At 52.3% G+C, this 57,671-nt stretch carries 53 protein-coding genes and 2 pseudogenes (2 of these 55 only partly in view); 17 read left to right on the plus strand and 38 right to left on the minus strand.

All coding sequences use genetic code 11. The features are described from left to right. On the minus strand, window positions 1–463 hold the 5' portion of the coding sequence (locus tag R9X49_RS07500; protein ID WP_319847800.1) for an AzlC family ABC transporter permease. 269 nt of this gene lie to the left of the window's left edge; only the first 463 of its 732 coding nucleotides appear in the window; the start codon lies at window positions 461–463; the stop codon falls past the left edge of the window. A 198-nt stretch (window positions 464–661) separates the two neighbouring features. On the opposite strand from R9X49_RS07500, the gene R9X49_RS07505 reads away from it, so the two are divergent. Further along, complete coding sequence (locus R9X49_RS07505) at window positions 662–1,117, plus strand: Lrp/AsnC family transcriptional regulator (protein WP_095699528.1); 456 nt, start codon at window positions 662–664, stop codon at window positions 1,115–1,117. A gap of 46 nt (window positions 1,118–1,163) precedes the next feature. On the opposite strand, the gene R9X49_RS07510 is transcribed toward R9X49_RS07505, so the two are convergent. From R9X49_RS07510 to R9X49_RS07530, 5 genes are all read right to left on the minus strand, one after another. Further along, window positions 1,164–2,156, minus strand: a complete 993-nt coding sequence (locus R9X49_RS07510) for an LLM class oxidoreductase (protein WP_319847801.1) — start codon at window positions 2,154–2,156, stop codon at window positions 1,164–1,166. 201 nt (window positions 2,157–2,357) lie between these two features. Next, on the minus strand, window positions 2,358–3,515 hold the full coding sequence (locus tag R9X49_RS07515) for an NADH-dependent flavin oxidoreductase (protein ID WP_319847802.1): 1,158 nt from the start codon (window positions 3,513–3,515) through the stop codon (window positions 2,358–2,360). Between the two features lie 177 nt (window positions 3,516–3,692). Continuing rightward, window positions 3,693–4,607: a LysR family transcriptional regulator gene (locus R9X49_RS07520; protein WP_319848605.1), complete on the minus strand. Its 915-nt coding sequence runs from the start codon at window positions 4,605–4,607 to the stop codon at window positions 3,693–3,695. A gap of 227 nt (window positions 4,608–4,834) precedes the next feature. Further along, window positions 4,835–5,905, minus strand: coding sequence for an MBL fold metallo-hydrolase (locus R9X49_RS07525; RefSeq protein ID WP_319847803.1), 1,071 nt, complete (start codon window positions 5,903–5,905; stop codon window positions 4,835–4,837). Between the two features lie 247 nt (window positions 5,906–6,152). Then, window positions 6,153–6,746 carry a hypothetical protein gene (locus tag R9X49_RS07530; protein WP_319847804.1) on the minus strand — a complete coding sequence of 198 codons (594 nt, stop codon included), beginning with the start codon at window positions 6,744–6,746 and terminating at the stop codon, window positions 6,153–6,155. 497 nt (window positions 6,747–7,243) lie between these two features. Here R9X49_RS07530 and R9X49_RS07535 point away from each other — a divergent pair, with 497 nt between their 5' ends. Both R9X49_RS07535 and R9X49_RS07540 read left to right on the plus strand, forming a co-directional pair. Beyond that, on the plus strand, window positions 7,244–8,128 hold the full coding sequence (locus R9X49_RS07535; RefSeq protein ID WP_319847805.1) for an RNA ligase family protein: 885 nt from the start codon (window positions 7,244–7,246) through the stop codon (window positions 8,126–8,128). A 5-nt stretch (window positions 8,129–8,133) separates the two neighbouring features. After that, entirely contained in the window at window positions 8,134–9,279 is a 1,146-nt protein-coding gene (locus R9X49_RS07540; protein WP_319847806.1) for an AAA family ATPase, read from the plus strand. On the opposite strand, the gene R9X49_RS07545 is transcribed toward R9X49_RS07540, so the two are convergent. The 5 genes and pseudogenes from R9X49_RS07545 to ascF form a co-directional block, all read right to left on the minus strand. After that, window positions 9,276–9,692, minus strand: a complete 417-nt coding sequence (locus tag R9X49_RS07545) for a hypothetical protein (RefSeq protein WP_319847807.1) — start codon at window positions 9,690–9,692, stop codon at window positions 9,276–9,278. The genes R9X49_RS07540 and R9X49_RS07545 overlap by 4 nt on opposite strands. A gap of 16 nt (window positions 9,693–9,708) precedes the next feature. After that, window positions 9,709–10,095 (minus strand): VOC family protein, encoded by a 387-nt coding sequence (locus R9X49_RS07550; protein ID WP_319848606.1) that lies wholly within the window; start codon window positions 10,093–10,095, stop codon window positions 9,709–9,711. A 60-nt stretch (window positions 10,096–10,155) separates the two neighbouring features. Continuing rightward, window positions 10,156–10,956: pseudogene (gene hisN / locus R9X49_RS07555) on the minus strand (histidinol-phosphatase). Between the two features lie 232 nt (window positions 10,957–11,188). Next, window positions 11,189–12,619 carry a 6-phospho-beta-glucosidase gene (locus R9X49_RS07560; protein WP_039550505.1) on the minus strand — a complete coding sequence of 477 codons (1,431 nt, stop codon included), beginning with the start codon at window positions 12,617–12,619 and terminating at the stop codon, window positions 11,189–11,191. A 30-nt stretch (window positions 12,620–12,649) separates the two neighbouring features. Then, the gene (ascF, locus tag R9X49_RS07565; protein ID WP_319847808.1) at window positions 12,650–14,110 is read right to left on the minus strand and encodes a PTS cellobiose/arbutin/salicin transporter subunit IIBC; all 1,461 of its coding nucleotides are present in this window, start codon (window positions 14,108–14,110) and stop codon (window positions 12,650–12,652) included. Between the two features lie 367 nt (window positions 14,111–14,477). Between ascF and R9X49_RS07570 the strand changes: the two genes are divergently transcribed. Beyond that, entirely contained in the window at window positions 14,478–15,503 is a 1,026-nt protein-coding gene (locus R9X49_RS07570) for a LacI family DNA-binding transcriptional regulator (protein ID WP_319847809.1), read from the plus strand. 82 nt (window positions 15,504–15,585) lie between these two features. Here R9X49_RS07570 and R9X49_RS07575 read toward each other — a convergent pair whose 3' ends face one another. The 4 genes from R9X49_RS07575 to R9X49_RS07590 all read right to left on the minus strand — a co-directional run bounded on the left by R9X49_RS07575 (window position 15,586) and on the right by R9X49_RS07590 (window position 20,146). After that, window positions 15,586–17,538 carry an autotransporter domain-containing protein gene (locus R9X49_RS07575; protein ID WP_319847810.1) on the minus strand — a complete coding sequence of 651 codons (1,953 nt, stop codon included), beginning with the start codon at window positions 17,536–17,538 and terminating at the stop codon, window positions 15,586–15,588. 430 nt (window positions 17,539–17,968) lie between these two features. After that, a complete protein-coding gene (locus R9X49_RS07580) occupies window positions 17,969–18,196 on the minus strand; it encodes a hypothetical protein (protein WP_319847811.1) in 228 nt (75 codons plus the stop codon). A gap of 180 nt (window positions 18,197–18,376) precedes the next feature. Continuing rightward, window positions 18,377–18,883 (minus strand): ClbS/DfsB family four-helix bundle protein, encoded by a 507-nt coding sequence (locus tag R9X49_RS07585; RefSeq protein WP_319848607.1) that lies wholly within the window; start codon window positions 18,881–18,883, stop codon window positions 18,377–18,379. A gap of 282 nt (window positions 18,884–19,165) precedes the next feature. Next, window positions 19,166–20,146, minus strand: coding sequence for an LLM class flavin-dependent oxidoreductase (locus R9X49_RS07590; protein ID WP_319847812.1), 981 nt, complete (start codon window positions 20,144–20,146; stop codon window positions 19,166–19,168). Window positions 20,147–20,477: 331 nt separating this feature from the next. Between R9X49_RS07590 and R9X49_RS07595 the strand changes: the two genes are divergently transcribed. Beyond that, a complete protein-coding gene (locus R9X49_RS07595; protein ID WP_319847813.1) occupies window positions 20,478–21,674 on the plus strand; it encodes a M20 peptidase aminoacylase family protein in 1,197 nt (398 codons plus the stop codon). A 181-nt stretch (window positions 21,675–21,855) separates the two neighbouring features. On the opposite strand, the gene R9X49_RS07600 is transcribed toward R9X49_RS07595, so the two are convergent. Continuing rightward, window positions 21,856–22,401 carry a flavin reductase gene (locus tag R9X49_RS07600; RefSeq protein ID WP_319847814.1) on the minus strand — a complete coding sequence of 182 codons (546 nt, stop codon included), beginning with the start codon at window positions 22,399–22,401 and terminating at the stop codon, window positions 21,856–21,858. Between the two features lie 319 nt (window positions 22,402–22,720). On the opposite strand from R9X49_RS07600, the gene R9X49_RS07605 reads away from it, so the two are divergent. From R9X49_RS07605 to R9X49_RS07630, 6 genes are all read left to right on the plus strand, one after another. Then, window positions 22,721–24,049 (plus strand): LLM class flavin-dependent oxidoreductase, encoded by a 1,329-nt coding sequence (locus tag R9X49_RS07605; protein ID WP_039319517.1) that lies wholly within the window; start codon window positions 22,721–22,723, stop codon window positions 24,047–24,049. Between the two features lie 22 nt (window positions 24,050–24,071). Beyond that, on the plus strand, window positions 24,072–25,007 hold the full coding sequence (locus tag R9X49_RS07610) for a transporter substrate-binding domain-containing protein (RefSeq protein ID WP_319847815.1): 936 nt from the start codon (window positions 24,072–24,074) through the stop codon (window positions 25,005–25,007). Window positions 25,008–25,080: 73 nt separating this feature from the next. After that, window positions 25,081–26,052: an ABC transporter substrate-binding protein gene (locus R9X49_RS07615; protein ID WP_319847816.1), complete on the plus strand. Its 972-nt coding sequence runs from the start codon at window positions 25,081–25,083 to the stop codon at window positions 26,050–26,052. A gap of 85 nt (window positions 26,053–26,137) precedes the next feature. Continuing rightward, complete coding sequence (locus R9X49_RS07620) at window positions 26,138–26,692, plus strand: GNAT family N-acetyltransferase (RefSeq protein ID WP_319847817.1); 555 nt, start codon at window positions 26,138–26,140, stop codon at window positions 26,690–26,692. Window positions 26,693–26,774: 82 nt separating this feature from the next. Further along, window positions 26,775–27,719, plus strand: coding sequence for an amino acid ABC transporter permease (locus R9X49_RS07625; protein WP_319847818.1), 945 nt, complete (start codon window positions 26,775–26,777; stop codon window positions 27,717–27,719). A 24-nt stretch (window positions 27,720–27,743) separates the two neighbouring features. Further along, a complete protein-coding gene (locus tag R9X49_RS07630) occupies window positions 27,744–28,568 on the plus strand; it encodes an amino acid ABC transporter ATP-binding protein (RefSeq protein WP_319847819.1) in 825 nt (274 codons plus the stop codon). Window positions 28,569–28,652: 84 nt separating this feature from the next. On the opposite strand, the gene arsC is transcribed toward R9X49_RS07630, so the two are convergent. From arsC to R9X49_RS07650, 4 genes are all read right to left on the minus strand, one after another. Beyond that, complete coding sequence (gene arsC, locus R9X49_RS07635; RefSeq protein ID WP_319847820.1) at window positions 28,653–29,078, minus strand: glutaredoxin-dependent arsenate reductase; 426 nt, start codon at window positions 29,076–29,078, stop codon at window positions 28,653–28,655. 12 nt (window positions 29,079–29,090) lie between these two features. After that, complete coding sequence (locus R9X49_RS07640; RefSeq protein ID WP_319847821.1) at window positions 29,091–30,380, minus strand: arsenic transporter; 1,290 nt, start codon at window positions 30,378–30,380, stop codon at window positions 29,091–29,093. A gap of 44 nt (window positions 30,381–30,424) precedes the next feature. Further along, complete coding sequence (locus R9X49_RS07645; RefSeq protein ID WP_319847822.1) at window positions 30,425–30,745, minus strand: metalloregulator ArsR/SmtB family transcription factor; 321 nt, start codon at window positions 30,743–30,745, stop codon at window positions 30,425–30,427. 147 nt (window positions 30,746–30,892) lie between these two features. Beyond that, window positions 30,893–31,342, minus strand: a complete 450-nt coding sequence (locus R9X49_RS07650; RefSeq protein ID WP_319847823.1) for a hypothetical protein — start codon at window positions 31,340–31,342, stop codon at window positions 30,893–30,895. Between the two features lie 327 nt (window positions 31,343–31,669). Here R9X49_RS07650 and R9X49_RS07655 point away from each other — a divergent pair, with 327 nt between their 5' ends. Next, on the plus strand, window positions 31,670–32,065 hold the full coding sequence (locus tag R9X49_RS07655; protein WP_319847824.1) for a hypothetical protein: 396 nt from the start codon (window positions 31,670–31,672) through the stop codon (window positions 32,063–32,065). Window positions 32,066–32,288: 223 nt separating this feature from the next. Here R9X49_RS07655 and urtE read toward each other — a convergent pair whose 3' ends face one another. The 8 genes from urtE to atzF all read right to left on the minus strand — a co-directional run bounded on the left by urtE (window position 32,289) and on the right by atzF (window position 44,119). Further along, window positions 32,289–32,987, minus strand: a complete 699-nt coding sequence (gene urtE / locus R9X49_RS07660) for an urea ABC transporter ATP-binding subunit UrtE (RefSeq protein WP_319847825.1) — start codon at window positions 32,985–32,987, stop codon at window positions 32,289–32,291. A gap of 1 nt (window position 32,988) precedes the next feature. Next, a complete protein-coding gene (urtD, locus tag R9X49_RS07665) occupies window positions 32,989–33,783 on the minus strand; it encodes an urea ABC transporter ATP-binding protein UrtD (RefSeq protein ID WP_319848608.1) in 795 nt (264 codons plus the stop codon). 55 nt (window positions 33,784–33,838) lie between these two features. Beyond that, complete coding sequence (urtC, locus tag R9X49_RS07670) at window positions 33,839–34,915, minus strand: urea ABC transporter permease subunit UrtC (RefSeq protein ID WP_319848609.1); 1,077 nt, start codon at window positions 34,913–34,915, stop codon at window positions 33,839–33,841. 11 nt (window positions 34,916–34,926) lie between these two features. Beyond that, a complete protein-coding gene (gene urtB, locus R9X49_RS07675; RefSeq protein WP_319847826.1) occupies window positions 34,927–36,516 on the minus strand; it encodes an urea ABC transporter permease subunit UrtB in 1,590 nt (529 codons plus the stop codon). Between the two features lie 56 nt (window positions 36,517–36,572). Beyond that, window positions 36,573–37,841 (minus strand): urea ABC transporter substrate-binding protein, encoded by a 1,269-nt coding sequence (gene urtA, locus R9X49_RS07680; RefSeq protein WP_319847827.1) that lies wholly within the window; start codon window positions 37,839–37,841, stop codon window positions 36,573–36,575. Continuing rightward, complete coding sequence (locus R9X49_RS07685; RefSeq protein WP_319847828.1) at window positions 37,838–38,626, minus strand: GntR family transcriptional regulator; 789 nt, start codon at window positions 38,624–38,626, stop codon at window positions 37,838–37,840. The genes urtA and R9X49_RS07685 overlap by 4 nt, the downstream gene beginning before the upstream one ends. A gap of 83 nt (window positions 38,627–38,709) precedes the next feature. Next, entirely contained in the window at window positions 38,710–42,324 is a 3,615-nt protein-coding gene (gene uca, locus R9X49_RS07690; RefSeq protein ID WP_319847829.1) for an urea carboxylase, read from the minus strand. Next, window positions 42,317–44,119 (minus strand): allophanate hydrolase, encoded by a 1,803-nt coding sequence (gene atzF / locus R9X49_RS07695; protein ID WP_319847830.1) that lies wholly within the window; start codon window positions 44,117–44,119, stop codon window positions 42,317–42,319. Before atzF ends, uca begins: the two co-directional genes overlap by 8 nt. A gap of 381 nt (window positions 44,120–44,500) precedes the next feature. Between atzF and R9X49_RS07705 the strand changes: the two genes are divergently transcribed. After that, on the plus strand, window positions 44,501–45,541 hold the full coding sequence (locus R9X49_RS07705) for a hypothetical protein (RefSeq protein WP_319847831.1): 1,041 nt from the start codon (window positions 44,501–44,503) through the stop codon (window positions 45,539–45,541). Window positions 45,542–45,673: 132 nt separating this feature from the next. On the opposite strand, the gene R9X49_RS07710 is transcribed toward R9X49_RS07705, so the two are convergent. Then, window positions 45,674–46,681 carry a Gfo/Idh/MocA family oxidoreductase gene (locus R9X49_RS07710; RefSeq protein ID WP_319847832.1) on the minus strand — a complete coding sequence of 336 codons (1,008 nt, stop codon included), beginning with the start codon at window positions 46,679–46,681 and terminating at the stop codon, window positions 45,674–45,676. 145 nt (window positions 46,682–46,826) lie between these two features. Between R9X49_RS07710 and R9X49_RS07715 the strand changes: the two genes are divergently transcribed. Next, the gene (locus tag R9X49_RS07715) at window positions 46,827–47,003 is read left to right on the plus strand and encodes a hypothetical protein (RefSeq protein ID WP_180740915.1); all 177 of its coding nucleotides are present in this window, start codon (window positions 46,827–46,829) and stop codon (window positions 47,001–47,003) included. Between the two features lie 39 nt (window positions 47,004–47,042). On the opposite strand, the gene R9X49_RS07720 is transcribed toward R9X49_RS07715, so the two are convergent. Continuing rightward, complete coding sequence (locus tag R9X49_RS07720) at window positions 47,043–48,806, minus strand: type III effector HrpK domain-containing protein (RefSeq protein ID WP_319847833.1); 1,764 nt, start codon at window positions 48,804–48,806, stop codon at window positions 47,043–47,045. A gap of 760 nt (window positions 48,807–49,566) precedes the next feature. Between R9X49_RS07720 and R9X49_RS07725 the strand changes: the two genes are divergently transcribed. From R9X49_RS07725 to R9X49_RS07735, 3 genes are all read left to right on the plus strand, one after another. After that, window positions 49,567–50,385 carry an oligogalacturonate-specific porin KdgM family protein gene (locus R9X49_RS07725; protein WP_319847834.1) on the plus strand — a complete coding sequence of 273 codons (819 nt, stop codon included), beginning with the start codon at window positions 49,567–49,569 and terminating at the stop codon, window positions 50,383–50,385. 131 nt (window positions 50,386–50,516) lie between these two features. Further along, on the plus strand, window positions 50,517–51,269 hold the full coding sequence (locus tag R9X49_RS07730; RefSeq protein ID WP_180779018.1) for an oligogalacturonate-specific porin KdgM family protein: 753 nt from the start codon (window positions 50,517–50,519) through the stop codon (window positions 51,267–51,269). 104 nt (window positions 51,270–51,373) lie between these two features. Next, window positions 51,374–53,080: a pectate lyase gene (locus R9X49_RS07735; protein WP_319847835.1), complete on the plus strand. Its 1,707-nt coding sequence runs from the start codon at window positions 51,374–51,376 to the stop codon at window positions 53,078–53,080. A 217-nt stretch (window positions 53,081–53,297) separates the two neighbouring features. Here the strand turns inward: R9X49_RS07735 and R9X49_RS07740 are convergent, their stop codons facing one another. The 8 genes and pseudogenes from R9X49_RS07740 to R9X49_RS07770 all read right to left on the minus strand — a co-directional run. Beyond that, window positions 53,298–54,419, minus strand: coding sequence for an ABC transporter substrate-binding protein (locus tag R9X49_RS07740; protein WP_203449028.1), 1,122 nt, complete (start codon window positions 54,417–54,419; stop codon window positions 53,298–53,300). Between the two features lie 453 nt (window positions 54,420–54,872). Then, complete coding sequence (locus tag R9X49_RS07745; protein WP_319847836.1) at window positions 54,873–55,238, minus strand: hypothetical protein; 366 nt, start codon at window positions 55,236–55,238, stop codon at window positions 54,873–54,875. A 48-nt stretch (window positions 55,239–55,286) separates the two neighbouring features. Further along, window positions 55,287–55,838, minus strand: a complete 552-nt coding sequence (locus R9X49_RS07750) for a hypothetical protein (protein ID WP_319847837.1) — start codon at window positions 55,836–55,838, stop codon at window positions 55,287–55,289. 60 nt (window positions 55,839–55,898) lie between these two features. After that, window positions 55,899–56,159, minus strand: a complete 261-nt coding sequence (locus R9X49_RS07755) for a hypothetical protein (protein ID WP_319847838.1) — start codon at window positions 56,157–56,159, stop codon at window positions 55,899–55,901. Between the two features lie 80 nt (window positions 56,160–56,239). Further along, window positions 56,240–56,641, minus strand: a complete 402-nt coding sequence (locus R9X49_RS07760; RefSeq protein ID WP_319847839.1) for a hypothetical protein — start codon at window positions 56,639–56,641, stop codon at window positions 56,240–56,242. A gap of 161 nt (window positions 56,642–56,802) precedes the next feature. Next, complete coding sequence (locus R9X49_RS07765; protein ID WP_226313142.1) at window positions 56,803–57,165, minus strand: hypothetical protein; 363 nt, start codon at window positions 57,163–57,165, stop codon at window positions 56,803–56,805. Between the two features lie 9 nt (window positions 57,166–57,174). Beyond that, a pseudogene (locus R9X49_RS23140) lies at window positions 57,175–57,303 on the minus strand (hypothetical protein); the annotation flags it as partial. A gap of 236 nt (window positions 57,304–57,539) precedes the next feature. Further along, window positions 57,540–57,671, minus strand: the 3' portion of a protein-coding gene (locus R9X49_RS07770) for a contact-dependent growth inhibition system immunity protein (protein ID WP_319847840.1). The gene runs 258 nt beyond the window's last position; only the last 132 of its 390 coding nucleotides appear in the window; the start codon falls outside the window, past its right edge; it ends in the stop codon at window positions 57,540–57,542.

Genomic DNA, 57,671 nt, shown 5'->3' on the forward strand with positions numbered 1-57,671 from the left:
GCCACAGCGAAGACGCCACACCGGCATAAAATCCCATGCTGAAGCCGGAAAGCCCTTGCTGGCGACGCTTTGCTGCATCGGCGAGCCCCATCGCCCAACTTTCATCACACATAAAAAACAGCGCCAACAGAGCACGGCGCCGTGGAAGATGGGCAAGATAAGGCGCAAGCGATGCCCCCATGAGGAGATGGCGGCTGTTGACCAGCAGGCTGACGAGGACGATGGTCAACACATGCGGCGGCGATGTCCACAGTGACATTGCCGCGAACTCTGAACCGCCACCGAAATTCAGCCCTGTCATCAGCATCAGTTCCGAGACAGAGAATCCTTTCTGTGCGGCCTGCGTCCCCAGCAGCAGACCAAACGGCACAAACCCGATCATCACAGGAACAGCGGCAAAAAGCCCTCTGCTGAATTCATGAGCACAGGATCCGGGAAACGAATGTGTAAAACAGCGAAGCATAAATTCTCCTTTTTGAGAGGAGTATTATAAATTTCCGCTGTTGGAATTGGGGGGCGTATTAGTTAGTAAAATCAATGAAATTGGCATTGGATTTCACATTTTTATTATTTATTGAAATTCTTAACCAAGTGAGTTTTTCTGAATTTTGCAGCATACTGAATCATAAAAACCGCATCGGAATGATATCTGGTACTACGAATGGATGAAATTGATAGCCGTATTTTGCGTGAATTACAGAGAGATGGCCGGATCCCCAATAATATACTGGCTGACAAGGTAGGTTTATCGCCCTCGCCTTGCCTGCGGCGCGTCAAAAATCTTGAAGACAGCGGCGCCATCGATCGCTATGTGGCTATCCTGAACCCTCAGGCTGTGGGACTAAGTTTGACGCTTTTTGTTCGCATCTGGCTGGAAAGTCAGGGGGAAGAAACGGTTGAGCATTTCTGCCGCGAGGTCGCGAGGCTCCCAGAAGTGGTTGAGTGCCACCTGATGGTCGGCGACTGCGACTTTATCCTGCGCGTCGTTGCCGCCGATCTCAATGCCTATCGACAATTTCAGATCAAACATCTGGCGCGCATCAAAGGGGTACAAAGCATCAAGACTGAGCTCCCAATGCAAACCATTAAACAGACAACTGAACTCCCGGTCCGATAAAAGTACGGCGAGCGATACCAGAACAGGGAACGCTCGCGACTCTGATTTATACAGAAGACACGTTCTTACCCTGACCTGAAAACGCTGGCATGACATCCTCAATCAGTTCTTGCAAAACCTCTTTGCCGGGGCGCGTACTCGGCTTAAGGTTTAGCGTGATATGTGCAACTCCCACACTTTCCTGCTGTTTCCAGAACTCCATCAGGCTGTTACGCCCCGCCCGCATAAAGATATTGTTGAACAGACGCATGGGTTCGTTCGGATTCTCACTCAAATCAAGGAAGTTCGCGTAGCCAAATGGATGCCATGTCTGCCCATCACCCAGCACTGCCAGTTCATTCACAATGTCGCCTGATTTTTTCGGATCGACGCCGTGCCAAATCCAGGCATCAGAGTGGTTGGCCAGCCATGACATATCCTGTCGGGCGCGGCCAATGGTTATCATTGGCAGACGAGGAGCCACTGGCTTTGGTACAAGATCGATACTACCGTCAAAATTGCCGTAATACGTCGTGGAACCAGAAGGGAAACGAGTTTCGGTCAGGAGACGTACCATATCCCACGCCTCTCTAAAGCGATCGGCACGGTTAGTGAATTCGTAGCCAAAGGCGGGATATTCAACGGGGCGATCGCCGCTCGACATACCAAGAATCAGGCGTCCTTGCGATAAGCGATCCACACTCGCCGCTTGTTTGGCGATCAGGACGGGGTTCCGTAACGGGGAGACGATGCCTGCCGTACCCAGCGCGATATTTTTGGTCACGGCAGCAAGATAGCCGAGATTCACCATTGGATCGTAAATCTGCCCGACATCACCAAAGTTAGGATCGTAAAAAGGAACATCTCTCAGCCACAGCGCGGAAATACCGCCTTCATCAGCCATCTGCGCCAATTCACGATGATCATCCATATCCGGCATAGGCCCATCAGGATATCCCTTAAACGGCGCAATTAAACCAAACGTCAATTTTCCCGGCTGAAAGACACGTTTGAATGCAGTATGTTGCTGAAGGTGAGCTGGCAATATTAATTGGGTCATAGAAATACCTGCTAAATCATTCAATAAAGTTTGTAGTAATACAATAAAGCAATTATTGGGGAATGTGCTTCCCTGGTGATGGGACGTATTTACTCGCTGAATATGTTGCTATTTCCCCAGTAAGAAATGCTAGATGAACGGCACACTCTCTGATAAAAAAGCCCGCTTAATACAAGAGCGGGCTTTTATTCTAATTAGCAATCAGAGATACGTTACATTATCAATCTGTCGAGCAGCATCATCCTTCAGTCCTGCTATTTCAAATCCAGGCATATCGCGGATAAATTCAAGGAACGGTGGTTTAATCCCTAAATCATCCAGATCGGCAATATGCAGTTGATAGCGAATCGCCTCTTCATGCCCGGAAATCACCTTCTCCACCCAATTAGGTTCAATAATGAGCTGGTGGCCCAGCGCAACGAAATCAATGTCCTGCTGCATCACTTCTTCAGCCTGTTCAGGCGTTCTGATATTGCCGACAGCAATAATCGGTTTGCTATAGCTTTCTTTTTTGAGCTGGGTAATGATCGGCGCGGTATTGTGTTTATCTCGCATCGATGAACGCCATACCGATCCCAGAGAAACATGGATGTAATCGATATCGGTTTGCTGTAGTTTTCCCACGAAATACTTCGTATCGTCCAGAGTGATTCCGGGTTCCTCAATCTCTTCCGGTGATAAACGATACCCTACGATAAACGAAGGTGAAGCATATTTATTTTTTACTTTCATCACTTCATCAATGACTGCCAGCGGGAGATGTAATCTTTTATCGAGGCTTCCGCCCCATTCATCAGTACGACGGTTGGAATGCGGAGAGACAAACTGCTGCAATAAATAAGTATTGGCGCCATGCAGCTCAATACCATCAAACCCTGCCTCAATTGCCCTTCTGGTCGTCTGTGCAAAATCCTTGATTAAGCTGACAACTTCAGTTGCGCTGAGCTCGCGCGGCGTTTCAGCCCCATTTCGTGGTGCAGCGACGGCGCTTGCGCTAACCGGCTGCAATCCTCGGGTGATAAATGAATTCGTCATTCTGCCTGCGCTAAAAACCTGCAGAATCGCTTTTGCCCCACGAGATTTAATCGCGTGAGCCAGTTTTGCCAGCCCAGGAATTTTGCTGTCATCTTCAACGCCTAATTGCCCTTCAAATCCTTTACCTTCTTTATTAATATAAGCAACCGGCGTAATAAATAACCCCACGCCTCCCGCACGTTGTTGCATATAATTAATTTCTTCCAATGTTACTGTGCCATCTTCAAAAGACATTTGTTCTGTCATTGGCGGAAGTACAACGCGATTTTTAATCACAACGCCATTAGGAAGCGTAATAGGTTTAAGAAAACGATAGTCCTTCATTCTTTCTCCAAAATGATGAATATTACTCGACATGATTTTTTAGTTATTTTCATTCTAGAGGAAAGATTCGGGAATGTGCTTCCCATAACCAGGGAATGGCGGGAGCAAATAAGGCATCAATAGCATATATGGTATTGATGCCATAACATTCAAAAACAATAGCGGAGTAAATTTAACTTACCTTTTCCATGGCACGCCGTTGTTTTGCCAATCCTCGGCAATCAGGTCCACAAATCCCCTGATTCTTGGCGACAGATGCCGTTTACTTGGGTAGATGATCCTTACTGGCTCAGGTTCCACCCGAAACTCGGTTAAAACAGCAACCAAGTCACCCGCTTCAAGCGCCCGAAAAGCAAGATAGTCGGGCAACTGAATAATGCCAAACCCCGAAATGGCGGAAGACAACATCGCTTCCGAACTATCAATGTCCATCCGGCCTGGACCGTCATAAATGAAATCCCCGGTTGGAGTCATATAGCGCCAGTTTCGGCGCTTCTCGGCGCTACGGAAGAAAATGGTGTCGTGCTGATTTAGCGTTTCCGGGGTTGTTGGCGTGCCGCGTCGGGCAAGGTATTCGGGTGATGCGCAGGTGACCATATGCTGTGTCGCGATCGTTCTTGTGAGTATGCGTGAATCGTCCCTCGGCTCCCCAATGCGAATAGCAATATCAAACCCCTCCTCAATAAGATCGACATAGCGATCGGTGAAAACAATATCCGCCCTCAGCTCCGGCCATTGCTTCAAAAAGCGGTCGATAATTGGGAGTATGTGTCTTTGCCCCAAAGAAAGCGGCGCGGTTAATCGTAACGTCCCCGTGGGCTTTTCACGCCTGAGCGCCATCGTTGCATCTACGTCCTCTAAATCCTCAAGAATTTGCTTGCAACGCTCATACATGATTCGCCCTTCTTCAGTAAGACTGAGCTGGCGAGTCGTCCGGTTGAGTAACCTGACACCTAACTGAGATTCAAGGCGGGTTATGCTTTTTCCAATCGCTGAACGGGATAAACCCACGCTACCGGCCGCACGCGTGTAGCTCCCTGAGTCAACCGCAGCCACGAAAGCCGCTATATCACCGATACGGTTCAGTTCCATCATTTCACTCTCTGCGCGGAAGACGGTGCATCCTGGAATATGGGAAGCACTTTCCCCAAATTATCGATTGTTACTCATGGTTGGTCATCATCGCCGAAAACCACACCTGAAACCGTCTCAATTACCCCTGCAACACGGAATAGGTTCCCCCGGTTTTAGTCGGAGGAACCTATCAGGGACAGGAGAAGTCTTCTGTCCCTGATAGATTAGCCTTTCTCTCGCGCTATTTAGGCATTCCACCACTGGCTAAACGTCTGCTGCGGGTTATCAACCTGAACGCGTTCACCAATACGGGGCGTCATCAGCCTCCAGTCCTGATCTTGGCTAGCCTGAGAAATACGCTCCAGCGGATCGTTCCAGCTGTGGTGCGCCAGCTTAAATTTGCTGTTATGGCTCGGTAGTACCGCTTTAGCCTGCAAATCACTGGCCGCCAGTGCGCTCTCTTCCGGCGTCATGTGAACGTAGGGCCAGTCGCGATCGTATTGTCCGCACTCCAATATCGCGATGTCGAACCCGCCCAGACGCGCGGCAATCTCTTTGTAGTGTGCGCCATAGCCGCTGTCCCCACCGAGATACAGACGATGCTGTGGCGTGATCAGCGCAAACGAGCCCCACAGCGTTTGATTGTGCTTGAGGAGTCGGCCGGAAAAATGCTGTGTCGGAAGCACATGGATTTCCACCCCGTTCTCTTTCAGGCTACTGAACCAGCCTCCTTCCGTAATGTCTTTCTGCGGGAAGCCCCATTTTACAAAGTAGGAGCCCACACCGATTGGCGTGACGATGCGGCGGATTTTCCCGCGTAGCGCGTTCAGCGTAGGGTAATCCAGATGATCCCAGTGATCGTGAGTAATCAGCAGGTAATCGATGGGGGGAACATCATCCGGTGAATACACATTGCTGCCCTTGAAGGCGACATTGGTACGCGGCACTGGCGAAGCGTTGTCGCTAAATACGGGATCCAGCAAGAAGGTTTTTCCTTCCAGTTGAATAAAGTAGCTGGAATGCCCCATCCAGATGATGACGTTATCCGTTTTACTTAACTGATGCAGATCGGTTTTTTCCGAGGGCAGTTGAGTATCTGGTAATGCGCCAGCGTCTTTCTCGAAAAGAAAGCGGTACAGCAGCGCGAACCGGTTCTGGCTCCCTACCGTCGGGCGAGCAACCGGGTTGTGAAACGCGCCATCGCGAAAGAGTGGGTTTTCCGGCTGGGGTTCTACCTCTGGTGATACATACTGCGGCTGCTTTAACCAGCCGTAAACGGCGACTGCAATTACAGCCAAAACGAGTAACAAAAGCATAGCGTTTATCCGGTGTTGTTTCGTAATGAAGTCGTTTCGTGGTGAATACGGTTTCGTAATGATACGGTCAGGGATCGACTTTCTGGCACCGGCAGTTATGCACGAACGCCAGGAATCTGGCAAGGGCGTATCAGGGGATTTTTGGTGCAAAAAAAGCGAAGGCGCACTCGCCTTCGCTCTTGGGTTCTGATGAGAAACAGTGACAGTCTGTCACCGATGGTGCCCGTTCAGGTGCATCAGGCGTGTATTATTTTTTAAGCGCCAGCAGCGTTTTTCCCATCCCGATAACGAATTCATTCTGCTGCCCGATGACCTTATGCAGCCCGGCTTCATCCTGAATATTATCGACCGTATTAATGGCCTGTACTTCCAGCACGCGTCCTTTAATCAGCGTTGAACACAGCGAATGCATAACCTTGTTATTCAGAATCGTTTGTAAGCAGCGGAAAGGCGTCGCATCGTCAATATTTCCCGCACGCTGATCCGGTTTGATGCGTTGGCGCAGCATCTCTTTTTCCGTGCTGGCGATTACCGCATCCAGATCGCTGGGCGTCGAAGCAATGGGAATCGTGCCCTTGCTGTTTGGCGGTAGCATATACAGTGAAACCAGCGCCTTATTGCCTGTCGTAGGATCGATATATTCGGTCTGCACCATGTGGTTTGCCGCATCGACCACTTTTTCTCTCTGAATCATGTTCAGCAGTTGCGCAGGTAATGCATCGGTCAGATCCTGCGTGGTATAGCCGACGAACAAATCTGGATCTTTTGTCTCTGCGACACCGTACAACGGCAGCGCCAGTAACAGGCCCACAATCCCTTTCTTTATCACACTGATTTTCATTATATTCCTCGACGATTCATTGTGTGCATTCCCCTATCCCACCACGCGTTATTCTTCGCACGTTGACGTGGATAACCCTGGCTTTTTTACCACGTTTACGCGCAGCAACGCATTCTACAACTACAGGAAAGAATAGCATTTTTTATACAAAAACTTGTTGTCGGGGGATTCCTTCGCTAGAATCGCGCCGTTTACTCACCCCAATGTGTCATTTGGAGCCCCAAAGTGCCCTGTACGTCAGCCTCCCACTAACCGCCGACGACTGCATTAAGCAGCCTCGATTCGGCGCAGTCTGCGCCAGCGTTGGCTGCGGTACGAGTTCCCTTCTTTCCCCGCTATTGTGCGGAGCAGAGAACGAATCTTCCGCTTCCTCCCCCGCGACTCTGACCTCTGGAATGCCAGCGGCCAGCTATTGACTCGCGCCAGAACACGTTCGTCGGCCCTCTTTTTTACCTTAGATGGGCCTGGCTGCGCCAATAACGCAGCAGGCGAAAAACATGTATTTACATTCAATACCGTTATTAAAGTATCCGCGTACCCCTCATCTGGAAGGTTCGCGTTTACAGTCCGGCGATGATGCGTCGGACCAAATTGCACTGAAAGCGCTGGCAGGCCGTTACGTCGTGATCGAAGAAAAGATCGACGGCGCGAACAGTGGCGTGTCCTTCAATGAAACAGCGGAACTTCTGCTCCAGTCGCGCGGCCATTATCTGGCTGGCGGCTCGCGGGAACGGCAGTTCAACCAGTTCAAGCTCTGGGCTACCGCGCACGAAATGCGTTTTCTTGAGCTACTGGAAGACCGTTTCGTGATGTACGGCGAATGGGCTTACAGCAAGCATTCCGTGTTTTATGACCGTCTGCCGCACTACTTTCACGAATTTGATATTTACGATCGTCGTGACGGCATTTTTTTATCGACGGCACGCCGACACGCGATGCTGGCCGGTTCGCCCGTGTTATCCGTTCCGGTACTTTACGCCGGGGAAATGCCAACGAATCCGGCGTTGCTGTGGAAGCTGGTGTTCCGCTCGCTGGCGAAAAGTCCGAGCTGGAAGACCGCGTTTGAATCCACCGTGCAGCGTGAAGGTTTGCCGCTCGCGCTGTGCTGGCAGCAAACCGATAAATCGGACCGTTCGGAAGGCCTGTATCTGAAGGTGGAAGATGATGAACAGGTACTGGCGCGCTACAAACTGGTACGCCATGACTTCATCCAAACCATTCTGGACAGCGGCTCGCATCATTCCCGACGTCCTATTTTGCCGAACCAACTGGCTGAAGGCGTTGATCTGTACGCGCCCTGTCCAACCGTATCCTGGGAAATGCTGGGGCTGAATACGCTGCGTTCTTTGGACGCGCTCGCCGCCGCCATGCCCGATAAGTAAGGAGTATGATTATCATGGATTGGAATACCATTAGGGGATTAGTCCCCGCCTCTGGCGCACAGCCAGATTTTGCTGATTGTCTGGACGTGTTTCCGGTGCTTCAACGGGCCAAAGATACGCCGCAGGAGCCGCGCTATCATGGCGAAGGCGATGTCTGGACACACACCATCATGGTTGTCGAGTCGCTATTGCAGCTTCCCGATTACCAGACTGCCACACGCGAGCAGCAGGAAATCTTGTTTTTTGCCGCGTTGCTGCATGACGTTGCAAAATACCGTACGACGGTGATTGACCCGGTAACGGGTCAGATTGGTCAGCCGGGGCATTCACGCAAAGGCGCCATCGATGCTCGGGTGCTGCTGTGGGATGCCGGCGTTCCGTTTGCAATTCGGGAAGCGATTTGCCGCTTAATTTCGGTGCATCAGGTGCCGTTTTACTGCCTTGAGGATGAGCGGCGTCGGATGTCGTCACTCTTTACGATTCGCGAATTATCGTGGCAGTTAAGCATTCCGCTGCTGGCAACGCTGGCGGAAGCCGATATGCGTGGGCGCATCTGTCAGGATCAAGCGCGTGTGCTCGACAGTATTGAGCTGTTCCGCGAGCTGGCGCGGGAAGAAGGCTGTTACGGCCAGCCGAGATCGTTTGTCGATGCCCACACGCGCCTAAGCTATTTTCGCGGAGCCGATGTGCATCCAGACTATCCGCTGTTTCAGGAGCCGGGTTCGAAAGTCACCGTGATGTGCGGTTTACCCGCTGCGGGAAAAGACACCTGGGTGCGCGCACATCGGCGCGATTTACCTGTGGTTTCTTTCGACGATGCGCGAACCGAGCTCGGGCTGAAACACGGTGAGAATGAAGGAAAAGCGGTGCATTGGGCGACCGACAAAGCACGCTCACTGCTGCGAACGCATGAACCGTTCGTGTGGAATGCCACGCATCTGAGCCAGCAAATGCGCACCCGCACGTTGGATCTGTGCTACGCCTACGGCGCAGAAGTGGAGATCGTCTATCTGGAGCGTCCGCGTCAGGAATTACTGCGTCGCAACGGTAAACGGGACACCACATTGAGCAATAAAACGCTGCAAGGTATGCTGACGAAATGGGAGCTTCCCGCACCGACGGAAGCGCATGCGGTTAGCTATGAAAGCTAACGCAGCCGCAACGCACTCCAGCGCGGAAGCGTGGTAAACGGGATCTCGTATTCCGTGATACCGTTTCTTTCTGCACCAAAATACTGTTTTTCATAGATCAATTTATCGTCCTCGAAACGCACGGGGACGATAAATCCCCCCGCGGCCTGAGAAATCTGGCATTGCCTTTCTTCGAGCACATCAATGCAGAGTAACGCCGTTTGTGGGCCGTCACGTTCCACCGTGGAGAGCCACTCTTGCACTGCCAGATAACGTGAATCCGGCGACCACAGTATGTCCTTGCCGAAAACGCGATCTTCGAGGGCTTTCCCGTCGATGGATAGCGAAAAATAAGGCGGACCAAACCGAATTTCACCGATACAAATCAGTACCGCGTTGTGTTGTTGATCGAATGAGGACAGTTTGTGCAGCATAGGAAAAGATTCCGAATCAATCTGAGGTTATCTCAATCAGATTACCATCAGGGTCGCTGACGATCGCTTCGTAAAATCCGTCCCCTGTCATTCGCGGTGGGGCAACCAAAATCCCGCGTTCTGCCGCTTTGCTGGCTAATGCCTCGACATCCGCCTTGCTCCCGACTGAAATCGCGACGTGCGCCCAGCCGCAGCCTTCTTTATTGGTTAACGCTTCTGCCAACACCGGCAGCGTCATCAGCTCAATAGAGGCGCCTTCACTCAGTTGAACGAAATGTGATTCAAAACCGGGGCGATTTCGACTCACATATTTCTCCCCTACCTGCGCGGCGAAGAACTCTTGCCAAAATGCCGCCTGAGCGGCCAGATCGGCCGTCCATAACGCAACGTGTGCCACTTTCATCATGATTCCTTCTTAACCGTTGTCTTTCATATCATCGGGGTAAGTTATACAAAACGACGGCTATGACCGCGTTCCGTTCAGAATGGCTAACACCTGTTGGTGCAGCGCTGGGTTACCAGTCGCGACAACCGTGCCGCCCGCCTCCGCTCGCTGCCCGTTGAGATCGGTGATAATACCGCCCGCCTGCTCAATAATCGGAATCAACGCGACAATGTCGTAGGGCTGCAATGCAAATTCCACGCAGATGTCAATCTGGCCTGCTGCCAGCATTGCCATGGCGTAACATTCTCCGCCATAGCGTGTCATCAGCGTGCTTTCGGCTAGTTCTGCGAAGTGAATCGCCGGATGCATAGTCAGCGCTTCCGGAGCGGTAGTGTGAAGAATGGCCTGTTCGAGCAACACGCCTTTACGCGTGCTTAAACGCATTTCTCCATGCCGGTCACTACGCCAGGCCTGTGAACCATCGGCCCAGAAGCACTCCCCGGTAAACGGCTGGCTCATCATCCCCATCACGGCACGTTCATGATGCAGTAGGCCGATAAGCGTTCCCCACACCGGTAATCCGCATAAGAAAGGTCGGGTACCATCAACCGGATCCAAAACCCAACGCACCGGGCCTTCCCCGCTCAGGCCAAATTCTTCACCCATAATCGCGTGATTGGGATAATGGCGAGTAATGTGCTCGCGGATGACCCGCTCAGCCTACCGATCGGCCTCCGTGACCGGATCAAAGCGGAACCCTTCTTTTGGTTTCGTCTCAATTTGGTTTGCGGTAAGGGAACGAAAACGCGGTAACGTTTCCTGACTGGCCAGCGTGGCGAGTTCGTGGAAAAAGGCAATGTCGGGAAGTAACTGACTCATGGTGCTTTACCTTCCTATCGCATTAGTATGACGGTGCCGGTAGGCATTGGAGAGAATTAGTGACAATGCTCATTAATGCTTGATTATGAGTTATTTTCGTAATCACATAGCTCGATTATGCACAAAGCAGTTAGCAACCACAATTCACATTCTTCTTATCTGGATAAAAAAAAGCCCCCAAACGTCTCCGTCAGGGGGCTAGAGTAAGAGTCGCCAGGCGACCTTATTGCCTTTAGCTCAGGTCAGCACCGTTGCTGGCAATCACCTTCTTATACCAGTAGAACGATTTCTTTTTCTTTCTGGCTAGTGTGCCTTCGCCTTGGTCGTCGCGATCGACATAGATGAAGCCATAGCGTTTGCTCATTTCACCGGTAGAGGCGGAGACCAGATCGATGCAGCCCCATGAGGTATAGCCGATAACCGGAATACCGTCACCAATGGCGTCCGCCATCGCACTGATGTGCTCACGCAGGTAGCTGATGCGATAGTCATCATCAATCTCGCCCTGCGCGTTAATCTCATCCTTCGCGCCCAGCCCGTTTTCGACCAAAAACAGCGGTTTCTGATAGCGGTCATACATCATGTTCATGGTAATGCGCAGGCCCAGCGGGTCAATTCCCCAACCCCACTCACTTGCCTTGATGTGCGGGTTCTTCAGCGATTTAACGATGTTCGCCGCGCTGCTGTTGTGCTCGTTCATATCCGCCGAAGCGCAGCGGGAGGCGTAATAGCTGAAGGACACAAAATCCACCGTGTTCTTGAGAATCTCATCATCGCCCGGCTCTGACGCAATCGTGATGCCCTTCTCTTTAAACAACCGGCCGGTATACGCCGGATAGGTGCCGCGCGCCTGCACGTCGATAAAGAACAGGTTCTCACGATCTTTATTCAGCGCCGCCCAGACATCTTCCGGCTTGCACGACCACGGATAGAAATTGCCACCGGCCAGCATACAGCCGACCTGATTTTCCGGGTTAACCTCATGCGCAATCTTCGTCGCCAACGCGCTCGCCACCAGTTCATGGTGCGCGGCCTGATATTTCACCTGCTCCTGATTTTCCCCTTCGGCAAAGACCAGCCCCGCGCCAGAAAACGGGCTATGCAGCAATATATTGATTTCATTGAACGTCAGCCAGTATTTCACCAGCCCGTCAAAGGCTTCAAAACAGGTTCGGGCGTAACGAGCAAAGAACTCCACCATTTTCCGGTTACGCCATGAACCATACTCGGTGACCAGATGCATCGGCACATCAAAATGGCACAGCGTCACCAGCGGTTCGATGTTGTACTTCTTGCACTCGGCAAACACATCGCGATAAAAGGCGATGCCATCCGCGTTGGGCGTCAGCTCATCGCCGTTCGGATAGAGTCGGCTCCAGGCGATGGAGGTACGGAACACCGTGAACCCCATTTCCGCCATCAACGCGATATCTTCCTTATAGCGATGATAGAAATCGATCGCCTGATGACTGGGATAAAACTCATCCTCGCGCAGCGCGAAACGCGGTTCTTGCCCCAGTTTCACCGGCAGACGATTCACGCCGTGGGGAATCATATCTACCGTCGTCAGCCCTTTACCGCCTTCAAGGTACGCGCCTTCTGCCTGATTGGCCGCAATCGCGCCCCCCCATAAAAACCCATTGGGAAATGTTGATGCAGACATACGCTCTTCTCCTTCGTATTAGTGCTTCACTTAATTCGTATTCGTTGCGTGCTGCGGTGCGGAAACCGCATCACCCTGTACGTGTTTCTCTTCCGGTTTTTCTTCTACCGGAATGTCTTCAAAGCCCAGCAGTAAGGTGACGAAGAAGGAAATCACGACAGACAGAATCATGACGCCGAATACCCAGGCAATGCTCATTGGGTTGGCAGGATCGAAGAACTGTACGCTGGTAAACAGCCCCGGCGACGCCATTGAATGGCTGGCCAGCCCGCCGATACCGGCAACGGCGCCACAGATAAAGCCGGTAATTAAACAGGCGATCAGTGGACGCTTCAGGCGCAAAGCCACGCCGTACAGCGCAGGTTCAGAGATCCCGGCAACAATCGCCGATGCCGCCGCTGCCAGCGCGGTCTGGCGCAGTTCCGGGTTTTTGGTACGCCAGGCGACTGCCAGTGAAGACCCGCCAAGCGACAGGTTCGCACCGATTTCAGACGGCATCACCATGCCTTCTTTACCGGTTTCGGCGATGGTCTGAATAATGGTCGGGGTAAACACGCGGTGCATACCGGTCATTACCAGCAGCGGCCAGATGGCGCCCATGATGGCAACGGACAGCCAACCCAGATAGTCATGCACGGTGTACACCACCGCAGAAATACCGCTACCGATCCAGATCCCAATCGGGCCGATCAGCATGATGGCAATCGGAGAGGCAATCAGCACGATTAACATCGGCTTCAGGAAGTTCTTGGTCACCGCCGGCGTAATGCGGTCTACCCATTTTTCAATGTAAGACAGAATCCAGGTCATGCACAGCGCCGGAATCACGGTGTAGGTGTACTTCACCGCTGTGACGGACAGCCCCATAAACACCACCTGCTGACCCTGCGCCGCTTTTGCCATCAGATCGATAAACGTCGGATGAACCAGCACCCCGGCGATAGCAATCGCCAGCGACATGTTGGTTTTGAATTTGACCGCCGCAGACGCCGCCACCATGATCGGCAGGAAGAAGAATGCACCATCGCCAATCACGTTCAGAATCGTCAGCGTGGAAGATCCCTTCTCAAATATGCCGGTCATATCCAGAATCATGGCGAGCAGTTTCACCATTGAACCGCCGATAATCGCTGGAATGAGCGGTGACATCGTACCAATCAGTGCATCCAGAATGCCCGCGCCGATGCGTCGCAGCGTAATTTTATTGTTCACCGGTACTGCTTTTTCCGCCGCCGCGCCTTCCGGCAACAGCTTCACCACCTCGGCATAGGCCTGAGAAACGGTATTGCCGATGATGACCTGGCACTGGTTATCGTTTTTCACGACACCCAACACGCCGCTTATTGCCTTCAGCTCGGCCAAATTCGCTGCATCATTATCTTTAAGCACAAAGCGCAGACGGGTCATACAGTGGGTCACGGCAGCGATGTTATCAGCACCACCGATGGCATCGACGATCGAACGGGATACAGCCGCATAATTCTTTGACATGGATAGACAATCTCTCGTAATCGCGCGCGCTCCCCAGGTTCAACAAACGACTTAACGCGTCCGAAACGGGGATATTACTTGATGCACGCACATTTATTATTCAATTTCATACAGTTATGAAAGTATTCATGCCGGTATCCCTGCTCCATGCAACGTGATGAAACGCCGATGGGTAACCGGTTCCACATGATAGTGTTTATATATGAACTACATTTCAATAGATTTGTTATGAATATTTTACTTATGTGATAACGATCGTCATGAATAGTGTGTTACTCCCTCGATCGCTTCGGTTTTGCACTCATCACCCTGCTACCGGTCCAAAATGTGTAAAATGATGGAAGTACTCAACGTCTCAGGATGTCCCATGTCGACAATGCAGGAAGTGGCGAAGAAAGCAGGCGTATCGAAAGCGACGGTGTCGCGCGTGCTATCGGGCAAAGGCTATACCAGTGAAGAAACCAAAACGCTGGTCTATCAGGCCATTGAGGAGACGGGATATCGACCAAATTTACTGGCGCGGAATCTGGCGAGCAGCAAATCAGCCTGCATCGGTTTGGTGGTAACCAACACGCTCTATAACGGCAGCTATTTTAACGAACTGCTATCACAGGCCGCCAAGAAGCTGGAAGACAACGGACGTCAGTTGATTCTGGTCGATGGCAAACACAGCGCCGATGAAGAGCGCGCCGCGATTCAGTTCCTACTGGGTTTACGCTGTGATGCGATTATCATCTACCCGCGTTTTCTCACCGTGGATGAAATGGATGAGATCATTGAGCAGCATAAACAGCCGATCATGGTGGTCAACCGTAAACTGCGTAAGCACCAGAGCCACTGCATCTGCTGCGATCACAAGGGTTCCAGCTATAACGCCACGCAGCATCTGATCGCACGCGGCCATAGAGAGATTGCTTTCATCACCGGTTCGCTGGATTCGCCGACCGCTATCGAACGCCTTTCCGGCTATAAAGACGCCCTGACGGCGGCCAATATCGCGGTACGGGATGAACTGATTGTGAAAGGGAAATGGACGCCGCGCAGCGGTTCGCTCGCCATTACCACCCTGCGCGATAATCGGGTGTCGTTCAGCGCCGTTCTCGCCAGCAATGACGATATGGCGATTGGCGCGATAAAAGCGTTGGATGACGCCGGCGTTGCCGTACCGCACGACGTTTCTGTCGTCGGGTTCGACGATATTCCCACCGCCCCATTTTTAAAGCCGTCACTCTCCAGCGTCAAAGATCCGGTGAGCGATATGATCAACGAAGTGATTAACCGCCTGATCGCGATGCTGGACGGCGGCTATTTCTCGAAAGACAATCTGTTCTTGTCCGAACTTCGGGTCAGAGATTCCATTCAGAACGGGCCGTATTGTAACCAACCCGTCTGAATGCGATGCGGGGTCGTTTCAGACCCCATTTAACATCGAATGTCCCTTTCAGCAGTTAAGTCCGCTCTTCACAGCAACAGGCTTAGAATTGCCACTGCACGCCCACGCTGTAGCGCGTTTGATCGCCATCCCGATGACCGAAATGGCTGCCGACTTCGGAATACAGATTCAGATTTTCTGCCGCAAGCCACTGTACGCCGACCGTTGCCCGACCGAAGTTCTTATCCTGTTCACCCACCGCCACGCGGCGGTTTGCGCCATCGACACGATCTTTCACCGTAAAGCTGGAATCGAGCCCATCAGCCAATTCTCGCACCCACGCCACCGTAGCATAAGGTTGCAGCGACGTTTTGTTGCTGAATTCCACCTTACCGCGCACGCGCCAGCCCAGACTGGCTTCCAGCGAATCTACATCCTGTTTTTCATACCGCACACCAGTCCGCAGGTTGCCTTTATCATCAAACGCATTGATGCGGTAACGTGCGTAATCCAGCCCGACAACCGGACCGGTACGCAGTTCGCTGAGCGGAAAATCATAGCCGCCGGTTACGCGGGCACCGACAAATTGCGCTTCGGTATTGCCATCCAACGTGTTGTCCAACAGCACCGGACCGCCCGCAGATTGCAGATACACCGAGCGGCGTGACGAAATGGCCGCCCGACCCGCGGTCACTTCGCTACCCAACCAGGCGGGTCCCCCTTGATTCAACAAACCGTAGACGCCAGCTTGCCAGGTATCGCTTTCAATATGTCCATTACGCTCAAGCTTATCCTTGCTACGCAGCAGGCTCAGACTGCCGCCAATAGTGACACTGTCACTTAGTTGATAATCAACCAGTGCATAGGCCATCGCCTGACGGGAACGCTGCTGCGGTGCGCGGTCAAAGCCATTTGATGGAATCACATCGCCTTCAACCCCGACTGCCGTATCCAGCGTACCGGTGCTACGAGCGGTATTTTGCAACAGCAGCCAGCGCTGATTATGCAAATCGCTCAGCGACTGGCGCTGACGTTTCAGGCTTTCTTCCATTGCCTGTTGCATTGCGGCAGCAGAATACGCCGAATGCAGCAAGTCGGTATTGGAGATTTCCAGCAGCAGTCGCGTCACCAACCGCGAAACGTCTCTCAGGCGCTGGTCAATACGTTCCTGACCCAGCACGCTGGTCAGAAAGGCTTCGTTATCGACTGCGGGGTTATGCCACGTCGAGCCCCCCGGCACCGCAGGGTTCGTGGTTTGCTCATAGCCGTCCTGATCGCCAATATCCCAGTTGGTCGCTTCCATATAGAGCACGGGAATATCAAACGCTTCATTGAAGCTATCGCCGTCGCTGCAACAGCCGGTTCCTGCCGGATAACTCGCATTCAGCCCCGGATTGGTGAACAGTTCGATGCCCAGTTCGTTCGCAATACGCAGCGTCTGTTGGCGCAGGCTGGCCAGCGCAGGATTCGCCACGCTGTTATCGCCGGCGTGTGCGTAGAGTTTGTCACCGGTAATCATACTGTCCATGTTAATCATGGCCGTGAGGCCGCCCGCGGTTCCCTGAGCGATCAACTCATTAACCATCGCGCGCGAACCGCGCAGCCCTTCTTCTTCCGCACCAAAGGCTGCAAAGACCAGCGTTTTTTCCGTCTGAATACCGCTAAAATTACGCGCTACTTCTGTCAGGATCGATGCGCCGGACGCATTATCATCCAGCCCTTGCAGCGTCGGCCGCCCAAAGAAGGTATCAAAGTGCGCACCGGTAATAATGTATTCGCTGCTCAGCCCGGTATTATAGGCCAGCACGTTTTGTGACGAACGTGTCGTACCGCCTGCCGTCCAGGAGAAATCCTGTCTGACGGTGGTATAACCGGGTGACATACGCTGCGTCATCCAGTCTGCCGCACCGGCAAAATTTGCCGTACCGCGATAGCGCCCCGGATAATCATTAATGAGCGTATCTACGGTCTCGCGCGCATAATCACCGTAATCATAAGCCCATGCGGGTACACATAAACACGCCATCCCCACCGCAACTGCGACTTGCTTGAACATGAACACCACTCCCTTTTCTCGTTATAGATCGAATCTTGTCGCTATCAACATTGGTCATTCTTAACAGCGTTACCAGAGGTGACCTTATCCAGGTCATGTCTTTGTTAAAGAAAGGAAAATAGCAGCAATATTCATTCCAACGCTATGGGGTAGAAGAAAATGTGATGAAATATGTCAAAATGCGGCAAATCGAAAGGAAATCATCAGAATTGTGTAATTCTGATTAATCATAGGGTTAAGCATGGATTACATCGGGAACGAGCAATTGCATAGCGGGGAAGAAAAAAGGATGGAAACGCGACAGGGTGGGTGAAAATATCCGCAGGAAGGTGTGTTTTGAAAATAATGCGAAAGCAATGAGGGCAACCTACGCACCGAAAACGATCGTTTACAGCACGCGATTGCCCATTTTTATCCGTCTGATACTGTCTTAAACGTAAACGTTAAGCTGGTTATTTTCCGTTGGGCGATTAACCCCATCGGCTATCGGTGGCTTAAAAACCGACGCGCTATTGTCGTACGTCGTCCGGGTTCGGGTAGAAGCATCAGGGTGAGGATAACCAGACAGCTGCGACGAGCGGGAAATGCCCTGAACATGATCAGGTTTGTCCGGCATGGCGTAATATGACACTGGAGAAACAAGGTTGAGACCAATCATTTTTCTTCCCCCTCTTCATCTCATCTGTCAGTAAAACTTATCTTGCTTACTACTGAGTATAGAACAATCAAGCAGGGGGAATATGTAAGGTTTTGTCTGAAAAAACACCGCTAGTGCGCCACTGACGAAGGGAAAGAGAAGACAAATAATCAGCACTATTTTTTATTTATTATCAGATGTTTATTTATTCTTCTCCCACGCACGCAGCCGCCCTGCCGCATTTTTATAAGGTGAGGCGGTGTTGAATTGAATCATCCGACCGCGCGTCCACTTACCGTACCAACATTCACCGTAAAGCTGAGCGTCGGTATAACGTTCAACCAGCGCGATGAGTTCCCGTTTATTCGCGACAAGCAACGCGACCAGTTCAGGCCACTCTGTGATGTGGGCGAAGTCTTGATAGAACTTTTGCGCCAGTAAACCAAGCTGATTCCACTGGTAGCCCGTCTCTGGGAAATCGATGGGATTACCCTGCTCTTCCTGCTGATGCCATTTCAGCACCAGATTGCCCCAGCCCAGCAAATACGCCACCAGATTTGCCGCGCTCATCTGCGTTCCCTGCGCATGTCCTGCCATTTCCAGCGAGAAGGCGCGATCGGCGGGAACGGCCTCGATTCGCTTCATTAACAGCGCAAACTGACTGTTGATTGCCTTGATCAAGGCCTCCTTGCTTTCCGGTACCGCCATCATCTCCCCCGACTATTCTGCTATCCCCGTCATACTTCAAGTTGCATGTGCGTTGGCTGCGTTACTCGCTCCACTTGCGTGGACCTCGCCCCGTTGGGGCCGCTGCAAGCAGCGTTCAAATCTGCCTTTGGCTGATTTGTCAGTCACCCGAATCACTTACCAGTGTAAGCTCATCGGGATTCCCTCACTTGCCGCCTGCCTGAAACTCGAATTATTTAGGGTATATGTACGGAATCAGGTTACTGATCAAACGGCGGCACCGCCTTGTCATCGCTCACGTTTTCAGCGCTGCGCCAGCAGCCGAATCGATGTCTCGCGCTCGCGGGGAGATGTCACGGGCGTGTGGATAATGAACTCATCCACGCCAAAACGCTGATGGTAGCTTTCCAGACGCTGATGGATATGCTCCGGCGTGCCGTAAAGCACATTGCGCGGCTCCTGCACAATGCGGAAATCCGTCGCGCCCGCTTGTCGAACGAAATTGTCGGCCTGTTCCTGGCTGCCTACCGTCAGCGGCGGCTTGTTCTCAATGTAAACCTTATAGTTATGCTGCGTGCTGGCCAGCGCCTCGGCATCCTCATGCCGTTCGGCGGCAATCACCGACAGCGACAGCAGCGTCTGGGCGCTGACTGGCTTCAGTTCCCGATAATTCAGCAGGGATTCCGTCAGCAGCGCTTCACTGGCATTGATGAACCCGGCGAACACAAAACTCCAGCCCAGCGAAGCAGCTAACCGCGCACTCTCCTGACTGGCACCCAACAGAAAGCGCTGTGGCGTATGTTCAGGTAATGGCGTGGCATTCAGACGCTCGGCCGTCTCGTCATGATTGTCGAGAAAGCGGTTTAGCTGATGTAGCTTCTCCGTAAAGGCAACCCTCTGCGTCTCACCGATCTCCTGCTGTAGCGCCCGCGTCGCCAGCGGCAGTCCGCCCGGCGCTTTGCCGATCCCCAAATCCACACGTCCGCCCGCCAGAGCGCTGATCACATGAAAATTCTCTGCAACCTTATACGGGCTGTAGTGCTGTAACATCACCCCGCCGGAACCGATGCGCAGCGTTGTCGTGTGCGCCAGCAGCCAGGTGATTAAGACCTCGGGAGACGATCCCGCCAACTCATCGGAATTATGATGCTCGGAAACCCAAAAGCGGTAATAGCCAAGCGCTTCTGCCACTTTCGCCAGCGACACGGTTTGCGCCAACGCCTGCGCCGCATTCATTCCTTCGGCGATCGGACTTTGATCTAATAAACTGAGCTTATATCCCACGATGTTTCCTTATTTTCAGCGACTATCCGTTAGCGCTATTTATTGCAAGGCTATGCATTTAAAAACCCGTCATTTCAAACGCCGTTTAAATAAAAGGTGCAATAAAATTCGGCCAGTACCAAAGCAGAATAAGAAGGATGTTGCATAATAGTGTGAAATATAAATATCAATAATGGGTTTTGTTAGCAGATATTTTAATAACGGCGACAGGCGGAAAGTCTGAAATATGCCGGGATAAAAAGATATGAAATATAACCAGACGGTATTTATCCATTGAGTGGCTATCAGCTACCTTTATCGTGTTTACGTTTTGTTAAGGAGGTGTATTGATATGGCTGACTCTATCCCCTGTTGTGATACGTCATTCGAGCAACAGTTAATTAACTGGCGACGGCACTTACATCAGTACCCAGAACTGTCCAATCAGGAACACCAAACCACCGCGCACATTACCCGCTGGCTACAAGAGAAAGGTATCCGCCTGTTGCCCCTGACACTCACCACCGGCGTCGTTGCCGAGATCGGTCACGGCATCGGCCCGACGATTGCGCTGCGGGCCGATATTGATGCGCTGCCGATTGAAGAGTTAGTCGATGTGCCGTTTCGCTCTCAGCACGCTGGCGTCATGCATGCCTGCGGACACGATTTCCACACCGCAGTTATGCTCGGTGCCGCCTGTTTGCTGAAAAAACGCGAATCTGTCTTACCGGGTAAAATCAGGCTGTTTTTCCAACCCGCAGAAGAAGTTTCTACCGGTGCCAAACAGCTCATCCGCGCCGGCGCGCTCGCCGATGTCGCCGCCGTTTTCGGCCTGCACAATGCGCCTGAGCTTCCCGCTGGCACCTTCGCGACACGCAGCGGCCCGTTTTATGCCAACGTGGATCGATTCGCTATTCACATTACCGGCAAAGGCGCGCACGCCGCCAAACCCGAACAGGGCATCGACAGCATCGTCACCGCCTGCAATATCGTCAATGCGCTGCAAACACTGCCGAGCCGCAGCTTCAGTTCGCTGGAATCGCTGGTCATCAGCGTCACACGTATTCAGGGCGGTAACACCTGGAACGTCCTGCCGCAAACGGTAGAACTGGAAGGCACGGTACGCACCTATAATGCCGCGATTCGTGCAGAAATACCGGAGCGCATTGAACAGTTAATCGGCGGTATTGCCGTTGCACTGGGTGCAAAAGCGGAACTGAAATGGTATCCAGGCCCGCCTGCGGTCGTGAACACCAGTGAATGGGCCGATTTCAGCAAGCAAATTGCCCGAGACGCGGGCTATCAGGTAGAAAACGCCGAACTGCAAATGAGCGGCGAGGACTTTGCGCTTTATCTTCAGGACGTGCCAGGCACGTTTGTCAGCATTGGTTCAAACAGTGAATTTGGTTTGCACCATCCTCAATTCAACCCAGATGAAAGCGCGATTGCGCCCGCTTCACGCTATTTCGCACAGTTAGCGGAAGCGGCACTGCATCGCCTGCGTACCACAAAGAGCACCGCTCCACAGGCGGTACTGTCTCCATCGTAATGCTTTGTTCTGCAAATAAAATCCCCTCCGCACGATCAATTCGGCGGAGGGGTATTGATTACATTAATCCGATATTAGGAGAGACACGGGGATGAGGTTCCCGCAGGGACGCCTCACCCCGTGGTTGCTCCGGGTATCTCGATCGTCAAACGATCGGGATTAGGTGAGAAAGCGGTATGGGTTAACCCCGAACAGCATGATAACGGCGAGAAAAATACACCAGACCATCCGTACTTTCACCCTGCTTAATCGCTAACACCCGGCAAATAAAAATATCGTGCGTCGCCGCGCTCACCACTTCCTCAACCAGGCAGTCAAACGCCACCAGCGCATCCCGCAACACCGGTGAGCCCGTGTGCAGCACGTCCCACTCCGCCGCCGCAAACCGTTCTTCGGTAGACGAGCGGCTGCCAAACAGCGACGACAGCGCTTCATGATGCGCGGCCAGCGTATTGATGCACAAATGCGTATTCGTCTGAAACGTGGGATACACCGACGACCCGCGATTCAGACACACCAGCAGCGTACCGGGCGTATCGCTGACGCTGGACACGGCGGATGCCGTAAATCCGGCCTTACCTGCCGGGCCATCCGTCGTAACGACATTGACCGCCGCGCTCAGCTTTGCCATCGCATCGCGAAACGCCTGCTGGTCAACGCTGGCAACCGCCGCAGAGAGAGCCGCGTCATTCGCGGTAACGAGTCGTTCAGCAACAAGATCAGACATTACATGCTTCCTTTAAATACGGCGAGAGACACAATCATTAACATTATACTAACAAAATAAGCCGCGTCATCATCTGAAATTTTCGAATTTCATTATCCATTTTTGTTGTTTTACATCATGCCTCGCCTCATCAATAGTGAAAACACGCCATTAACGCCCTATTAACCTTTCATTGAATACGTGAATGCCTATTGATGGCTTGTTAATTGATAGCCGGTTTATTGATGGGCTGTTTTCACTTTCATGGAAGTACGACCAATTAAGAATAAACATATTCAACGAATAACAAGCACATTCAATTAATAAAAGGTTCTTGATAATGAGTAAACAGCAAACATCTTCAAACCGACAATTAAGACTGGGTTTAATATTACAAGGCGCAGCAGGAAATATGTCAGCGTGGCGGCATAAAAACGTCGTACCCGACGCCAGTATTAATTTTGGTTTTGTTCTGGATGCGGTAAAAAAAGCCGAACAAGGGAAATTTGATTTTGTCTTCGTGGCCGACGGCCTGTATATCAACGAGAAATCGATCCCTCACTTTCTCAATCGCTTTGAACCGTTGACGCTGCTGTCCGCACTGGCCACCGTCACTACTCATATTGGCCTGGTCGGTACGCTCTCAACGTCTTACTCCGAACCCTTCACCACGGCTCGGCAGTTTGCCAGCCTCGACCACCTGAGCAACGGCCGCGCAGGCTGGAACGTGGTGACATCACCGCTGGAAGGGTCGGCGAAAAATTTTTCCCGCGCGCAGCACCCGGAACACGCGCTGCGTTACCGCATTGCCGATGAATTCCTTCAGGTGGCGAAAGGCCTGTGGGATTCCTGGGAAGACGATGCCTTTATTCGTGACAAAGCCAGCGGACAGTTCTTCGATCCCGAAAAATTGCACACGTTGAACCATAAAGGGGAATTCTTCTCGGTACAGGGGCCGCTGAATATTGGCCGATCCGCGCAGGGTCGCCCTATTGTGTTTCAGGCGGGCGCATCGGAAGACGGCCAAAAACTGGCCGCCAAGCACGCCGATGCCATCTTCACCCATCAACACACGCTGGAAGAGTCGCAGCGCTATTACCGCGAGGTAAAACAGAAACTAGAAGAAAACGGTCGCCGGGCCGATCAGCTACACGTCTTCCAGGGCGTCAGCGTGATTGTCGGCAACGATGCGGAAGACGTAGAGCGTCAGTATCAGGAAACCGCACAACTGGTCACGATTGAGGACGCCCTCAATTATCTGGGCCGCTACTTTGAGCACTACGATTTCTCACAACATCCGCTGGATGAGCCCTTCCCTGATATCGGCGATTTGGGGAAAAACAGCTTCCGCAGCACCACCGACGAAATCAAGCGCAACGCGCAGGAAAAAGGCTTAACGCTGCGACAGGTCGCGCTGGAAGCAGCGTCACCGCGCCCTGTCTTCAGCGGCACACCCGAACAGGTGGCGGATGGCTTACAGCTCTGGTTTGAAAACGGTGCCGCCGATGGCTTCATCATTCAGGGCGGTACGCCGGATACGCTCAACCACTTTGTCGATCGCGTCGTTCCCCTGCTGCAACAGCGCGGCCTGTTCCGTCAGGAATATCCCGGCTACACGCTGCGGGAAAATCTGGCGCTGGATTACCCGGTGAATCAATTCACGCGCTAATTCGCGCCACAGGAGATTCACCGTGAAGCGTTCCCCTTTTATCACCGTAACAGGTCTGGCGACATTATTGAACGCCACGCTGGTAACCCATGCGCAGGCGCAAGATGCAGGATTCGTTAGCCGTATCGACCTGAAAGCCAATCAAACGCCTATTCGTACTGAGAAAAACGCTGAGGCCATTGCACAGATCCCGGCTCATTTCAAATTCGTGACGCCCGGAAAGCTGACGATTGCCGTCTCGGCGCTCAGTTCACCGCCGCTGTCGCTGTTGGCTGACGATAACAAAACACTTATCGGCAGCGATGCCGATATTGCGCGACTGGTTGCCGACGGTCTCGGGCTAGAGCTGAAGCTGGTGCCCGCCTCCTGGGAAGATTGGCCGCTGGGCATCACTGCGGGGAAATATGACGCCGCCATTTTTAATATCGCCGTGACCAAACTCCGCAAAGAGAAGTTCGACTTTGCCACGTATCGCATTGATACGCTGGGTTTCTACGTGAAATCGACCAGCAAGATTACGTCGATTAACAAGCCGGAGGATGTGGCCGGTCTGAAAGTGATTGTCGGCTCCGGCACCAATCAGGAAAACATTCTGCTGGGCTGGGATCGGCAAAACCGCGCCAGCGGCCTTCCTCCTGTACAGCCAGTCTACGTTACCGATGATGCCGCCGCCAACCTGAGCATTCAGTCCGGGCGCGTCGATGCGTTTTTCGGCCCGCACTCCATCGGGGCGTATAAAGCGGCGCTGACGGGCAAGACACGCATGGTAGGCAAAGGCCCGACGGTCGCTTATGTCGCGGTCACCACGCAGAAAGGTAACGGTCTGGCACAGCCCATCAGCACCACCATCAATGGTGCGATCCACCACGGCAGCTATGCGCAGGTGCTGGATCGCTGGGGTGAAGACGATGAAAAAATCACTCAGTCCGTCGTGAACCCGCCGGGTATCGGCGATTAAGTAACAACAGCACACCATAAAGTGACGGCGTCACGAAAACCATTATAAATAGTCACCTGCAAGGGAAAAACAAATGCAAAAAGATATCGCCTATTCATCCAAGACACACCGTTTACGCCCATCACTGCTGACAAGGCTACTGACGGGATCGCTGCTGTTCGGATCGCTGTCCATGACGACTGGCGCACAGGCGGCTATCGACCTGAAAGCCAATCAGCAGCCGATCCACGCACCGAAGAACGCGGAGGCTATAGCACAAATTCCGGCTGACTTTACCTTCGTCACGCCGGGTAAATTCACCGTGGCAATTGCCGCGCTGGGGTCGTCACCGCCGCTGGCGTTTCTGGCCGACGACAACAAAACCGTGGTGGGCAGCGAACCGGATATCGCCCGACTGGTGGCCGACAGCCTCGGGCTGGAGCTGAACATCGTTCCAACCTCATGGGAAGACTGGCCGCTCGGTGTGTCCTCCGGCAAGTACGACGCCGCCATCATCAACATTACCGTCACTAAAGAACGCAAGGAAAAGTTTGATTTCGCCACCTACCGCGTCGACTCACTCGGCTTCTATGTCAAATCCACCAGTAAGATTCAGTCCATCAAGGAAGCGAAAGACATCGCCGGGCTGAAGATTATTGTCGGCTCCGGCACCAATCAGGAAGCGGTGCTGCTGGCATGGGATAAGCAAAATCGCGCCAACGGCCTGCCCGCCTTTCAGCCGATTTATGTCACGGACGATGCGGCCGCCAATCTGAGCCTGCAATCCGGCCGCTCAGACGCTTATTTCGGCCCCAACGTGATCGGCGCGTACAAAGCAGAGCTAACCGGAAAAGTTAAGCATGTCGGTACGGTCAACGGCGGCTACCCCAACGTCGCGCATATCGCGGTCACCACGCGCAAAGGCAGCGGGCTGGTACAGCCGATTAATACCGCGCTGAACGGCGTGATTAAAAGTGGCGAATACGACCAGGTGCTGAACCGCTGGGGCGAAAGCATCGAACGTATTGACCGTTCAGAAATCAATCCGCCGGGACTGGGCGACTAATACCGCCCGATGGCTATCGGGACGCCACGCTCGACACGCAATGGTTACCGATAGCCCGTATACGCTAACGAATCAGGAGCATCCCATGTCCGACGACATCTTCATTGTGACCCAGCCCGAAGACCCTATCGTGGCACCCATTATCGACGGTCTGTTTGCGGAATATGCACAGCGCTATGGCGACTTTTTTGGTGAGCGGGAAAGCGATCCACCGGGAATCTACCAGCAGCCGCACGGCATTTTTATTGCGCTGCTGCGTCGGGGCGTACCGATTGCCACCGGCGCGTTTAAACGCTACGACAGCACCACTGCCGAAATTAAGCGGGTATGGACGGATCATTCGCTGCGCCGTCAGGGGCTGGCAGGGAAAGTGATGCAGGAGTTGGAGCAGCACGCCCGTCGGTTAGGCTATCAGCACTTTTTCCTGACCACGGGTTTCCGCCAGCCAGAAGCGGTGAACCTCTATCTGAGCCACGGCTATACGCCTCAGTTCGATATCAGCGTTGATCCCGTAACCTACAGTATTCCGCCTTACGATGGACGGCTTCCGTTTAAGAAAGCGCTGTTTGACGTCACAGCGCCTCAGGCTGCCCGCCAAACGGAAGTCGATCTTATCGCTCGCCATTTGAAAGTGTGTTGACCCCAGTACACCGAGACTCACCCTGTGCGGTGATTAAAAGCAAAAGGACGTTTTCCAGAATCACCTTCAAAGGGTATCGATTATGACACAATCTCTACACACCTCTTCTCAGCAAGCGCCGCTGAGCCAGGCACAGGACGCGCCGTTGCGCATCGTGCCGGCGCGCTATCCCTTTCGTTTTGCTGGCGCGCTGTTTTCGCTGTTCATTTTTGCCGGCATAGTTCAGTCAATCGCGCTGAACCCGCGCTGGGAATGGGCAGTCTTTGCCGAGTGGTTTTTCAATCCGGTCATTCTCGCTGGTCTGGGGCAAACGCTGCTATTGACTGCGCTTGGCACATTATTCAGCATTATTTTCGGTACCGCATTGGCGCTGGCCCGACTTTCGCCATCTTATCTGCTTTCCACGCTGTCGTGGCTGTATATCTGGCTGTTCCGCTCGCTGCCGCTGATTCTGGTGCTGATCATTCTGTACAATTTCTCGTATCTCTATGACGAACTGGCGCTGGGAATTCCGTTTACCTCCGTTGTCTTCCTACGCTACCCGACGATCGATTTACTGGATCAATTTTCCGTTGCCGTGCTTGGCCTGACGCTGGTGCAGTCCGCCTATACGGCAGAGATTATTCGCGGCGGGATTCTTGGCGTAGATGCTGGCCAGTTTGAAGCCTCCGCCGCACTCGGCCTGCCCGGCGGTCGCCGGACAGTACGCATCATTCTGCCGCAGGCGCTGCGTTCGATTCTGCCCACCGGTTTCAACGAAATCATCAGTCTGGCAAAAGGTACGTCGATCGTTTACGTGCTGGCGTTGCCGGAGCTGTTTTACACCGTTCAGGTCATCTACAACCGTACGCAGCAGGTTATTCCGCTGCTGATGGTCGCCACCATCTGGTATCTGCTGATCACCACGGTGCTATCCGTCATCCAATATTACGTGGAACGCTATGTGTCCCGCGGTGCCGTGCGTGAAATGCCGCCAACGCCGCGCCAGAGACTCGTCCGTTTCCTGACGCGCAAGCGCGCACGTTAACTCACTCTATTTTGGAGATTCACCATGTCTGAAGCTATCGACTACTTTGCTCACGCGCGCACCGCCGCCCAGCCACAGGCAGAAAACGCCCGCGGGCTGATTGAGATTCGCAACGTGGCGAAACATTTTGGTCAACACAAAGCGCTGGACGATATCAATCTGACGCTGGCGCCCGGTTCCGTCACGGTGATCCTCGGCCCGTCCGGATCGGGGAAATCCACGCTGTTGCGCACCATTAATCACCTTGAACGCGTGGACGAAGGCTTTATCCGTATCGACGGCGACTACATCGGCTATCGGCGCAAAGGGAATACGCTCTATGAGTTGAAAGAAAAGGAAGTACTACGCCAGCGCATCAACGTCGGGTATGTATTCCAGAATTTCAATCTGTTCCCGCACCTTTCCGTGTTGGAAAACATCATTGAAGCCCCGTTGGCGCATAAGCTATATTCGCGCCAGGAAGCCGAAGATATCGCCTTTACTCTGCTGGAAAGCGTCGGCCTGCGCCATAAAGCCCAGTCTTATCCCCGTCACCTGTCTGGCGGCCAGCAGCAGCGCGTCGCCATCGCCCGCGCCCTGGCACTTAAGCCGAAAGTGATGCTGTTTGATGAACCGACGTCCGCGCTCGATCCCGAACTGGTTGGGGAAGTGCTGGACGTGATCAAATCACTCGCCCGCTCCGGCGTGACGCTGGTCGTCGTCACACATGAAATCGGCTTTGCACGTGAAGTGGCCGACCGAGTTGTATTTATGGTGGATGGAAAAATTGTCGAAAGCGGAGATTCCTGGCAGGTGCTGAACCACCCTCGTCACCCGCGGACGATCAACTTTTTGAATAAGGTGCTATAAAGCGGGCATCTGGCGCTCAACACAACCCACTATGCCCCATGGTAAAGGCTGAACACGCATTGAGTCAGAGCGATCCTTCTGACTCTATTTCACCCGTTTCCCCGTGTCATCAGTCACTTTTTCTCCATCTTCTTTTGTGAATGCGCCTTGCTGCGGATTGGGGAGAATATCCAGCACCCGTTCTGATGGACGACATAGCCGGGTTCCTCGTGAGGTAACCACAATCGGACGATTGATCAGGATCGGATAGTGCAACATGAAATCGAGGAGTTGCTCGTCAGTAAAGCGTTCTTCCGCCAGCCCCAATAATGCGTAAGGTTCTACGTTTTGGCGCAACAAGGCACGCACCGTTATTCCCATGTCGCCAATCAGTGTGACTAGTTCATCACGGGAAGGCGGCGTATCAAGATAGTAAATAATTGTGGGTTCTGTGCCGCTGTTACGAATCATCTCGAGTGTATTACGCGAGGTGCCGCAGTCTGGGTTGTGATAAATCGTTATTTTGCTCATATCAATATCTCATTACAACGTGATGGATAGCCGCAGCGCCAGCGCAGCCAACGTGACAAACAGCACAGGCAGCGTCATGACAATCCCAGTGCGGAAATAGTATCCCCAACTGATCGTCATGTTTTTCTGTGATAACACATGTAACCAAAGCAGTGTCGCCAGGCTACCAATGGGGGTGATTTTGGGGCCCAAATCGCAACCAATGACGTTGGCATAAATCATCGCGTCTTTGACAACACCGGATGCCGTGCTGCCGTCGATGGATAAGGCGCCAATCAACACGGTGGGCATATTGTTCATGATTGAGGAAAGTAACGCAGCGATAAAGCCCGTGCCCAGTGTGGCAGTCCACAGCCCTTTCTCCGCAAACAGATTCAGAATGCTGGAAAGGTATTCCGTTAACCCCGCGTTGCGCAGGCCATAGACCACTAAATACATACCGAGTGAGAAGATTACGATCTGCCATGGCGCACCACGCAGTACCTTACCCGTATTGATGGCATGACTTTTTTTTGCCACTGCAAGCAGAATAGCGGCGCCCACGGCCGCAATGGCGCTGACGGGAATACCCAACGGTTCAAGGACGAAGAATCCTGTAAGCAGAAGCACTAAAACAATCCACCCTGCTCTGAACGTTGCCAGGTCTTTAATGGCGCTGGCGGGTGCTTTCAGCCGCGATACATCATAGGTTGCGGGGATATCCTTGCGAAAGAATAAATGCAGCATAACCAGCGTCGCGAGAATCGCTGCGATGTCGACAGGCATCATGACCGAGGCATATTCAGTAAAACCGAGGCTGAAAAAATCGGCAGACACAATATTAACCAAATTAGACACAATGAGCGGCAGACTAGCCGTGTCGGCAATAAATCCGGCAGCCATAACAAACGCCAACGTCGTGCCTTTACTGAAGCCCAGCGCCAATAACATAGCAATCACAATCGGCGTAAGGATGAGCGCCGCGCCATCGTTGGCAAACAACGCAGAAACAGCCGCTCCCAACAAGACAATCAAGGTAAACAGCAGACGCCTGCGCCCGTTTCCCCATCGGGATACGTGCAGTGCCGCCCATTCGAAAAAACCCGATTCATCGAGCAATAGGCTGATAATAATCACCGCAATAAACGTCGCCGTCGCGTTCCAGACGATATCCCAGACAATCGGAATATCACTGAGATGAATAACCCCGCTAAGCAGCGCGAATATTGCACCGATACTGGCACTCCAACCGATACCCAGGCCTCTGGGTTGCCAGATCACAAAGATCAAAGTCAGCAAAAATATTATCCCTGCCAGTAGCATGCCTACCCCATCACATATGTAAAAATGAATGTGTTTCTTTATCTTCAGCATGAAGAAGAAACGGATGTAGCCAGACACAGGCGAACGTCATCACGCAGGCATTGCCATGCGGTATGAATCGTTTCTGCGGCCCAGGCTGGCATGTGTGGAGACAATCGATAATGAATCCATTTCCCTTCTCGGCGATCAAGAACTAAACCTGACTCACGCAATATCGCCATATGACGGGAAATTTTAGGTTGAGACTCCGTGATGGCCGCGCAGATATCACAGACGCACAATTCTCCCGCTTCTCTGAGCAGCAGGATGATGGATAGCCGAGTTTCATCAGAAAGGATTTTGAAGAGTTGTACGGGCTGTAGCATTTTGGGTTCTCTATACACTCAGTTAACACATATGATAAATCATATGTGTTAACTTTAAAACCGCTCAATACAAAATACGATCAGATAAGGCAAAGCAAGAATGACGCAGTGATTTGACAATAGTGGAGCCACTGCGTCCTTACATGATTACTCAAGCGATAATCGTTCAGCATACGGACTGCTATAAACCTGAACCATCACGCTCTTATCGGTATCAAACGTCGCCACCGTCACAACGTCATGAGTGCCAGCCGTTCGCCAGCATTCAGCCTCAACATCGCAACGATCCTGCTTCTCATAACCCATCGACGTCAAATAGGTGTGAACTTTGCCAGTATCGTCAGTGCCATAGAAGTTCACCGTCCATACTTTAGCTTCCGGGCCCGTTACGTTCGAAAAATTGAAGTCATAGCGAGCGGTAATGCGCGGCATGCTTTTCAAAATATCCGGGGTATAGAACGCGTATTCTCTTTTATCGTGCTCGGTATAGTGCACGCTGCTGGCGAAATCCATTTTGATATACGGCCATATCGTACCGATCACAGCAGCAACACCGATGATGCCGATCGCAGCAAAAAACTTCAGCGATTTACTCATCCTTAAGTTTCCTTTTTTTACTGAAGATAAACATCAAATTCATCTTCCTAAGGCTGTATATTAAACGACTTAAGCAAGCATTACATTTAATACAGCATCAGCTTATTGAGAATAAACGACCACAAATACGCCTTAGGAAATTATAAACAACCAACATTCGCCAAGTTATATTGGTGGGAATTAATTGATAGGTTAAAACGTTGACATTATTTCAAACTTTATGGTTTAAGATGGCCGTCGTTTTTCATGGATTGGTTTACTGATTATTATATACATGACAAAGCTGTATTAATTTATCAATAAATAATTTTTTCAGGAGATTTACTCATGCGCAAGACATCCATCAGCATGTTCATGCTGGCTCTTTTTTCCTTCGCCGCAGACGCAGCAACGAGCATAACTATCGATCCTCAGAGGAATTGTGTGAGTGCAGCGATAACGGATACCCTAGCTGGCACGCCAGTAAAATTCACGTTAGAACAAGGAAGGTATGTTTTTTCTCTCGTTTCTAACAGCATGAATTGTGATGGCACGCCTAATAAGTGCATTATCGATAGTGTTCTGTTACAAGGTGGATTTAAAACCACGCGATGGGGAGGCGTCGTCACCAGCACGCCAACGGTTGTAGATACCACGGGGTTGCCGTTTATCGCCTATGTCAGTGATGATAATTGCCATGATAATATCGGCAAGGCAACATTGTTAATAGAAAAAGCAGAATAATTCACTTCCAGTTAACTTAGTTTTTGATTTTGGATTTAATTTTATATTCTGAATAATTCAAAAATCTGGACGACACGTTAACGTTCCGAATAACAAAAACAGTTAGCTCACTAGCAATCCCTCTGCTAAATAAAATCAGGCTGCGTTTCCTCATTATGTAATATTGAGAATATGTAGACGCAGCCTATTCATTATTCCAGACAGAAATAATAAGCAACTCACATTAAATCGCGACCAGCCCCCGCACGCCGTCCTGTTCCATCGTTTCACCTCGTCCGCGCTGTATAATTTCCCCGCGTGACATCACCAGATAGCTGTCGGCCAGTTCGGCGGCGAAGTCGTAAAACTGTTCGACCAGCAGAATCGCCATGTCGCCACGCTGCGCCAGTTGGCGAATCACCGCGCCAATCTCTTTAATCACCGACGGCTGTATGCCTTCGGTCGGCTCATCCAGAATCAGTAACTGTGGTTTACAGGCCAGTGCCCGCCCAATCGCCAGTTGCTGCTGTTGTCCGCCGGACAAATCGCCGCCGCGCCGCTGTTTCATTTCATCCAGTACCGGGAAAAGCTGGTAGATCTCATCCGGCACCTGCCGCGCCTGTTTACCCGGAAAGCGCGACAGCCCCATCAGCAGATTCTCTTCTACCGTCAGACGAGGAAAAATCTCCCGCCCTTGCGGCACGTAGGAAATGCCAGATTGCACGCGCTGATAGGGTTTTCGCGTATTGATCGCTTCCCCCTGCCAGCGAATCGTACCGGATTTCGCCGGAATCAGGCCCATCAGGCATTTCAGCAGCGTGGTTTTCCCCACGCCGTTGCGCCCTAACAGGCAGGTTATCTCACCCGGTGTCACCTCGAACGACAGGCCGCGCAGGATGTGGCTGCCGCCGTAATATTGATTCAGTTCTGAAATCTCTAACATGTTAGCGCCCCAGATAAACGTCAATCACCTGCTCATTCGCCTGCACGTCACGCAGCGATCCTTCTGCCAGCACCTGCCCCTGATGCAGCACGGTAACGCGATCGGCAATGCTCTCGACAAAGCCCATATCGTGCTCCACCACCATCAGCGAGTGTTTGCCTGCCAAACTACGGAACAGTTCGGCAGTATAGACCGTTTCTGCGTCCGTCATCCCCGCCGCAGGTTCATCGAGCAGCAACAGATGCGGCTCTTGTACCAGCAGCATGCCGATCTCCAGAAACTGCTTTTGCCCGTGCGACAGCAGCCCTGCGGGTCGCTGCCGTTCATGACCGAGTCGCAACAGCGCCAGCGTCTCGTCAATCCGGTCACGCTGCTCGCTGTTTAGTTTGGCACGCAGACTCGCCCACACCGACTTGTCGGTTTTCAGCGCAATATCGAGGTTTTCAAATACCGTCAGCGCTTCAAACACGGTCGGTTTCTGGAATTTCCGCCCAATTCCCGCGCGGGCTATTTCTACCGGCGATAGCGTCGTCAGGTCAGTGTACTGATCGTAAAACGCTTTGCCGTTATCCGGTCGCGTTTTACCAGTGATGACATCCATCAGCGTCGTTTTTCCCGCACCGTTGGGGCCGATGATGCAACGCAGCTCTCCCACGCCAATCTGCAACGACAGATCGGTGAGCGCCCGGAAACCGTCAAAGCTCACGTTAATCTTGTCGAGTTGCAGCACCGGATCGGTCTGGTGCCGATGGCGATCCGACGGGTGCGGCTGTGCAAACATCGGTTGTGTAAACATCGGCTGAGCGGCAACCGTATGCGCAGGCTCAGAGACAGATGGCACAGATAAAGGCTCAGTCATGTTTTTTCCTCGTCAGCAATCCAATCACGCCACGCGGCAAAAACAGCGTGACGAGAATAAACATCAGCCCCAAAAAGAACAGCCAGTATTCAGGGAAGGCCACGGTAAACCAGCTTTTCGCCCCGTTGACGATACCCGCACCGAGCAGCGGCCCGATCAGCGTTCCACGCCCACCCAGCGCGACCCAAATGGCGGCTTCGATAGAGTTGGTCGGCGACATTTCGCCAGGATTGATAATACCGACCTGCGGCACATAGAGTGCGCCCGCTAGCCCGCACAGCACGGCGGAAAGTGTCCAGACAAACAGCTTGAAGCCTTTCGGATCGTAGCCGCAAAACATCAAACGGTTTTCTGCGTCACGTACCGCTGTGAGTACGCGGCCAAATTTACTGCGCGCCAGCGCAAACCCCACCAGCAGGCTGGCCATTAACAACACCACGGTAGCGACAAACAGCCCGATGCGCGTCCCCGTCGCCGTAATAGGGAAACCGAGCAGCGTGGTAAAACCAGTAAACCCGTTATTGCCGCCAAAGCCGGTTTCGTTACGGAAGAACAGCAGCATGCCCGCGTAGGTCAGCGCCTGCGTCATGATCGAGAAATACACGCCTTTAATTTTGGAACGGAACGCGAACCAGCCGAACACAAATGCCAGCACGCCCGGCACCAGCACAATCAGGCACAGTGCCCAGGCAAAATACTGGGTTCCCGCCCAGAACCACGGCAGTTCCGTCCACGACAGAAATGACATAAACGCAGGCATTCCTTCACCAGCGGCCTGCCGCATCAGGTACATGCCCATCGCGTAGCCACCCAGCGCGAAAAACAGGCCGTGACCGAGCGACAGCAGCCCGGCGTAGCCCCACACCAGATCCAGCGCGACAGCAACAATCGCATAGCACAGAATTTTGCCGATCAGCGTCAGCGTATAGGTCGAGATCGCTAGCGGATTTTCTGCGGGTAACAGTGCGAGAAACGGCAGGATCAGCAAAGTCAGGAAAGCGATCGAACCGAGGCCAAACATCAGTCGCGGCGCGCGCTGCGTCATGGTTATCGTCATGGGTTGCGTAATAGGTTGCGTCATCAGTCAATCACCCGTCCTTTAAATGCAAAAAGCCCCTGTGGTCGCTTCTGAATAAACAGCACGATCAGGACCAGAATGACGATTTTGCCCAACACGGCACCGATCTGCGGCTCCAGCACTTTGTTGAGAATGCCGAGGCTGAAGGCGGCCACCACCGTTCCGGCAAGCTGCCCTACGCCACCCAGCACGACAACAAGGAATGAATCGATGATGTAACCCTGTCCCAGTTCCGGCCCGACGTTGCCTAGCTGCGACAGCGCCACACCGCCCAGCCCGGCGATACCGGAGCCCAGCCCAAAGGCCAGCATATCGACGCGTCCCGTCGGCACGCCGCAACAGTCCGCCATCGCCCGATTTTGCGTCACCGCCCGAACATTCATGCCGAGGCGAGTTTTATTGAGTAAGAGCCAGGTGAGCAGCAACACGCCGAGGACGAATACAATCACCGCGATGCGGTTATACGGCAGCACCAGATTCGGCAATACACGTAGCCCGCCGGACAGCCACGCGGGGTTCGCCACTTCCAGATTTTGCGTACCGAACAGCATCCGCACCAGTTGAATCAGCATCAGGCTAATTCCCCAGGTTGCCAGCAGCGTTTCCAGCGGTCGGCCATACAGATGACGGATCACCGTACGTTCCAGCGCCATACCGACGCCAGCCGTAATGAAGAAGGCGACAGGCAACGCCAGCAGTGGATAGTACGCCAGCCAATCGGGGGCAAACTGCTGGCACAGCGACTGCACCAGCCAGGTCGCGTACGCGCCCAGCATCAGCATTTCACCGTGCGCCATGTTGATGACGCCCAACAGCCCATACGTGATCGCCAGCCCCAGCGCCGCCAGCAGCAAAATAGAACCGAGCGACAAGCCGGTAAACGCCTGCCCCAGCAGATCACCGACGATCAAGCTTTGCTTAATCTGATCCAGACTTTCCTGCGCCGCCGCCCGCACCCCGGTATCCGGCTCGTTTTGCGCCTGCGTCAAAGGTTGTAAGCGCGCCTGCATCTGCGGGTCGCCGGTCTGCCCTAAGCGTTTGACCGCCTCCAGACGTACCAGCGGATTGGGATCGCTTAACTGCCGGGTCGCAATAGCGGTATTCAGCGCATCGTGCACCTGCGCATCTTTTTCTACCTCAAGGCGCTGCACCAACAGCGGCAATTGGTCCGCACTGCTCTCGCTTTGCAACTGCCGTACGGCATTCAGACGCGTTGCGGCATCGTCGCTAACGAGCTGATGCGAGGCCAGCGCGGTGGCAATTAGCACACGCAGGCGGTTATTCATAAACAGCTTTTTGGTCGCGCCAACCGGCTCTGCGTGTCCTTCCAGCGGCGTTAACGTCCCCTGCACATCCATAAATGGCTGCTGGTTCTGATCGAGCACCACGGATTCATCGCGCAGTGCCTGTAATAGCGGCAAGCGTGCGGGATCAGGCCCCGCGGCCCATTGTTGCAACAGTTCAGCCTGCTGCGTGCGGTTGGCCGTGGCGAAATCGGCCGCGGGCCCAGCCTGTGCCAGCACAGGAAGCATCAGACACAGCGACAGCACAAACGTAGATAATCGACGATTCATCATCGCAATGTCCGCCATATATAAGAGAGGAAATATCCCCGTCCGGTATGCTGGACGGGGTGTAGAGACGATGTTTACTGTGCGGCTTTGATTGGATGATCGGGCTTCTTATCATTGCCGGCGATGTACGGGCTCCACGGCTGCGCGCGAACCGGTTTATCCGTTTGCCAGACCACGTTGAACTGGCCGTTTTCCTCAATTTCGCCAATCATCACCGGCTTGTGCAGATGGTGGTTGGTTTTGTCCATCGTCAGCGTAAAGCCATCCGGTGCGGCAAAGGTCTGGCCGGCCATCGCGGCGCGGACTTTATCCACGTCTGTGGTACCCGCTTTCTCTACCGCCTGCGCCCACATATGGATGCCCACATAGGTGGCTTCCATCGGATCGTTAGTCACCACCGTGCCTGCGTTCGGCAGATTTTTTGCTTTGGCATAGGCTTTGTAGGCTTCGACAAAATCGGCATTGGTTGGATTATCGACCGATTCAAAGTAGTTCCACGCGGCTAAATGGCCGACCAGCGGCTTGGTGTCGATCCCGCGCAGTTCCTCTTCACCGACCGAGAACGCGATAACCGGCACATCGGTCGCTTTGATTCCCTGATTCGCCAGCTCTTTATAGAACGGCACGTTGGAATCACCGTTGATGGTGGACACCACCGCGGTCTTGCCGCCCGTCGAGAACTTCTTGATGTTGGAAACAATGGTCTGGTAATCACTGTGGCCAAACGGCGTATAAACTTCCTCAATATCTTTGTCCTGCACGCCTTTCGAATGCAGGAACGCGCGCAGGATCTTGTTGGTGGTACGCGGATACACGTAGTCCGTACCCAGCAGGAAGAAGCGCTTAGCCGCCCCGCCGTCTTCGCTCATCAGGTATTCCACCGCCGGGATCGCCTGCTGATTCGGTGCCGCACCGGTGTAGAACACGTTCGGCGACATCTCTTCGCCTTCATACTGCACCGGATAGAACAGCAGCCCGTTTAACTCTTCAAACACTGGCAGAACCGATTTACGCGATACCGATGTCCAGCACCCGAACACCACCGCTGCTTTGTCCTGCGTCAGCAGTTGGCGGGCTTTTTCGGCAAACAGCGGCCAGTTCGAGGCGGGGTCGACCACCACCGGTTCCAGTTTTTTACCCAACACGCCGCCTTTGGCGTTGATTTCATCAATGGTCATCAGCGCCACATCCTTCAGCGGCGTTTCCGAAATCGCCATCGTGCCGGACAGCGAATGCATAATGCCGACTTTGATGGTGTCCGCTGCCTGCACGCTCCAGGTCAACCCCATGCCAACCACTGTCGCAGAAAGCGCAAAAACTTTTAGCAATGAACGTCTTTTCATTTATTAGCCCTTAAGTCGTGTTGAGTGAGAATGGAATCGTGTGAGGCGTCAGGTGAAACCACTTCCGTTGAAACAGATTGCGTTGAAACCGATTGAGGTCGCGCCTGCTGTAGCATGTGTAAGGTGATCTTCCTGACTTCGGCCTTACTGACGGCAATGTGGTCGGTCAGAATGCGCTGCGCCTCCTCGGTATGCTGTTGCAATATCGCCAGTAAAATACGGGCGTGTTCTTTATAGGTCGCGTCGATACGATCCTCGCGGGTAAAATCGAGACGCCGAATAATGCGAATTTTCTCCGTCAGTTCGCCGTGAACCCGCGCCATTTCGCTATTGCCTGCCGCTGTCACCAGCCCCCGATGGAACCCTTCGTCGTAACGGGAAACAATCTTGCCGTCATCCAGTCGTGGTTCTTCAATCCAGAAGCGTTTTAGATCCGCCAATAGCTCGGCACAGCGCCCCGGCGGCATTCCGCACAGTCGCCGAATGGCTTCACGCTCCAGCACGATGCGAAAGTCATACAGCTCTTCGAAATAGGCGAAGTCAAACGGACGAACCTGCCAGCCGCTGCGGAAATAGACTTCGACATAGCCTTCCCGCTCCAGCCAGAACAGCGCCTGACGCACCGGCGTACGGCTGACCGACATCCGCTCGGCAATTTCATTTTCACTAAAGCGGTCGCCCGGCATCAGGCGGAAGTCAAAAATGTCGTTTTTCAGTGCTTGATACACCCGCTCCGCCAGCGCTTCCGGGCGATCTTTACTGCTCTTTTGTGTCCCTGCTCGCATCGTTTTCTTCGCCTCGCCGTTTGTTACCGTTCGTCCGTTTATTCAGGGCATGCTTATTTCAGCCAGCCTTTTTTTCCCAGTGCCTACTCCAACCACAGCAAGGCATCGCCGGGGCTGACGGGTCGTCCCGGCTGGCAACCGATGCGCTTCACCCGGCCAGACTGCGGCGCGCTAATCGTCAGTTCCATCTTCATGGCTTCGACGATAATCAGTGGCTGTCCGGCTTCGATGACATCCCCCACCTTCACCAGCACTTTCCAGATGTTGCCATTCATGTCTGCACTGACCTGAAACGCATCGTCATCGTTCTCTACCGGCTCAGCCGATATCGCCTCCTGTTGCGCGCTGTCATCCTCCTGCTGCCACAGCGCCACTTCCGTTTCAAACGCGGTGGCCTGACGCTGACGGAACGCGGCAATATCGTCGGCCTGCTCCGTTAGGAAATGGGTGTGTTCCGCAAAATCAAATTCGGTTTCTTCGATATGGATCGCGGCACGCCCTTCGCGGAAATCGTCACGCAGCGCCGTGAGTTCAGCTTCGCTGACCGGATAAAACCGCACCTGATCGAAGAAGCGCAGCAGCCACGGCTCGCCCGCAATGAACTGATCGTTTTTGAGGAATTTGTTCCAGATAGGCAGCGTGCGCCCCACCAGTTGATAGCCGCCCGGCGAATCCATGCCATAGATGCACATGTACATGCCGCCGATGCCAACCGTACCTTCGGCGGTGAAAGTACGCGCCGGGTTGTATTTGGAACTCAGCAGACGGTGGCGCGGATCGACTGGCACCGCACAGGGCGCGCCGAGATAAACGTCGCCCAGCCCCAGAATCAGGTAGCTGGCATCAAAAATGATGTCGCGAACGTTTTCACGGCTCGGTAATCCGTTAATACGTTGAATAAAATCAACGTTGTTCGGCAGCCAGGGCGCGCTGGCGCGGACGGTTTCACGGTAGCGCTCCACTGCACCGAGCGTGGCGCTGTCTTCAAACGCCATCGGTAAATGGACGATGCGCGACGGCACTTTCATCTGGCTGACGTCACCCAGCTGATTTTCCAGATGCAGTAGCATGTCCAGCAGCGCACGCTGGCGGATAACCCGACTGTCATAGCGCACCTGTAGCGAACGCACGCCGGGCGACAGTTCTTCGATCCCTGCCGTTTCTGAGGCGCGGATCGCCGCCATTAACAGATGAACGCGCAGCCGCAGCGCCAGATCCAGCACGTTGTCGCCGTATTCAATCAGAACATAGTTATCTCCTGCCTGACGATACACGGCGGCTGGCGTAGTCGCGGTAGCCGATACCGCAGCCAGCACCGTGGCAGAACCGTGCTCCGTTGTCGCCAGCGAGGGTACATCAAACGCGGGTGAATGCGCCGTACCCAGCGTGGACACGCAGGCAGACTGCGCCTGTTCCAGCGCCAGCGCTTCATCTGCGCTGATGGGATGGAAACGGATACGATCGCCGGGCTTCATCTGACCGACTTTCCACAGTTCCGCTTTAGCAATCGTGACCGGACAGACAAATCCGCCCAGACTCGGACCGTCTCTGGTGAGGATCACCGGGAAATCACCGGTAAAATTCACCGCGCCAATGGCGTATTCACAGTCGTGAACATTGGAAGGATGGAGACCCGCCTCGCCGCCGTTAGCCCGCGTCCAGGTGGGTTTCGGCCCGACCAGACGCACGCCCAGCCGATTCGAGTTGTAGTGCACCTGCCATTCCGCTGCGAAGAATTCATCAATCGCCGCGTGGGTAAAGAAATCCGGCGCACCGTGTGGACCATAGAGCACGCCAATGCGCCACTCATCGCCGTACTGCGGAATGAGTGCGGCGTCCACAGCTTGCGGTGCGCTCACCGGCGTGGGCGTGGTGCAAGCGGGCAAGTCAGGCTGAGAAATCGCCAGCATATCCGCCACGCGCAGCGTTCGTCCGGCATGACCGCCAAATTCCCCCAGCGCGAAAGTCGAACGGCTGCCGAGATACTGCGGCACATCAATGCCGTTGCGTACCGCCAGATAGGTGCGACAGCCAGACTGCGCGCGCCCCAGCGTCAACGTTTGCCCCGCTGTTACCGTCACCGGCTGCCAATACGGCACCGTTTCCCCATCCAGCATCGCCGGACAGTCTGCTCCCGTCAGCGCAATTACCGCCTCACAGTGGAAGCGCAACGTCGGGCCTTGCAGCGTAAACTCCAGCCCTGCCGCTGCCTCATCGTTGCCGACAATACGGTTCGCCAGACGGAACGCGAAATCGTCCATCGGGCCGGACGGCGGTACGCCGATATCCCAATAGCCGAGGCGTCCGGGGTAGTCCTGCACGCTGCTCCAGGTACCGGGTTGAATCACCTCAATCACCGAGGCAGATGGCGTAAAGCTGTCGAGCATCCGCGTCCAGACCGTTCCGTTGCGAAACGCATCGGTGGTGATAATCTGGCGCAGGTAATCGAGGTTGGTGGCAATACCGTGCAAACGCGTGGCATTCAGCGCCTGCCGCATCTTCTCCAGTGCCAGTTCACGGGTTTCCGCATGAACGATCAGTTTGGCGATCATCGGATCGTAATACGCCGACACCTCGGTGCCGGTACTCACCCAGCCGTCAACCCGCACGCCAGCAGGAAACGCCACTTCGGTCAGCACGCCGGGGCTGGGTTGGAAATTTTTCAGTGGATCTTCCGCGTAAATGCGGACTTCAATCGCGGCACCACGCGGTGCCTGCGTCAATTGCGCCCAGTCCAGCGGTTCATCCGCCGCGACGCGCAGCATACATTCGACCAAATCCAGCCCGGTGACACACTCCGTTACCGGGTGTTCCACCTGCAAACGGGTATTCACTTCGAGGAAAAAGAACGCATCACGCTCGGCGTCGTAGATATATTCCACCGTTCCCGCGCTGCGATAGTTAACCAGTTCACCCAGTTTCACCGCTGAGGCCAGCAGCGCCGCGCGCGTGGCGTCCGGCAAATGCGGTGCGGGCGTTTCCTCCACAACCTTCTGGTTACGGCGTTGCAATGAGCAATCACGTTCGCCCAGCGCCACCACGCGACCTTTGCCATCGCCAAAAATCTGTACTTCGACGTGACGTGCCCGATCGATACAGCGTTCGAGGAACACGCCCGCATCACTGAAGAACTGTTCGCCCAAACGGCGCACGCTTTCCCACGCAGCCTGTAACGCCACGGCATCCGCGCAGCGCGTCAGACCAATGCCGCCGCCACCGGCGGTACTTTTCAGCATCACCGGATAGCCGATGTCCTCGGCGGCGGCCAGTGCGTCCTCCAGAGAGGCCAGCAGCGGCGTTCCTGGCGTCATTGGCACACCAGCGGCAGCGGCCAATTCACGGGCGCGGTGTTTCAAGCCAAACTCGCCAATTTGCTGCGCGGTTGGCCCAACAAACGCAATGCCGGCCTTTTCACACGCCGCGGCAAACGGCAGGCTCTCTGACAGAAAACCGTAGCCCGGCCAGACAGCCTCTGCCCCCGTCTGCTGTGCGGCGGCAAGCACCTTATCGATACGCAGATAGCTATCGCTGGCCTTCTCGCCACCAATCGGTACAGCGATGTCTGCGTCTTTCACATGCAGGGCGTTTTTATCCGCGTCGGAATAAATCGCCACGCTGGTTATCCCCAAACGCTTCAACGTGCGTATGGCGCGGCAGGCAATTTCACCCCGGTTAGCGATCAGTACGGTCTTAAACATGGGACGCCTCCTGACGGGCTAGCCAGTGACGCCAGCCGCCGAATTCCGTGATATCCACGGCATCGCTCAGCGCAGCCGGTTCGCAGATAAAGCCTTTAACCTGCCGTCCGTCGGCTAACGTCAGCGTGCCAATGCCCAGCGGCGCAGGAATTTCCGCGACGAACTCACCAAAGCGCACCAGCGGGATGTCCCAAAGTTCGACGATAATCGCCGCGCCGTCGTTGCTTTTCGCTAAGCCGGGCTTGGCCGGTTGCGTATTCGCCAGCGCATAAAGACGATAGTTCTCCGCCGTGCGCGTCTCTTCCACCCACACGGCATCGCGGCTAGTCAGTTGGTGATTTAGCGGCATGCCCGTCAGGTGTGCGCCAACAACGGCGAGACGGACGTGTAATGTGGAAGGCGGCAAGGTGGCCGGTCCCGCAGGCAGCGTTTTTCCTGTTGCCCCCAGCGTGAGCGCCAACTGTGCCTGCCAGCGCAGACCAAAGCTCGCTAACGCACGGTCGTGCCAGGCGGGCGCAATCAGCGTGATCCCTGCCGGCAAACCATCGGTACGGAAAGGTGCTGGCAGCGCTAGCGCCGAGAGATCGGCCAGATTGGTAAAGTTGGTGTAAGTGCCCAACTGGGAGTTGTAGCGTACCGGTTCCTGCTTCATCGCCTCACGCGTGTGGATTGTCGGCGAGGTTGGCACGACTAATGCCTCGAACGATGCCAGCGTCTGCTTAATCTGACGTGCCAGTTCGGCACGCAGGTATTCTGCCCTGAACGCCTCTACCGCGCTGAAGCGCTCGCCGCCGGCCACAATACCGTGCACCACCGGATCCATGCTCTCTGGCTGCCGCAGCATATCGCCCACCGCGACGGTGCGTTCAGCCACCCAGGGGCCTTGATACAGTTGATCGGCTAGCTGCGCGAAAATGCTGAAATCGATCGGATGCAGCGTCGCGCCCGCCGCTTCCAGTTCGACCAACGCCTGCTGCCAGGCAGCCTGTGCGACAACGTCGGCAAAGAAAGTCGGATCGCTGGGAATAGCAAAACGCGGCTGCGCTGGCAGCGCCGCCGGCGCGCTGGCGGGATGGCTGCGCGAGTAGGCATCCGCAGCATCGTACCCGCCAGCCAGTTCAGCGACGGTAAATGCATCTTCGACGGTTAGCGCAAACACGGAGATAGTGTCATTCAGGCGACAGGCCGGTACGACACCACTTGCCGATAGCCACCCTTTCGTCGGCTTCAGGCCGACAACATTGTTAAACCCGGCAGGAATGCGCCCCGAGCCTGCGGTATCGGTTCCCAGCGAAAACGCAACCAGCCCGCGCGCCAGCACCGAGGCCGAGCCTGAACTGGAACCGCCGCTAACATAGTCCGCGTTAAAGGTGTTTGGCACTTCACCAAACGGTGAGCGCGTACCGACCAGACCGGTCGCAAACTGATCGAGGTTGGTTTTGCCAATGACAATCGCCCCTGCCGCTTTCAGTTTGGCAACGGCAGTCGCATCTTCGCCAGCCAGATAGGTAAATGCCGGGCATGCCGCGCTCGTTGGCCATCCCGCGACATCAATATTGTCTTTGACGGCAAAAGGAACGCCGAACAGCGGCAGCGCGTCTGGATTTTCACGATACCGAGGCAATAGCGCCGCGATTTGTGCCTGAAGCAATTCGGGAGTCGCCAGCGCGATCCACGCCGGATCGTCCGACGACAAGCTGGCGAGCAGTGCGCCTAGCGTTTCACCAACGCAATCGGCCTGCTGTTGATAATGCTGTTTCCATTCCTGAAGCGTGAGCCCTGTCATTCTTGGCATGATGTGAATCCCATCTGGTATACAAGATTGAATTCACTAAAGCGAAAACCATGCCAGCTTTTATTCTATTGATTTATATGAGGTTAGATTGATTCGATCAATTTCCATGCACAGAAAAGGAACAACCGTGCGCCATCGCGGAGCACGGTTGCAAAATAATTAGCCTTTCAATTTCGGTAACGCATTCGGAGCCTGGCTTGGTGGTACAGTTATTGCCGCAGGCTTCAGCCTACAGTCGCCTAACTGGGCAGGCGATATCCTTTCCGCCATCGCACTGTTACTCACTATGTGATCTGGTTTGACAGATAAAATCGGGCAAGTGGCAGAACAATGCTAATCTGGTGATAGTCTGATGTTTCTTCAGGAGGGAAAGGTAATCAAATGAAATATAAAGGTATTGTTTACGATGTAGGGTTAAGGTTTACTGTAAATCATCCTCTATCCGTTGAACCCTTTGATCCTGTTCTGGTGCGATATGACATCAACGCTATCGCCAACGATATGCATGCGAATGCAATACGGATCGAAGGAGAAGATATCGAGCGTCTGATCGTCGCAACACGACTCGCTCATGCCTCTGGGCTTACCGTCTTTTTTAATCCCTGGAAAATGAATGTGTCAGTCAATGAACTGGTTTCTTATTTCAGAGAAGCCGCTCGGGCAGCCGAAATACTCAGGAAGGAGGGCGTAAAAATCATCTTCGTCTGTGGCTGCGAAATTACGCTGTTTAATCAGGGAATATTCTCCGGTAACACGGTGATAGAGCGGGTTGAATGGCTGGGCGCGCTGGGACAAAACCATCACACTTCAGAGGCCGAGACGATACTGGCCGAAAAATTAGTGCAGTTGAACGAGGTACTTCAAGACATTTCCAAAGCGGTACGAAATGAATATGGCGGGCTATTAACTTATGCCGCAGGTTCTTGGGAAAGCGTAGATAATTCGCTGTTTGATATCACTGGCGTTGACTACTATCGGCATGGTGAGTCGTCAGAAGAATATGTCTCCGGGCTTGAGCGTTACCGCACTGACAAGCCATTTGTCGTCATGGAAGTCGGCTGCTGTAGTTATGTCGGTGCAGCAGAAAAAGGGGCTGGCGGTTTTATGCTTCTGGAAGGACAACATCCTGATGGAACCGGAAGTTTTACTGGGGGAATCGTGCCCGTACGCAGTGAACAAGAACAAGCCAATTATGTTGGAGAGCAGCTTGAACTTCTTCATCATGCCGGTGTGGAAGGCGTATTCATCTATGTATTTTCTTTTCCGACCTACAGAACGGGAGAAGGTGCAAAAGATCTGGACATGATGAGCTTTTCACTAGTTAAAACGTTCCCGGAAAACGATCCCAGATCAACACAAATACCTCCGTGGATGCCTAAAGAATCCTTCCATCGCATCGCGAGCTTTTACCGTAATAACTAAGTGCTCTTTCTCAGGCAGGGGCTTCTGCCCCGTCTGAGAATGCAAGCCTCGTTTTTTTCACGCGTAGAACATAGCATCAAAAACACGCTATTCCTGCGGAATACAGATCGTGATGTTTATGATTCTGTCGCGTCAGGCGATCTTCTTCGCGGCCTGCTGCGCCAGAATCGACAGCTCCGTCGCCTTGAAGATATGCGCTTGCGACATCGCAAGCTCGGTGCGATCGCGGCAATCACGCAGAAAATCCGCGAAAAAGGTGCGTTCGACGCTGCCTGCGGGGGTAAAGCGCTGTTCGCCCTTGCCATTCACCAGATAAACGACGTTGCTTTCACCGCGCGTCAGATCGACGTATTTCCTGATTTCGATATAGCCTTCCGTTCCCAGTATCGTCAGGCGGCCGTCGCCCCAGACGCTCAACCCATCCGGTGTAAACCAGTCACAGCGAAAATAACCCGTCGCCCCATTGCCACCCAGCAGCATCGCATCGCCAAAATCCTCGAATTCTGGCTGATGCGGATGATGATAATTTGCCGTCTGGCTGGTCACCACTCGCGCATCGGTGTTGCCGGTAAAATAGAGAAACTGTTCGATCTGATGAATACCAATATCGCAGAGGATCCCGCCGTACTGACGCTTTTGATAAAACCAGTCAGGCCGTGCGCCGCGTTCACGGTGGGGGCCGACGCCGATCGTCTGAATCACTCGACCGATCTCACCCTGTTGCACCAGTTCACCGGCAAACAGCGCGCTATCCACATTGATTCGCTCATTAAAGTACACGGCAAATTTGCGACCGGTTTCCGCGACCCGGCGCTGGACGGCATCCAACTGCTCCAGCGTGGTCAACGGCGGTTTGGCAGTGAAGAAATCTTTGCCTGCATCCAGCGTGCGCAGCGCCAGTTCGACTCGGTCGCAGGGAATGACCGCGCAGGCAATAAGATCGATAGACGCATCGGCAATCAGCTGCTCCGCAGAATCAACAAAAGGCACGGCGGGGAACAGCGAGATGAATTTTTCCCGATTATGCAGATCGGACTCGAACACGCCGACCAGTTCCGCCCCTGCATCAACCAGTTGTCGACACATGTCATAAATGTGGTTGTGCGCTAACCCAATCGCCGCAAATCGAATCTTTTTCATCTTCACCTCTGCCGATATCGCCATGCCAAACCGCTACAATAAGGCGGAAACCGAGCAGGCTAAAGACAAAAGCCGCGTAACGCGTTAGAATTTTTCCTGTTTTTTTAACATATCCACATTTTCTGCAACGCAACCAAAGATAACCATGAAAAGAAAACGTATTCTGATTCCCCTCATCCTTCTGATCCTGTTTGTGCTCTATCTGAATCGCGACGCGTTGAATCCCTTTGCGCCTGACTGCAAAAATCTTCCGGCGAATCAACCAAAGCCCGAAGAGTGTAAAAAGCCGGTGAAAGAAGTCGCTCCTGGTTTTGAGATTTAAACTTTTGAAATTTAAGCCTTCGAGATTTAAGCTGGCGCATTAGCGCGGTTTGGGAATATTGAACTGTTCCAGCGCAGGATTAACCGTTTTGGCAAAATCTTCCCGCCGGTTCTTGAGCTTGCTTTTGGCATTGAAGAAATTCACCAGCTCCGCAATCCCCATACCGATGCTGAGTGCTCCGCTCACTGCCCACCCCACCGGCCCTGCGGCAGCGCCAACGGCAGAGGCGGCAGCCGCACCGGCGGCTTCACCCGCGATAGCACCGACTACCTTTCCGGCAATCGCTGCGCCAGCTTTACCAGCCAGGCCAATGGCCGTTTTACTTCCCGCCGCTTTGGTTAAATCCTCTGCGTGCAGCGACGATTTAGCAAAACTCATTACTCTGCGCCCGGCCTCTTTCACTGCCCGCGCATCGCTTTTTGCGCCAGCCCCCGCATGCGACTCAGCCGAGAGAGAGGCATCAAGCCCAACCGTTCGCGGCGCGGCAGGTGACGTCGTAGAGAAACGTTGGCTCATCGCCGCCTGCGCGAGCAGCGGATCGGACAGTAAAATAGTGTTTATCTCACGCGGTACCGCCTGCTCAAAATGCTGAATCACATCCTCGTCTTTCTGTAGCGCTTCAATCCGTTGATTTAACACCTTTTCCGTTTCTTCGGTATTCCGGTATTCGCGCCCCGCCATCACCTGTTCCAGCGTCTGTTGCAATTTGACCAGCGTCGCCGACTTTTGCGCCCCGCTGTACTGCTGCGGCCGGGTAAAAACCGCCTCATTCAACTTACTGATATCGGTTTTTGCCGCCAGTCCTAGCGCCGCCGCATTGTGTAGCGTATCCGCCGCTTCCTGACGGTTCACTGGCGCTTGTTCACGAATCCAGCTTTTCATGTCCTTCATCATCAGTTTGCCATCATGCGGGACTCGCGCCAGTTTCTCCCCTTTGACATCCGCATGTTCCAGAATCCCAAATAGCCCAGGGTTAGACCACAGCCGGGCAGCCGCTTTTAGCTGGGGCGATAGCGTCGGGTTGCCGGTCATAATCGCGTTCAGGTCGCTCAGGGTGCTGGTGCGATCGTTCTCTTTCGGCGGAGAATCCACGTAGGATTTTTTGGCATCGGCGGCATTCAGCAGCGGTTCGTTGGCCAGCAAAAGCGCGGAAGAGTGTACTAACCGCAGTGATTGCGCATCGGCTGTCGGGTTTTTATCCCTATATTCCCGCACGGCATGACCGGCATCGCTGGCGCGGCGCTCCATATTTTTAATAAAGGATTTCGTATCCCGATTCGAGATATGTCCATCGGCTCTGCCGCCATCTTTTGCCGTATCCATCGCCGTGTAGATGGCGGGATTCTCACGCAGATAAACGAGCGCTTTTTCCGCGTTAACCCCGCCTTCCTGTAGCATTTTCGCCGCTGCCAGCGGGCGATTCAGTTCCTTTGCGGCCTTTTCACGTTCATTTTCCGGCAGATCGTTCAACAGCGCCGACCATTTCTCCAACGCCCTGGCGTTACTGTGCTCCGAGCTATCTATCGCCTGAAGATCGACGGGCGGTTTGGGTTCCGCAATGAGTGAACGGTCTGCAACGTTCGGCACCGCGGGCAAAGCGCGCGTGGGTGCTATCGTCCTCTGTTCAGAAGAAACCTGCGCCACGTTCGGCGACGTATCGCCAAAATCGATTGAATGCGAACCCGGCCGCGCTGCGGGCAATGCGGCCTGTTGTCCACTCCCCCTGCTGGCCTCTGTATTATGCTGCGCAGGCAAAGACGCGGCATTTCCCCAGCGGCTTCCGCTCTCAATACGATTGATCATTGATGTCCCCATTCTGTGGTCGTCAGGCTTAACAAACGAATCTCCCGCGTCATACAAACACAGAAAGGCCCACAAGCGTGCCGAGCGAAGGGATGACGGGTATAGGTGAGTGGAATGAAAACGTAATAGGTTCCCTGAAAATTTGCAGGGAAATTTGATGTCTATTGGCTGTTTATTCTTTTTAGGGAAATCGCTTTCCACAGAATATTTTCGAATTGAGGGCGGAAATAAGGCAGATAACAGGTTAACTGTTGTTCAATTACATATCATTATCATCATTAACGATCAAGAGATACATCTCTCAACCTGACAACAGCGACCCTCGTTACTCTCTTTCCTTGCCCTTACAATAACCAGACGAAATGATTACAAAAAATTTCAAAGAGTAACCAAATGTGTGATCCGCATAAATGAAACAGCGTTTCCTTTTCACCATAATGCCACACAGCCTAATTATCAAGTCTGCTGATAATTAGGACAACCAGTAAGCGGTGTAAATTATCGACATTCACTCATCAGCATAAGCCATTTCGCTGATTGAAAAACTCATAAGCAACGTCGTATATAAGGAAGCGTAAATGAATTGATAGAAACCTGATTGACCAGGGAGATCGCCCTGTCTGACATTATTAATGGCGTCATCATCATTTCTGGTGATTCTATTTTTACGCCCAAAAAATGGCATCCACTGTCTGGTTTTAAAGATAGAGACTGCACGCGCCAATAATATTATTTATTCATCAAGAAAGAGAAAGACAGAATGAAAATATACACACGTAACCTACTCATCGTTTGTGCCGGATTCGCTCCTTTCCTTACCCAGGCAGAAACCGACGGCAAAACTACCTTCCAGTACGAACATAACTGGAAAACAGAAGACCGCCGCCACGCAGATTCCATCAAGCTCATTCACAAGAAAACCAACGGCTGGTCATACGAAGTCAAATTCAGTACGTCAGCAGGCGGGAACAGCAACTACGACGTTGCCTATGATGACATGCAGGGCGGCTCTGGCGGCATGGTGATCGGTAAGGACTTCAAGCTAAGCAAGGCCGCCACCTTAACGCCTAGCTTTGAATTCTCCATCGGCAATGCCAGCATGATGTATCAGCCGGGTCTGAAATATAACTATCGAATTAACAGCGACTGGTCCACTTATGGCCGCTACCGTTATGAATATAAGAAACCGACACGTAGTTCGCGTTATTCGATCATTTCCACGTCAGATAAATATGGTCACGCAGGGGAATCTTATTTGTCAAAATCCGACACCGGACGCCACCGTTTGGATGCTGGGGTAACGTATTCTGGCTTTGATAATATTAATCTGACTTACGTCTTTAACTACTATATCGGCGATAACACCACCAAATCGTATAAATATAGCAAGGGTGAATTCACAGAAAGAGAATACGCCGTCTATGACAATGGCAAAACGGACTATGAGCATCAGTTCAAAGTTCAATATAAGTTAAACAAACAGCTAACTCCTTACATTGAGTATGATGATATTAGCCAATCCAGCACATCATCAAGCCGTCAGGGGAAAATCAAAGTTGGTTTCAACTACGTTTTCTAAGAAATGCCGAATTTTATAAAGGAAACACACCGTATTTTGTGTCGCGTTGATGAAAAAATAAATTCATGAATGAATTTTGTCTATCAGCGCACAGTTTTCACAATTAACGACCAATATTAATGGTGCCCATAATGAAAAAACGCTACCTTGTGGCCGGTATTCTCTTTGCCCAAATTTATGCTATTTCCGCCTCTGCCTCTGATACCAAACTCAGCTATGAACATAGCTGGGGAACGATGAATCGCTACCACGGTGATCAAATCGGCATGCGGCATTTTATGGATAATGGCCTGTACGTTGGCGTTGAGCTGAACTTTTATAATAAGAATAAAGATCTGACCATCGATGATGTCGTCTCGAATTCTTATGCTTTTTATACCGGCTATGCCTACAGCTTAACACCTGAACTAACCTTAACGCCGAATCTGGAAGCGCGCTTCTACTCCGGCGGCACCAGCGGTGAAGGCACCGTAGGCGATATCGGCGCTAGCCAGAGTTCCGGCGCACGCTATACGCCAGGTTTGAAACTGACCTGGGCTGTGACTGACAAGACGGATCTTCATGCGCAATATCGCTATGACCTCAGAAAAATCACCCGCAGCAAGCGCACCAGCACGGATGATGACACCCACCGCCACCGCTATGAAGCGGGCGTGGCCTACAAAGGTTTCGATAACTTCACGCTGGCGTACACCGCTTACTACTATCACGCAGATTACGTGCTGCAAAACAACAAAAAGCATGACTATCAGCAGGACTTTGATGTGTCTTACACCATCAACGACAACTGGACAGCACACGTGGGCGTTGAAGATGTCGCCAGCGGGCGCGATGTGAAATCGCGTGAAGGAAAAGGGAAAGTCGGCTTCACCTATACGTTCTAACCACGGCTGACCTTTCTAAAACAGCTTACTGCTACGCAATGTTTCTCGGGGATCCTGTTCACCAAGCAGGATCCCTTTATTACAAGCTATACAGGTAGATAAAAATGAAAAAATTTGCGCTGTCGCTCCTTGCGGGTCTGGTTGCTTTACAGGCCAGCGCCGCTACACCAGACCGTCTCACCATCGTCAATCAGTATGTTGATAATGTGCTGACCAAAGCCGGTGACCACTATCACGGCCAGTCGCCTACACCATTACTTGCTGATGGTGTCGATCCTCGCACGGGCAAACAAATGGAGTGGATCTTCCCCGATGGTCGCCACGCCGTGTTATCCAATTTTTCCGCGCAGCAAAACCTGATGCGCGTGCTGGTCGGGCTCAGCAACCTGAGCGGCAATCCCAGCTATAAGCAGCGTGCCGAAGCGATTGTGAAGTATCACTTCCAACACTATCAGGATGAGAGCGGCCTGCTGATTTGGGGTGGTCACCGTTTCGTTGATTTAAAAACGCTGCAACCGGAAGGCCCCAGCGAAAAAGAGATGGTGCATGAGCTGAAAAATGCCTATCCCTACTACGATTTGATGTTCAGCGTCGATAAAGACGCAACCGCACGCTTTATCCGCGGTTTCTGGAATGCGCACGTTTATGACTGGAAGATCATGGAAACCAGTCGCCACGGTAAATACGGGCAAAAAATGGGCGCACTCTGGCAAAGCCCGTTTGAGCAACAGCCACCCTTCTTCGCCACCAAAGGCCTGAGCTTCCTGAATGCGGGTAACGATCTGATCTATTCCGCCTCGCTGCTGTACAAATACAATAAAGAAGACGGCGCGCTGGTCTGGGCAAAACGTTTGGCACAGCAGTACGTGCTGCCACGGGATAAAGCGACCGGGCTCGGCGTGTATCAGTTTACGCAGGCGCTGAAGCGTGATGAAACGACTGACGATGCCGATACGCATTCCAAATACGGCGACCGCGCCCAGCGTCAGTTTGGCCCAGAGTTCGGCCCTACCGCGCTGGAAGGCAATATGATGCTGAAAGGACGCACCAGTACGATCTATTCCGAAAATGCGCTCATGCAGCTCCAGTTGGGTAAAGACTTAGGGGCGGAAGGCAAGGAACTTCTGACGTGGACAACCGATGGCCTGAAAGCCTTTGCCAAGTATGCCTATAACGAGTCGGATAACACGTTCCGCCCGATGCTCGCTAACGGCAAAGATCTTTCCAATTACGTTCTGCCGCGTGATGGCTACTACGGCAAAAAAGGCACCGTGATCAAGCCTTATCCTGCGGATAACTCATTCCTGCTTTCGTATTCTCGCGCTTATACCGTTTCACCGGACGCCGAACTGTGGCGTGTCGCACGCGGCATCGCTCGCGCACAGGGGCTGGGTGAGTTAGGTTCAGCGCCGGGTAAAGACGTCAAAGTGGATCTCGCGACCAAGAACAACGATCCTTACGCCCTGTTCGCGCTGCTGGATCTGTATCAGGCGAGCAAAGTGAAAGATTATCTGTCGCTGGCGGAAAAAGTGGGCGATAACATTATCAGCACGCGTTATAAGAACGGCTTCTTCATGGCCGATCCCAACAGACAATATGCCGATGTCGATACCATTGAGCCTTATGCCCTGCTAGCGCTGGAAGCCGCAGTACGCAATCAGCCACAGTCCGTTGCACCGTTCCTGAATGGTGCGGGCTTCACTGAAGGCGGCTACCGTATGGAAGATGGCTCAACTCGCATATCTACTCGCGATAACGAAATCTTCCTGTTGAACGTTGGCGAAACCTTGAAACCCAACAATAAGAAGTAAGCATTAATCCTCAACACGCCAATGGTGGTTCGCTGCCATTGGCAATTCCCCTCTTGTAACCCAGCCCAACCATTCACAGAACAAGACCGCCACTATCGGATGTGATTCTTAATCGAGTGGTGCTTAATTGAGTAGTGCTTAATATGTGGAACTTACAGGATGTCATGCCGGCCACGATGAACGTGACCAGCATGGGTTGACTCAATAATCTCAAGCGTTAGTTAACCAGAGGGACTTCTGGGTGCACGCCGAGCCAGCCCGGCGTAGGTTCGCCTTTCGCTTCGCCGACATACAGACTCAGCTGTGCGCGGAAGCGCTCGACCGCACCGCGATCGTACATGAAATCAGCAAATGCCTGAGGGCGAGTGTTACGGTATTCCCAGATATGTTTGTAACCCACTGGCGGCTCAACATCGGTACGCACCGACCACATACGTGAAACCTGAGTTTGCGTTTGCGGATCCAGCACCCAGCTCAGGTAGAGCTTGGCACTTTCCGGGTGTTTCGCCTGTTTGAAGATGGCGGCACGTTGCGCCCAGGAGACAAAAGGATCGGACTTCGGCAGGACAAAGCGGGTTACAGCATCTGCTGCTGGCACAAGCGCACCGGAACTGGTAAAGGTCGCGCTGTATTTTCCTGTCGCGATTTCAGCGCCGGGGACGTTGGTGCCGCGCACATAGACGGGATCCTGCTCCTGCAATTTTTTAACAAAATCCCAGCCGTATTTATCCACGGCCAGCTTGTACCAAAACAGTACTGCATCGTCGTCGTTCGGATAAGCCAGAATCAAATTACCTCTTAGATTGGGACGAAGGTAATCATTAACCTCACGCGGCCAGGATTTTTCATCCAGAAGCTGAGTGTTGACTAAATTACTGAATGCGATGACATAGGCACCGGTCCAAGCACCATCTGCATCCCGAAATTCCGGATAGATTTTATCCCAGCCACGCGCTTTGTAATTCAGCAGCACGCCTTCTTTTTTCCAGCGCGGGAAATTTTGCACCGTTTGCAGTTGTACCACATCAGGAATCAGGGTGCCGGTCGCCAATTGGTTATCGATACGAGCATCATGGTATTTGCTGTAATCGACAATCACATTCAGTTTCATGCCAGGAAAACGTGTCTCAAATGCCCGCTTGAAACCAGCCTGCTGTGACTGCACATCGCCACCGGCATAAACTGTGACCGTACCGCCTTCTCTCAACGCACTCTGATAGATTTGATCCAGCGAACGCGTCTCAATTTCGACGCCAGCCTGACTTTGCCCGACGCTGAGACCGGCCATCATAGCCAGCATCAGCACTGTTTTCTTCAGGTACTTCCCAGTGTATTGCATTGTGATTTCCTTCACTTAATGAATAAAACCCGTACCGATAAACGACAACTACCTGCCGTTAAAACGGCAACGGTGTGACCAGCGGATCGCAAATAAGCGACGCGCAGGATTGGATCGAAGATAGGCGATCGTCAAAAATAGAATCAGAATAGAAGCGTATGAGCTTCCGTCGCTATATCTCCTGTTCTTCGAGACTAATGTCCCTATTTCTATTAGGGATTTTAGCCTGAGTTTACAGGATTAAATAAAAACATATACGAAGAAAAAGAGAACAATATAGTTAAAAATATTGAATGGATAAAAAGGGAATTATTGTATTCGATACAAATACGGGGATAGATGAAAACGCAGAGGAAGATAGAGTGATATTATTTACCTTATAAAATCATTTCAGTTTTAATGATATTACTTAATACCATATCTAAATGAGAATGTTAGGATTGCAATTTATTTTTACACAGAGGGAAAAACATCACCGGAGAATACATTTTCTGGCATAACGTCAAGATAATCCGGGAGCAGACCATATTCATCCAGAAACACCCGATGCTGCGCAATAATTGAGAAGGCTTGCTGCAATGGCGCTTTTATTTTTTCTGCACCGGCAATCCACTGCTGGTTATACTGTAAAAACTCCGCCGTTTTTTCCAGTTCTGCTAACGACCATTGATCGACGGGATCGTAAGCCAATTCAAGCTCGGCGATATAGGTTCGAAGCTCAGATAAATAACGCTGAAACAGATCAATATCAGCCACGGTGGCACAGGCAGCTCGATTAAAAAAAGCGTTAAATGCCTGCTGAACCAATCCCCTATTCATATATGCATCCCTAACCTGTCTGATTTTCGCCACATATTATATATCAACTTATTGCGCGTACGGCACCGAATACACCGCAAATATTCTGCATGGCCCCGGCTCACAGCCGTGAAAGACACCACTTTCCAAATGCTTTTTCGCCTCATCAAACGACGCCAGCAGGCAATGTTCATTGACCTCCAACTCCTGCGCCATATGGTTGCAGGATAAGTAGGAACACTCTGGCGATTGCTCCAAATGAAAAGAGACAATATCAAAACCCTGCAACTCTTTCTGCCGTGGTATCTTCACGTCGGTATCAAAAGAGGCTTCCGGCTCGAACAGGTTCCATTCCGCTGTATCTTCATCATACTGATACTCGTATGCCTCGTAATAAAACATCGTGGTATCGGCCAGATCAATTCCTTCTTCTTTCGCCAGAGAATAAATCATCTCCGGTGAATCAAACAGCCAGTACCCGTTATGACGCCAAAACTGAATATATTCACAAAAGGCATCAGAGACACAGCAGCTCACCGAGTAAATGTCTTTTACCTGATCGGCGTTAAGCCAGTCAGGTTTTAACGCGACTCTTTTAGCTAAATATCCGACGGGGATCATAGATTTTTCTCCTTCATGTTTCTGGTGAGTGTTATTTCTGGATCCCTTTGTTATAAAAATTCATTTTGGATAGGAGACCGCAATCTTAGACTCATCACATATAAATCCTTCATCGGCTTCATTATGCGGTGTTCTATCCGTGTAAAAATATCTTAGCATTGGCTCTTGGGTTTTTATTTCAACGCATAACTTTTGAGATATTTTTTTAGAAAAAAATATCACTTGAGGAAATCCAATCAATCCATATGAGACCTCCTTTACTGAGTTACCCTCAGCAAGAGATAATTCAATGACATGGTTTATATGAGGTGAGTTTGTCATTTTACATCCTAATTTTATTTACCGTAATATAAAATAAAACGCATCATTAATTATAGTTATTCAGAGGGCCATTTTTGAAATCATTTGTACTGAAAAGAGATTTTTCGATTACTTCCCAAAATCCCTCCACGATAACGCATGATTTTTTGATTCACTATGTAGATAATTTTCAATTTTCCCCACACAGACTCATCTTCATCAGAAGCTGTAACTAACGCTTCAACAAGCCCAGTTGCTACCGCAGTTGCTAAATCAGTATTTTCTGAAGTTACTCCCATTTCGATATGCTGGAAAAAATTTAATTTATCTGACTCTCTTAACAATGCCAATTGGTTCACTAATGCCTTACCTACCAATGAGAACAATAAAATTGTCGGTGGAGGATCTGGTAACCAATATTCGATGCTATTGTTTACTTCATTTTTGATGTACTCTGACCTCTGAGTAAACATACTCAGATACTCATTAACGTATTCATCCATTACTTTTTCCCTTAAGAGCATTTTGCATATCTTTAAGAACGTTTTCAACCGCAGCTCTATCACTCGAAGAAGCTTGAGGGTTTTTATTCAACCTAATACCAGACAGTCGGTGATTGTGGCTGTTGAGCGCGGTATTTAGGGATGAGATTCATCATAAAAATTTAGATTAGATCTTCACCATTAAGAAGCACAATAACGTTCTTTTCCCCTAACTCTCGTCTGAACACATCTGCTATTTCAGAAGTATTCAACTCGGAGAAGGATTTATCATTGACCGCGACTAAAAAATAGGACTTCGGTTCTTTTAAACCAAATTCCTCAGCAACCAATAACTTAGTTTCTTGGTTGTACTTTTCGATACGATCATCAATTAATTCAAGTTGTTGACGGCTTAAAATTACATGCGGATCAAACATAAGATATGAGCCATCAAAGAGATGTCCAGTAGCCTTCCTCACCATATCTAATCTTTCCTTCAACTCATCGATACTTATTGAGGTGTAACATGTTATATCAATTGACATTTACGCACCTTACTTGATCTTTATTGGTTTTCCGGACTGGTCAATAACAATAACTTTATCTAGCCCTTTTATAGGCCAGTCATGAAATTGTTTTTGTAAATCGCTAATATTTGCTTTCGTATCTGCCAAATTGATAACGACATTGCTTGCGCCGCACTCAGGAAGTCACTCCCTGTGCCATATTTCTGAATCTCGGCCTTGTAGGTCGGTGATTTCGTCAGAGCCTTTTTATAAACTTCCCATTCCTGCGCCGAATCACCGAATCAGTTATCGTCACCGTCGAACGCGGTAAACAGCTCATTGAGACAGAACTCCGGTTCTGACAGGCAGATATAAAAATCCCGGCCTGTTTGAGAGGCCGGGATTAGCATTATTTAAGATCTGGATAGTTTTTCTATTTTCTCTATATCCATAACTATCTGACTATCAAATTTATTTTTATCCAATTGATTTAAGAAGGAACTAATTCTTCGAAAACAAGGTAATGCAACTTTTATCTCATCACT

The organism is Pectobacterium carotovorum (assembly GCF_033898505.1).
In the GTDB taxonomy this organism is placed as follows: domain Bacteria; phylum Pseudomonadota; class Gammaproteobacteria; order Enterobacterales; family Enterobacteriaceae; genus Pectobacterium; species Pectobacterium carotovorum_J.

Bases quoted from the DNA above. Each gene is read 5' to 3' on its own strand.
- urtA (WP_319847827.1), bottom strand. From the start codon at position 37,841: ATGAAAAGACGTTCATTGCTAAAAGTTTTTGCGCTTTCTGCGACAGTG.
- R9X49_RS07650 (WP_319847823.1), bottom strand. From the start codon at position 31,342: ATGAGTAAATCGCTGAAGTTTTTTGCTGCGATCGGCATCATCGGTGTT.
- R9X49_RS07545 (WP_319847807.1), bottom strand. From the start codon at position 9,692: ATGCTGCACAAACTGTCCTCATTCGATCAACAACACAACGCGGTACTG.
- R9X49_RS07515 (WP_319847802.1), bottom strand. From the start codon at position 3,515: ATGAAGGACTATCGTTTTCTTAAACCTATTACGCTTCCTAATGGCGTT.
- R9X49_RS07505 (WP_095699528.1), top strand. From the start codon at position 662: ATGGATGAAATTGATAGCCGTATTTTGCGTGAATTACAGAGAGATGGC.
- R9X49_RS07600 (WP_319847814.1), bottom strand. From the start codon at position 22,401: ATGTCTGATCTTGTTGCTGAACGACTCGTTACCGCGAATGACGCGGCT.
- R9X49_RS07540 (WP_319847806.1), top strand. From the start codon at position 8,134: ATGATTATCATGGATTGGAATACCATTAGGGGATTAGTCCCCGCCTCT.
- R9X49_RS07740 (WP_203449028.1), bottom strand. From the start codon at position 54,419: ATGCAATACACTGGGAAGTACCTGAAGAAAACAGTGCTGATGCTGGCT.
- R9X49_RS07585 (WP_319848607.1), bottom strand. From the start codon at position 18,883: ATGGCGGTACCGGAAAGCAAGGAGGCCTTGATCAAGGCAATCAACAGT.
- uca (WP_319847829.1), bottom strand. From the start codon at position 42,324: ATGTTTAAGACCGTACTGATCGCTAACCGGGGTGAAATTGCCTGCCGC.
- R9X49_RS07730 (WP_180779018.1), top strand. From the start codon at position 50,517: ATGAAAAAACGCTACCTTGTGGCCGGTATTCTCTTTGCCCAAATTTAT.
- R9X49_RS07575 (WP_319847810.1), bottom strand. From the start codon at position 17,538: ATGTTCAAGCAAGTCGCAGTTGCGGTGGGGATGGCGTGTTTATGTGTA.
- R9X49_RS07640 (WP_319847821.1), bottom strand. From the start codon at position 30,380: ATGCTACTGGCAGGGATAATATTTTTGCTGACTTTGATCTTTGTGATC.
- ascF (WP_319847808.1), bottom strand. From the start codon at position 14,110: ATGTCAAAGAATTATGCGGCTGTATCCCGTTCGATCGTCGATGCCATC.
- urtB (WP_319847826.1), bottom strand. From the start codon at position 36,516: ATGGCGGACATTGCGATGATGAATCGTCGATTATCTACGTTTGTGCTG.
- urtE (WP_319847825.1), bottom strand. From the start codon at position 32,987: ATGTTAGAGATTTCAGAACTGAATCAATATTACGGCGGCAGCCACATC.
- R9X49_RS07735 (WP_319847835.1), top strand. From the start codon at position 51,374: ATGAAAAAATTTGCGCTGTCGCTCCTTGCGGGTCTGGTTGCTTTACAG.
- arsC (WP_319847820.1), bottom strand. From the start codon at position 29,078: ATGAGCAAAATAACGATTTATCACAACCCAGACTGCGGCACCTCGCGT.
- R9X49_RS07760 (WP_319847839.1), bottom strand. From the start codon at position 56,641: ATGGATGAATACGTTAATGAGTATCTGAGTATGTTTACTCAGAGGTCA.
- R9X49_RS07720 (WP_319847833.1), bottom strand. From the start codon at position 48,806: ATGATCAATCGTATTGAGAGCGGAAGCCGCTGGGGAAATGCCGCGTCT.
- R9X49_RS07725 (WP_319847834.1), top strand. From the start codon at position 49,567: ATGAAAATATACACACGTAACCTACTCATCGTTTGTGCCGGATTCGCT.
- R9X49_RS07625 (WP_319847818.1), top strand. From the start codon at position 26,775: ATGACACAATCTCTACACACCTCTTCTCAGCAAGCGCCGCTGAGCCAG.
- R9X49_RS07710 (WP_319847832.1), bottom strand. From the start codon at position 46,681: ATGAAAAAGATTCGATTTGCGGCGATTGGGTTAGCGCACAACCACATT.
- R9X49_RS07655 (WP_319847824.1), top strand. From the start codon at position 31,670: ATGCGCAAGACATCCATCAGCATGTTCATGCTGGCTCTTTTTTCCTTC.
- R9X49_RS07525 (WP_319847803.1), bottom strand. From the start codon at position 5,905: ATGCTTTTGTTACTCGTTTTGGCTGTAATTGCAGTCGCCGTTTACGGC.
- R9X49_RS07560 (WP_039550505.1), bottom strand. From the start codon at position 12,619: ATGTCTGCATCAACATTTCCCAATGGGTTTTTATGGGGGGGCGCGATT.
- R9X49_RS07580 (WP_319847811.1), bottom strand. From the start codon at position 18,196: ATGATTGGTCTCAACCTTGTTTCTCCAGTGTCATATTACGCCATGCCG.
- R9X49_RS07615 (WP_319847816.1), top strand. From the start codon at position 25,081: ATGCAAAAAGATATCGCCTATTCATCCAAGACACACCGTTTACGCCCA.
- R9X49_RS07715 (WP_180740915.1), top strand. From the start codon at position 46,827: ATGAAAAGAAAACGTATTCTGATTCCCCTCATCCTTCTGATCCTGTTT.
- R9X49_RS07755 (WP_319847838.1), bottom strand. From the start codon at position 56,159: ATGACAAACTCACCTCATATAAACCATGTCATTGAATTATCTCTTGCT.
- R9X49_RS07595 (WP_319847813.1), top strand. From the start codon at position 20,478: ATGGCTGACTCTATCCCCTGTTGTGATACGTCATTCGAGCAACAGTTA.
- R9X49_RS07750 (WP_319847837.1), bottom strand. From the start codon at position 55,838: ATGATCCCCGTCGGATATTTAGCTAAAAGAGTCGCGTTAAAACCTGAC.
- R9X49_RS07645 (WP_319847822.1), bottom strand. From the start codon at position 30,745: ATGCTACAGCCCGTACAACTCTTCAAAATCCTTTCTGATGAAACTCGG.
- R9X49_RS07685 (WP_319847828.1), bottom strand. From the start codon at position 38,626: ATGCGAGCAGGGACACAAAAGAGCAGTAAAGATCGCCCGGAAGCGCTG.
- R9X49_RS07535 (WP_319847805.1), top strand. From the start codon at position 7,244: ATGTATTTACATTCAATACCGTTATTAAAGTATCCGCGTACCCCTCAT.
- R9X49_RS07745 (WP_319847836.1), bottom strand. From the start codon at position 55,238: ATGAATAGGGGATTGGTTCAGCAGGCATTTAACGCTTTTTTTAATCGA.
- R9X49_RS07620 (WP_319847817.1), top strand. From the start codon at position 26,138: ATGTCCGACGACATCTTCATTGTGACCCAGCCCGAAGACCCTATCGTG.
- R9X49_RS07705 (WP_319847831.1), top strand. From the start codon at position 44,501: ATGAAATATAAAGGTATTGTTTACGATGTAGGGTTAAGGTTTACTGTA.
- R9X49_RS07605 (WP_039319517.1), top strand. From the start codon at position 22,721: ATGAGTAAACAGCAAACATCTTCAAACCGACAATTAAGACTGGGTTTA.
- R9X49_RS07550 (WP_319848606.1), bottom strand. From the start codon at position 10,095: ATGAAAGTGGCACACGTTGCGTTATGGACGGCCGATCTGGCCGCTCAG.
- R9X49_RS07765 (WP_226313142.1), bottom strand. From the start codon at position 57,165: ATGTCAATTGATATAACATGTTACACCTCAATAAGTATCGATGAGTTG.
- R9X49_RS07510 (WP_319847801.1), bottom strand. From the start codon at position 2,156: ATGACCCAATTAATATTGCCAGCTCACCTTCAGCAACATACTGCATTC.
- R9X49_RS07630 (WP_319847819.1), top strand. From the start codon at position 27,744: ATGTCTGAAGCTATCGACTACTTTGCTCACGCGCGCACCGCCGCCCAG.
- R9X49_RS07570 (WP_319847809.1), top strand. From the start codon at position 14,478: ATGTCGACAATGCAGGAAGTGGCGAAGAAAGCAGGCGTATCGAAAGCG.
- atzF (WP_319847830.1), bottom strand. From the start codon at position 44,119: ATGCCAAGAATGACAGGGCTCACGCTTCAGGAATGGAAACAGCATTAT.
- R9X49_RS07520 (WP_319848605.1), bottom strand. From the start codon at position 4,607: ATGGAACTGAACCGTATCGGTGATATAGCGGCTTTCGTGGCTGCGGTT.
- urtD (WP_319848608.1), bottom strand. From the start codon at position 33,783: ATGTTTACACAACCGATGTTTGCACAGCCGCACCCGTCGGATCGCCAT.
- R9X49_RS07530 (WP_319847804.1), bottom strand. From the start codon at position 6,746: ATGAAAATCAGTGTGATAAAGAAAGGGATTGTGGGCCTGTTACTGGCG.